The sequence below is a fragment of the Vibrio sp. KUL70 genome (genome assembly GCF_059725515.1).
In genome coordinates this window covers 115,344-173,014 of sequence record NZ_AP045834.1, presented here as the reverse complement: position 1 = coordinate 173,014, position 57,671 = coordinate 115,344, and the positions used below count along the sequence as shown (strand labels likewise).

56 protein-coding genes and 1 riboswitch (2 of these 57 cut by a window edge) are annotated in these 57,671 nt (G+C 46.9%); of the genes, 24 read left to right on the top strand and 32 right to left on the bottom strand.

What is annotated here, in order from left to right; genetic code table 11:
• The 3 genes in view from AC6I7V_RS00785 to AC6I7V_RS00775 are tightly spaced (at most 30 nt apart) and all read right to left on the bottom strand, a layout consistent with a single transcriptional unit that may run on beyond the window.
• On the bottom strand, nt 1-831 hold the beginning of the coding sequence (locus AC6I7V_RS00785; protein ID WP_498011129.1) for a DUF3413 domain-containing protein. 1,005 nt of this gene lie to the left of the window's left edge; the window shows 831 of its 1,836 coding nt (coding positions 1-831); it begins with the start codon at nt 829-831; the stop codon falls past the left edge of the window.
• 30 nt (nt 832-861) lie between these two features.
• Nucleotides 862-1,578 (bottom strand): 3-deoxy-D-manno-octulosonic acid kinase, encoded by a 717-nt coding sequence (locus tag AC6I7V_RS00780; protein WP_498011128.1) that lies wholly within the window; start codon nt 1,576-1,578, stop codon nt 862-864.
• Between the two features lie 8 nt (nt 1,579-1,586).
• Complete coding sequence (locus AC6I7V_RS00775) at nt 1,587-1,973, bottom strand: diacylglycerol kinase (protein WP_255231664.1); 387 nt, start codon at nt 1,971-1,973, stop codon at nt 1,587-1,589.
• A 102-nt stretch (nt 1,974-2,075) separates the two neighbouring features.
• Between AC6I7V_RS00775 and AC6I7V_RS00770 the strand changes: the two genes are divergently transcribed.
• From AC6I7V_RS00770 to coaD, 4 genes are read left to right on the top strand one after another with little or no spacing between them, the layout of a single operon-like run.
• Nucleotides 2,076-3,119 carry a glycosyltransferase family 9 protein gene (locus AC6I7V_RS00770; RefSeq protein ID WP_498011127.1) on the top strand — a complete coding sequence of 348 codons (1,044 nt, stop codon included), beginning with the start codon at nt 2,076-2,078 and terminating at the stop codon, nt 3,117-3,119.
• Between the two features lie 4 nt (nt 3,120-3,123).
• The gene (locus AC6I7V_RS00765; RefSeq protein WP_498011126.1) at nt 3,124-3,927 is read left to right on the top strand and encodes a glycosyltransferase family 2 protein; all 804 of its coding nucleotides are present in this window, start codon (nt 3,124-3,126) and stop codon (nt 3,925-3,927) included.
• 25 nt (nt 3,928-3,952) lie between these two features.
• On the top strand, nt 3,953-4,984 hold the full coding sequence (locus AC6I7V_RS00760; protein ID WP_498011125.1) for a glycosyltransferase family 4 protein: 1,032 nt from the start codon (nt 3,953-3,955) through the stop codon (nt 4,982-4,984).
• Nucleotides 4,985-4,986: 2 nt separating this feature from the next.
• Nucleotides 4,987-5,469, top strand: a complete 483-nt coding sequence (coaD, locus tag AC6I7V_RS00755) for a pantetheine-phosphate adenylyltransferase (RefSeq protein ID WP_498011124.1) — start codon at nt 4,987-4,989, stop codon at nt 5,467-5,469.
• 39 nt (nt 5,470-5,508) lie between these two features.
• Here the strand turns inward: coaD and AC6I7V_RS00750 are convergent, their stop codons facing one another.
• The 7 genes from AC6I7V_RS00750 to AC6I7V_RS00720 all read right to left on the bottom strand — a co-directional run bounded on the left by AC6I7V_RS00750 (nt 5,509) and on the right by AC6I7V_RS00720 (nt 12,287).
• A complete protein-coding gene (locus AC6I7V_RS00750; protein WP_498011123.1) occupies nt 5,509-7,494 on the bottom strand; it encodes an LTA synthase family protein in 1,986 nt (661 codons plus the stop codon).
• A 101-nt stretch (nt 7,495-7,595) separates the two neighbouring features.
• Nucleotides 7,596-8,405 carry a bifunctional DNA-formamidopyrimidine glycosylase/DNA-(apurinic or apyrimidinic site) lyase gene (gene mutM / locus AC6I7V_RS00745; protein WP_498011122.1) on the bottom strand — a complete coding sequence of 270 codons (810 nt, stop codon included), beginning with the start codon at nt 8,403-8,405 and terminating at the stop codon, nt 7,596-7,598.
• A 38-nt stretch (nt 8,406-8,443) separates the two neighbouring features.
• The gene (locus AC6I7V_RS00740; protein WP_498011121.1) at nt 8,444-8,941 is read right to left on the bottom strand and encodes a hypothetical protein; all 498 of its coding nucleotides are present in this window, start codon (nt 8,939-8,941) and stop codon (nt 8,444-8,446) included.
• 175 nt (nt 8,942-9,116) lie between these two features.
• The gene (rpmG, locus tag AC6I7V_RS00735; RefSeq protein WP_002535344.1) at nt 9,117-9,284 is read right to left on the bottom strand and encodes a 50S ribosomal protein L33; all 168 of its coding nucleotides are present in this window, start codon (nt 9,282-9,284) and stop codon (nt 9,117-9,119) included.
• Between the two features lie 13 nt (nt 9,285-9,297).
• Nucleotides 9,298-9,534 carry a 50S ribosomal protein L28 gene (rpmB, locus tag AC6I7V_RS00730; protein ID WP_004728407.1) on the bottom strand — a complete coding sequence of 79 codons (237 nt, stop codon included), beginning with the start codon at nt 9,532-9,534 and terminating at the stop codon, nt 9,298-9,300.
• Between the two features lie 291 nt (nt 9,535-9,825).
• The gene (gene radC / locus AC6I7V_RS00725) at nt 9,826-10,500 is read right to left on the bottom strand and encodes a RadC family protein (RefSeq protein WP_255231673.1); all 675 of its coding nucleotides are present in this window, start codon (nt 10,498-10,500) and stop codon (nt 9,826-9,828) included.
• 113 nt (nt 10,501-10,613) lie between these two features.
• Nucleotides 10,614-12,287, bottom strand: a complete 1,674-nt coding sequence (locus tag AC6I7V_RS00720; RefSeq protein ID WP_255231674.1) for a methyl-accepting chemotaxis protein — start codon at nt 12,285-12,287, stop codon at nt 10,614-10,616.
• Between the two features lie 205 nt (nt 12,288-12,492).
• Between AC6I7V_RS00720 and coaBC the strand changes: the two genes are divergently transcribed.
• The 3 genes from coaBC to AC6I7V_RS00705 all read left to right on the top strand — a co-directional run bounded on the left by coaBC (nt 12,493) and on the right by AC6I7V_RS00705 (nt 15,414).
• Nucleotides 12,493-13,698: a bifunctional phosphopantothenoylcysteine decarboxylase/phosphopantothenate--cysteine ligase CoaBC gene (coaBC, locus tag AC6I7V_RS00715; RefSeq protein ID WP_498011120.1), complete on the top strand. Its 1,206-nt coding sequence runs from the start codon at nt 12,493-12,495 to the stop codon at nt 13,696-13,698.
• Between the two features lie 134 nt (nt 13,699-13,832).
• Nucleotides 13,833-14,423, top strand: a complete 591-nt coding sequence (gene slmA, locus AC6I7V_RS00710) for a nucleoid occlusion factor SlmA (RefSeq protein ID WP_032551139.1) — start codon at nt 13,833-13,835, stop codon at nt 14,421-14,423.
• A gap of 22 nt (nt 14,424-14,445) precedes the next feature.
• Nucleotides 14,446-15,414: a Kdo(2)-lipid IV(A) acyltransferase gene (locus tag AC6I7V_RS00705; protein ID WP_498011119.1), complete on the top strand. Its 969-nt coding sequence runs from the start codon at nt 14,446-14,448 to the stop codon at nt 15,412-15,414.
• Nucleotides 15,415-15,648: 234 nt separating this feature from the next.
• On the opposite strand, the gene pyrE is transcribed toward AC6I7V_RS00705, so the two are convergent.
• Nucleotides 15,649-16,290: an orotate phosphoribosyltransferase gene (gene pyrE / locus AC6I7V_RS00700; RefSeq protein ID WP_255231678.1), complete on the bottom strand. Its 642-nt coding sequence runs from the start codon at nt 16,288-16,290 to the stop codon at nt 15,649-15,651.
• Between the two features lie 233 nt (nt 16,291-16,523).
• Nucleotides 16,524-17,240, bottom strand: a complete 717-nt coding sequence (gene rph, locus AC6I7V_RS00695; RefSeq protein ID WP_498011118.1) for a ribonuclease PH — start codon at nt 17,238-17,240, stop codon at nt 16,524-16,526.
• Between the two features lie 251 nt (nt 17,241-17,491).
• On the opposite strand from rph, the gene AC6I7V_RS00690 reads away from it, so the two are divergent.
• Nucleotides 17,492-18,358 carry a YicC/YloC family endoribonuclease gene (locus tag AC6I7V_RS00690; protein WP_498011117.1) on the top strand — a complete coding sequence of 289 codons (867 nt, stop codon included), beginning with the start codon at nt 17,492-17,494 and terminating at the stop codon, nt 18,356-18,358.
• A gap of 52 nt (nt 18,359-18,410) precedes the next feature.
• Here the strand turns inward: AC6I7V_RS00690 and AC6I7V_RS00685 are convergent, their stop codons facing one another.
• Together AC6I7V_RS00685 and AC6I7V_RS00680 are read right to left on the bottom strand one after the other, a co-directional pair.
• Nucleotides 18,411-18,905 (bottom strand): hypothetical protein, encoded by a 495-nt coding sequence (locus AC6I7V_RS00685; protein ID WP_498011116.1) that lies wholly within the window; start codon nt 18,903-18,905, stop codon nt 18,411-18,413.
• A complete protein-coding gene (locus AC6I7V_RS00680; protein ID WP_498011115.1) occupies nt 18,896-19,630 on the bottom strand; it encodes a winged helix-turn-helix domain-containing protein in 735 nt (244 codons plus the stop codon). Before AC6I7V_RS00680 ends, AC6I7V_RS00685 begins: the two co-directional genes overlap by 10 nt.
• 423 nt (nt 19,631-20,053) lie before the next feature.
• Between AC6I7V_RS00680 and AC6I7V_RS00675 the strand changes: the two genes are divergently transcribed.
• On the top strand, nt 20,054-20,620 hold the full coding sequence (locus tag AC6I7V_RS00675; protein WP_498011114.1) for a porin family protein: 567 nt from the start codon (nt 20,054-20,056) through the stop codon (nt 20,618-20,620).
• A 96-nt stretch (nt 20,621-20,716) separates the two neighbouring features.
• On the opposite strand, the gene AC6I7V_RS00670 is transcribed toward AC6I7V_RS00675, so the two are convergent.
• A complete protein-coding gene (locus AC6I7V_RS00670; RefSeq protein WP_255231683.1) occupies nt 20,717-21,142 on the bottom strand; it encodes a phosphate-starvation-inducible protein PsiE in 426 nt (141 codons plus the stop codon).
• 176 nt (nt 21,143-21,318) lie between these two features.
• Entirely contained in the window at nt 21,319-22,692 is a 1,374-nt protein-coding gene (locus AC6I7V_RS00665; protein ID WP_255231684.1) for an NCS2 family permease, read from the bottom strand.
• A 58-nt stretch (nt 22,693-22,750) separates the two neighbouring features.
• Nucleotides 22,751-22,850: riboswitch (purine riboswitch) on the bottom strand.
• Nucleotides 22,851-23,153: 303 nt separating this feature from the next.
• On the opposite strand from AC6I7V_RS00665, the gene gmk reads away from it, so the two are divergent.
• The 4 genes from gmk (at nt 23,154) to recG (ending at nt 28,615) form a co-directional block, all read left to right on the top strand.
• The gene (gmk, locus tag AC6I7V_RS00660; protein ID WP_261882369.1) at nt 23,154-23,777 is read left to right on the top strand and encodes a guanylate kinase; all 624 of its coding nucleotides are present in this window, start codon (nt 23,154-23,156) and stop codon (nt 23,775-23,777) included.
• Between the two features lie 116 nt (nt 23,778-23,893).
• Nucleotides 23,894-24,166 carry a DNA-directed RNA polymerase subunit omega gene (rpoZ, locus tag AC6I7V_RS00655; protein WP_004741437.1) on the top strand — a complete coding sequence of 91 codons (273 nt, stop codon included), beginning with the start codon at nt 23,894-23,896 and terminating at the stop codon, nt 24,164-24,166.
• Between the two features lie 39 nt (nt 24,167-24,205).
• Nucleotides 24,206-26,329, top strand: a complete 2,124-nt coding sequence (gene spoT / locus AC6I7V_RS00650; RefSeq protein WP_255231686.1) for a bifunctional GTP diphosphokinase/guanosine-3',5'-bis pyrophosphate 3'-pyrophosphohydrolase — start codon at nt 24,206-24,208, stop codon at nt 26,327-26,329.
• 207 nt (nt 26,330-26,536) lie between these two features.
• Nucleotides 26,537-28,615 (top strand): ATP-dependent DNA helicase RecG, encoded by a 2,079-nt coding sequence (recG, locus tag AC6I7V_RS00645; protein WP_498011113.1) that lies wholly within the window; start codon nt 26,537-26,539, stop codon nt 28,613-28,615.
• Nucleotides 28,616-28,732: 117 nt separating this feature from the next.
• Here the strand turns inward: recG and envZ are convergent, their stop codons facing one another.
• Complete coding sequence (envZ, locus tag AC6I7V_RS00640) at nt 28,733-30,031, bottom strand: two-component system sensor histidine kinase EnvZ (protein ID WP_498011112.1); 1,299 nt, start codon at nt 30,029-30,031, stop codon at nt 28,733-28,735.
• Nucleotides 30,032-30,178: 147 nt separating this feature from the next.
• Complete coding sequence (ompR, locus tag AC6I7V_RS00635) at nt 30,179-30,898, bottom strand: osmolarity response regulator transcription factor OmpR (RefSeq protein ID WP_032551125.1); 720 nt, start codon at nt 30,896-30,898, stop codon at nt 30,179-30,181.
• 161 nt (nt 30,899-31,059) lie between these two features.
• On the opposite strand from ompR, the gene greB reads away from it, so the two are divergent.
• Together greB and AC6I7V_RS00625 are read left to right on the top strand one after the other, a co-directional pair.
• Nucleotides 31,060-31,536 (top strand): transcription elongation factor GreB, encoded by a 477-nt coding sequence (gene greB / locus AC6I7V_RS00630; RefSeq protein ID WP_255231689.1) that lies wholly within the window; start codon nt 31,060-31,062, stop codon nt 31,534-31,536.
• A gap of 678 nt (nt 31,537-32,214) precedes the next feature.
• Nucleotides 32,215-34,536 (top strand): Tex family protein, encoded by a 2,322-nt coding sequence (locus AC6I7V_RS00625; RefSeq protein ID WP_498011111.1) that lies wholly within the window; start codon nt 32,215-32,217, stop codon nt 34,534-34,536.
• A 193-nt stretch (nt 34,537-34,729) separates the two neighbouring features.
• Here the strand turns inward: AC6I7V_RS00625 and AC6I7V_RS00620 are convergent, their stop codons facing one another.
• Entirely contained in the window at nt 34,730-35,203 is a 474-nt protein-coding gene (locus tag AC6I7V_RS00620) for an ATP-dependent Lon protease (RefSeq protein WP_255231691.1), read from the bottom strand.
• 174 nt (nt 35,204-35,377) lie between these two features.
• On the bottom strand, nt 35,378-36,154 hold the full coding sequence (gene bioH, locus AC6I7V_RS00615) for a pimeloyl-ACP methyl ester esterase BioH (protein WP_498011110.1): 777 nt from the start codon (nt 36,152-36,154) through the stop codon (nt 35,378-35,380).
• Nucleotides 36,155-36,245: 91 nt separating this feature from the next.
• On the opposite strand from bioH, the gene AC6I7V_RS00610 reads away from it, so the two are divergent.
• The 5 genes from AC6I7V_RS00610 (at nt 36,246) to AC6I7V_RS00590 (ending at nt 41,755) form a co-directional block, all read left to right on the top strand.
• Complete coding sequence (locus AC6I7V_RS00610) at nt 36,246-36,968, top strand: ComF family protein (protein ID WP_498011622.1); 723 nt, start codon at nt 36,246-36,248, stop codon at nt 36,966-36,968.
• Nucleotides 36,969-37,076: 108 nt separating this feature from the next.
• The gene (gene nfuA / locus AC6I7V_RS00605) at nt 37,077-37,661 is read left to right on the top strand and encodes a Fe-S biogenesis protein NfuA (protein WP_032551117.1); all 585 of its coding nucleotides are present in this window, start codon (nt 37,077-37,079) and stop codon (nt 37,659-37,661) included.
• A 263-nt stretch (nt 37,662-37,924) separates the two neighbouring features.
• Complete coding sequence (nudE, locus tag AC6I7V_RS00600; protein WP_255231694.1) at nt 37,925-38,488, top strand: ADP compounds hydrolase NudE; 564 nt, start codon at nt 37,925-37,927, stop codon at nt 38,486-38,488.
• Nucleotides 38,489-38,498: 10 nt separating this feature from the next.
• Nucleotides 38,499-39,326: a 3'(2'),5'-bisphosphate nucleotidase CysQ gene (gene cysQ / locus AC6I7V_RS00595; protein WP_255231695.1), complete on the top strand. Its 828-nt coding sequence runs from the start codon at nt 38,499-38,501 to the stop codon at nt 39,324-39,326.
• Between the two features lie 230 nt (nt 39,327-39,556).
• Entirely contained in the window at nt 39,557-41,755 is a 2,199-nt protein-coding gene (locus tag AC6I7V_RS00590; protein WP_498011109.1) for a DUF7151 family protein, read from the top strand.
• Nucleotides 41,756-41,828: 73 nt separating this feature from the next.
• On the opposite strand, the gene AC6I7V_RS00585 is transcribed toward AC6I7V_RS00590, so the two are convergent.
• From AC6I7V_RS00585 to gspC, 12 genes are all read right to left on the bottom strand, one after another.
• Nucleotides 41,829-42,608 (bottom strand): type II secretion system protein N, encoded by a 780-nt coding sequence (locus tag AC6I7V_RS00585; protein ID WP_498011108.1) that lies wholly within the window; start codon nt 42,606-42,608, stop codon nt 41,829-41,831.
• 1 nt (nt 42,609) lies between these two features.
• Complete coding sequence (locus AC6I7V_RS00580; RefSeq protein WP_261883098.1) at nt 42,610-43,098, bottom strand: type II secretion system protein M; 489 nt, start codon at nt 43,096-43,098, stop codon at nt 42,610-42,612.
• 20 nt (nt 43,099-43,118) lie between these two features.
• Nucleotides 43,119-44,345 (bottom strand): type II secretion system protein GspL, encoded by a 1,227-nt coding sequence (gene gspL / locus AC6I7V_RS00575; protein WP_498011107.1) that lies wholly within the window; start codon nt 44,343-44,345, stop codon nt 43,119-43,121.
• The gene (gene gspK, locus AC6I7V_RS00570) at nt 44,314-45,345 is read right to left on the bottom strand and encodes a type II secretion system minor pseudopilin GspK (protein WP_261882361.1); all 1,032 of its coding nucleotides are present in this window, start codon (nt 45,343-45,345) and stop codon (nt 44,314-44,316) included. The genes gspL and gspK overlap by 32 nt, the downstream gene beginning before the upstream one ends.
• Nucleotides 45,338-46,015, bottom strand: coding sequence for a type II secretion system minor pseudopilin GspJ (gene gspJ / locus AC6I7V_RS00565; RefSeq protein ID WP_498011106.1), 678 nt, complete (start codon nt 46,013-46,015; stop codon nt 45,338-45,340). The genes gspK and gspJ overlap by 8 nt, the downstream gene beginning before the upstream one ends.
• Entirely contained in the window at nt 46,002-46,376 is a 375-nt protein-coding gene (gspI, locus tag AC6I7V_RS00560) for a type II secretion system minor pseudopilin GspI (RefSeq protein ID WP_255231701.1), read from the bottom strand. Before gspI ends, gspJ begins: the two co-directional genes overlap by 14 nt.
• Nucleotides 46,363-46,974, bottom strand: coding sequence for a type II secretion system minor pseudopilin GspH (gene gspH, locus AC6I7V_RS00555; protein WP_255231702.1), 612 nt, complete (start codon nt 46,972-46,974; stop codon nt 46,363-46,365). The genes gspI and gspH overlap by 14 nt, the downstream gene beginning before the upstream one ends.
• A 44-nt stretch (nt 46,975-47,018) precedes the next feature.
• On the bottom strand, nt 47,019-47,462 hold the full coding sequence (gspG, locus tag AC6I7V_RS00550) for a type II secretion system major pseudopilin GspG (protein WP_255231703.1): 444 nt from the start codon (nt 47,460-47,462) through the stop codon (nt 47,019-47,021).
• A 124-nt stretch (nt 47,463-47,586) separates the two neighbouring features.
• Entirely contained in the window at nt 47,587-48,810 is a 1,224-nt protein-coding gene (gene gspF, locus AC6I7V_RS00545; protein WP_498011105.1) for a type II secretion system inner membrane protein GspF, read from the bottom strand.
• Between the two features lies 1 nt (nt 48,811).
• On the bottom strand, nt 48,812-50,314 hold the full coding sequence (gene gspE, locus AC6I7V_RS00540; protein ID WP_498011104.1) for a type II secretion system ATPase GspE: 1,503 nt from the start codon (nt 50,312-50,314) through the stop codon (nt 48,812-48,814).
• Nucleotides 50,314-52,338: a type II secretion system secretin GspD gene (gspD, locus tag AC6I7V_RS00535; RefSeq protein WP_498011103.1), complete on the bottom strand. Its 2,025-nt coding sequence runs from the start codon at nt 52,336-52,338 to the stop codon at nt 50,314-50,316. Before gspD ends, gspE begins: the two co-directional genes overlap by 1 nt.
• A 41-nt stretch (nt 52,339-52,379) precedes the next feature.
• Complete coding sequence (gene gspC / locus AC6I7V_RS00530; RefSeq protein WP_498011102.1) at nt 52,380-53,276, bottom strand: type II secretion system protein GspC; 897 nt, start codon at nt 53,274-53,276, stop codon at nt 52,380-52,382.
• 315 nt (nt 53,277-53,591) lie between these two features.
• Between gspC and hslR the strand changes: the two genes are divergently transcribed.
• The 4 genes from hslR to AC6I7V_RS00510 form a co-directional block, all read left to right on the top strand.
• Entirely contained in the window at nt 53,592-53,978 is a 387-nt protein-coding gene (hslR, locus tag AC6I7V_RS00525; RefSeq protein ID WP_255231708.1) for a ribosome-associated heat shock protein Hsp15, read from the top strand.
• An 18-nt stretch (nt 53,979-53,996) separates the two neighbouring features.
• The gene (gene hslO, locus AC6I7V_RS00520; RefSeq protein ID WP_498011101.1) at nt 53,997-54,875 is read left to right on the top strand and encodes an Hsp33 family molecular chaperone HslO; all 879 of its coding nucleotides are present in this window, start codon (nt 53,997-53,999) and stop codon (nt 54,873-54,875) included.
• 337 nt (nt 54,876-55,212) lie between these two features.
• Entirely contained in the window at nt 55,213-56,838 is a 1,626-nt protein-coding gene (pckA, locus tag AC6I7V_RS00515) for a phosphoenolpyruvate carboxykinase (ATP) (RefSeq protein ID WP_255231710.1), read from the top strand.
• Between the two features lie 159 nt (nt 56,839-56,997).
• A protein-coding gene (locus AC6I7V_RS00510) for an AsmA family protein (protein WP_498011100.1) crosses the window boundary here: on the top strand, nt 56,998-57,671 show its beginning. 1,303 nt of this gene lie beyond the right edge of the window; 674 of the gene's 1,977 nt are visible here — the first part of the coding sequence; the start codon lies at nt 56,998-57,000; its stop codon lies off the right edge, out of view.

Below are 57,671 nucleotides of genomic sequence, written 5' to 3'. Positions count from 1 at the left end.
ACCATCTTGAGCGTATTCCCACATGACTGGCGTATTGTCAGCATTGAATGTGTCGTATCTCCAAGAGTCAACAACAAGGAACATAATGTTGACCGGCTTTTCAACACTCTCGACTTTCAAAGGAGACAGTGGGTAGTTCAGGTCGCTCTTGCGATTTAGTGTCAGTGACTTTTGGCGAGCAATCGCTTCTTCATCAATCCAGCCATATTTTTTCATCATGCTGTTTGACGTCGCAGGATAGAACAGGGGCAAGTAACGCTTCACCATAGTCACAGGTTGATACGCGTGCGCCGCAGCCCAAATGTGGATGCCATGAGTCGCTAATAACGTCAGGAAAGTAATGAACGCAAACTTACGACCGAGTTTGTACGAGCGTACTGGCGCATCGTTTTCCAACCAGCGGATCAAAGTCCACTGAAGACCAAGTAGCAACGCAATCCCACCAATCACCATCACCCACGTAATCAGTGGGAAGCTGACGATTTGCCCCGAGAGTACCAGTTCAAGGACAACAGCATTAATGTGGAAACGGTACTGTGCAAAAACAATCGTATCGATGAACAGAGTTGCGACACCAATGGAAGCGATGACGGCTTGCAATAGGTTTCTTGGCGTTTTGGGTAGAAACAGACTAGGTAGAGCAACAAGACCGATTAACGCCGCAATCAGCGTCATCTGCCCAAAAACAGACACAATAATAAAAACGACCGCTAATGGCTCTGAAGGAAACTCAGGCAAAAATGAGAAATAACGGCACGCGATCAACATGGCAACGAGTGCATTCACCAGAATAAACCATCCGTGCGCGTGTAGCCTCTGTTTCAAAGACATATTTACTATCCTAACTAATTGTATAAGCGATTATTTCGCAGAGTAATCATTGTATCCAGCAAGCAGAGTCTCGAACTCCTCTTCTTGCCAATGTATTTGACGTTTATTGAGCTCTTTGAAGAAAGAGCGCTTCAGGCGGTCGAGGTTGGATTGCTTCCACGCACTCCCTTTACCGTAACCACACTTATCGAAATCGATAATCCAAACTTGATCATGCTGATCGATGAGAATGTTATGAATATTTAAATCGGTATGATTAACACCCAAACGGTGCATTTTCGCTATTTGTTGTCCAATTTGTCGATAAAGGTCTGCCGATACTGAGCGGGTTGTCAGGATATCAACAAGATCGGTAGCACCAGCGATCTTCTCACTCAACAAATCCGCTCGATAAGTGAACCCCGTTTTGACCGCTCTCGCGGCGATAGGTTTCGGGACATTAACACCGGCTTCAATCAGATCGCTAAGTAGCTGCATTTCCAGATAGCAGCGTGTCTTATCCCAACCACCAAACCAATAGCTATCTTCAATCAACTTGCCAAACAGACCACCGCGACGATAGTGTCGCAACGCTGCAGGTAATTTCCCGGTATCAACAAACCAAGTTGTGCCTCGACCTGTTGCACTGCCAATCACACTTTCTTGACCTTGCCAGTATTCGATATCAAACACTAACTCAGGAGGATGCTCCAACAGTTGCTCGTCGAACCATATGACAGAGTTGCGTGAGTGGATCTTTTTGATCATGAGTTAGATTACCAATAATGATTGATCAGAATAAAAGCCCAAGTAAAACCAGCAAATAGCAGAGCAACCAATACCGCCGCCGAGCCTATGTCTTTGGCTCTGCCACTCAACTCATGGCGTTCAACTCCGACTCGATCGACAACCGCCTCAATAGCAGAGTTCACCAACTCGACAATTAATACCAGCACCACAGAGCCCAACATCAGAACCGTTTCTACAGGGCTAACATCCAACCAAATTAACACCATGACCGCGACAGACAGTAAAACCAGCTCTTGTCGAATAGCAGCTTCATATTTGAATGCGGCTTTTAAGCCCTGAATTGAATATCCTGTCGCTTTGATAATCCGCTTCAGACCAGTATTTCCTGGCTTTCCTTGGTTTTCTATTGTCATAGGTGAGTGTTCTGCTATTTGATTGGTGTAAAATGAGCACTATTTTACATTTATCGGCACTCTCTGCATAATCTTAGGCAATTAAATTTGCGAGCGATTTTTATGCCTCTTTTTACTCAAGCACCTGAATCTGTTTGTTTTTTGCGTTTGTCTGCCATCGGTGACGTTTGCCACGCAGTCGCAGCAGTACAAGCCCTGCAAAAACAATGGCCTACAACCAAGGTCACTTGGATCATTGGTAAAGTTGAAGCCCAACTACTACAAGGGCTAGAAGGTGTAGAGCTTATCGTCTTTGATAAAAAAGCCGGCCTTGCTGGTATGAAAGCGATATGGAAACAACTATCTGACCGCAAGTTCGATGCATTGGTTCATATGCAGCTTGCTTTAAGAGCGAGTTTGCTCACTTTAGGCATCAAGGCCGATTATAAAGTCGGTTTTAATTTCAAACGAGCGAAAGAGGCTCAATGGCTTTTTACCAATAAAAAAATCGAGGATGTTCAATCTCAGCATGTCCTCGACAGCTTCTACTCTTTTGTCGAATATTTAGGTGTGCCTCGCTCTGTACCCGAATGGCAACTTCCTATTGGTGCAGAAGATACTCGGTTTGCTCAAAACGCATTGGGGCAAAAACCAACGGTGGTGATTAGCCCAGCGGCAAGTAAAGATGAGCGGAACTGGTTGCCTGAGCGCTACGCAGAATTTGCGGACTATGCGATATCCCAAGGTTATCAAGTGGCGATTTGCGGCTCTCCAGCGGAGCGGGAAGTGACCCTAGCGAAGGTGATCACGGATAAGATGGCTCACCCCGCCTTAAACTTGGTTGGAAAAACCTCTTTAAAACAACTGACAGCGCTCCTCAAAGAAGCTGCGGTTGTAGTGGCTCCAGACTCAGGCCCAGCGCATATAGCGACAACTCAGGGAACCCCAGTTATCGGCTTATACGGTCACAGTAACCCTCTAAGAACCGGTCCTTACAACGACCTAGCTTCTGTTATAAGTGTTTATGAAAAACACGCTGAACTGCAACATAAAAAGCCTATATCCGAGTTACCTTGGAGTACTCGAGTTAAAGGCGACCATGTTATGGCTGATATTTCCGTAGCATCTGTTGTGCAATCTTTCGAAAAAATTACACAAGGTAAATAACATCATGCCAAGCTCAGCAAAACCAACTTTAGCCGTTGCTTTGATTGTTAAAAATGAAGCAAAAAATCTTGAGGCTTGTTTAAACACGGTGGCCGATTGGGTTGATGAAATTGTCATTCTCGACTCCGGCAGCACCGATGAAACTGAGCAAGTTGCTCGTAAGTACACTGAAAAGTTCCATGTTAATCAGGATTGGCCTGGTTTCGGCCCGCAACGACGTATTGCTCAAGAGTATGTTGAGTCCGATTTTGTGCTTTGGCTAGATGCAGATGAACGTGTTACTGATGAGCTAAAGGTAAGCATTCAACAAGCCGTTGAAAAAAATGAACCGAACACGCTCTACAGCATTTGTCGTCTGAGCTGGGTGTTTGGTCGTTATATACGTCATTGTGGTTGGTATCCAGATCGCGTTGTGCGCTTATACCCTACGCGACTGACTCAGTATGATACTGCGCAGGTTCATGAAAAAGTGTTGGTTGATAAATCGATGGTCGTCAAAGACCTTGCCGGTGACGCGATTCACTTCACTTACAACGACCTTGAACATTACCTCAAAAAATCCAACTCTTATGCTCTGGCTTGGAGTGCAGACAGAGCCAAACAAGGTAAAAAAGGCAGCTTTTCGAGTATTATCACTCACTCTTTAGCCTGTTTTGTAAAAATGTATATTCTTAAAGCAGGCTTCCTAGACGGAAAACAGGGCTTATTGTTATCGATGCTCTCAACACACTACACCATCGTGAAGTATTCAGATCTCTGGATCAGAACATCGACCAAAAAACATGGCATGCGTGATGCCCAAAAATAAGATGCCAAGTAAACGAGAACCTACTATGAATATTTGCCATGTGAATCTTGCTACTGGGTTTAGTGGGGGAGAGCGACAAACGTTAGTGTTGATAAAAGAGCAAATTAAGCTCGGCTACACCCTGACCGTCGTTGCTAATCCTAAAAGCCCTTTTTTTCATGAAGTTGAAAAACTTAACTGTCGTGTATTCGCTGCGAAACATTTTCTACTCGGTCACAGCTCAAAAATCACCAGAGATTGTGCTGTGATGCATGTTCATGAAGGTCGAGCTATCTACTGGGCTTACATCCAAAAGTTGCTTTTCAAAACGCCTTACATCATCACGCGTCGCATTGATAACCCTCTGAAAAATAAACCTCTATCGCTAAGAGCTTATGACTCAGCGTCTGCCATCACTGGCGTCAGCAACAAAGTAGTAGAAGTGGTCAAGCAAAGACACCCTGATGCCCACGCCGTCTTCATACCTGACTCTCCAGCAAGGTACACATCAGACCCGATAGAAGTTCAAAAGATACGTGAGCAGTTTGAAGGCAAGTTTCTCGTCATCAAAGCCGCCAAAATGTATCAACATAAAGGCTTCGACGTCGCGATTGAAGCGGCAGCGCTGCTCAGTAAAGTGAATAAGGATATTGAGTTCGCTCTGCTTGGCGATGGTCCTGAGTTCAACACACTTAAACAACTCGCTGCGGACACACCCAATGTTCATTTCATGGGCAACCAAACAGAGATAGGAAACTGGTTTGAAGCTGCAGACTTACTCATACATACCTCTTATACCGAAGGGATGGGCTCTGTAATTTTGGAAGCGATGGCAGCAGGACTACCCGTCGTGGGTTCAAAAGCAGGGGGCATTCCTGATGTGATTACGCACGATGAATCTGGGTTGTTGTTTGAAATTGCAGATGCCAAGGAACTGAGCACACACATTCAATCTCTCTACAACTCGAAAGAGCTGCGAGACAGACTCATCGACGGAGCAACACAACACCTGAATAAATTTGAGATCGAAACCACGGCTCAAACTTATCAATCACTCTACCAACAGTTTGAGAAATAGTTATGAACAAGAAAGTTCTTTACCCTGGTACGTTTGATCCACTCACTAATGGACACCTTGATCTCATAGAGCGAGCAGCAGAAATGTTCGATGAGGTGATCATTGCCGTCGCCGCCAGCCCAAGTAAGAACACCATGTTCACACTGGAGGAGCGTGTAGAGTTTTGTATCGAAGTCACTAAGCACCTTGATAACGTGACAGCACAAGGGTTCAGTGGGCTTATGGTCGATTTCGCGAAAGAAGTTGAAGCCAATGTCTTAATCAGAGGCCTACGCACAACGGTCGACTTTGAGTACGAGTTTGGACTCACCAACATGTACCGCAGACTCATGCCAGGCTTAGAGAGCGTATTCCTAACGCCTGCAGAAGAGTACGCCTTTATCTCTTCGACTATCGTCAGAGAAGTCGCCATTCATGGTGGTGATGTCACTCAATTCGTTCCTAGTGTGATTGCAAAGGCGCTTCACAGCAAAACTCACATTTAGCAAACAGCCCTCTTATTGAGGGCTGTTTTGTATTTTCTGCTAGGGCTGTGCTGTCACTTGATAGCGTAAATAGTAGTTCTGCAGTTTGCGATACTCCTGAGCCCAATCTTGGTCTGGGTTTTCGACGGTGCTGTTCAAGTTAAATACGCTATCTTGATCGCGCCAAGGAAACAGTTTTTCTGCATTGCCGTTGGCAAATGCTCCATGATGGGTAATCGTACGAGCACTATTGTAACCAATATTACTCACACCATCTTGAGACAGCATGTTTTCACCGCCTAGAGAAATATACGCTTGGTCAGACAAACTAAAATGATACAGCGTTGGATAGACATCTCGATGGGATCCAATTCGATGTTGGTCATACTCATAGTCTGTATGCTCTAAAATTGCATCTGGAACATACATATAAAAAGGCGCACCATACGTTAGGCCGAACTCTTCCTTGGTATCCGTCGCCAAATAACGAACACGATGATCACCTGAAGCCGCTATCAAGGTTTGGTTACCTAACGGTGATGCTTTCACACCCGTAATAAATTGTCCCAAAGCGTCGTTTGCATATTGGTAGACCTGAAGAAGGTTTGTCGCTTCCCCTGCCATTGGGCCGAGTAACTGTTTTAGTCGCTCGCTCTCTCGTACTGGCTTGGCTTGATAGTCTGACGGCGCTCTAAACGGGGAGTGGTTGGTCACCGTCATGATGTATATCATCTGCGGTTTGTCCGCTTCCTCAAGCAATTTACGAGCAAACTTAAAGGTAAATTCGTCTGGGACTCCCCAAGTATCCGCTTCCTCTTTAGCTTCTGGGAAGGCTTTAATGATGCTGTTTTCGTCGTAAACCACATCAAAACCTTGGCGGGGTAAATAGTTGGCGAGGTTACGCCACATACTGTTACCACCATAGATAAACACCACATCATAGCCTGCCTGTTTATATGGCAAGACAGCAGAGCTTGGCAGCTCAACGCGTTGTGCATTTGAGTGGCTGATGGTCGGTATATCGCTGTGAAACAGCATCATAACAATGCTATCTATCGTTGCAGATGTACTCGCCATGAAGCGCTTAAAGACAAAATCTTCATCAAAATGTGTGCGTAAAGAGCCCAGCAGGTCATTGTTTTCTGGATCATCTTCGACAAGCACATTGTTTCCAAGCCCTTCCATCAATGCCATCACAACGTGAGGTTGGTGAGTTTCTAGGTACTCATTTTTAGGCGTCGTATACACTGGATTAGGTTGCCCTAACACTTTAAGCATTTGCTGCTCAAGAGCTTGCTTGGAAATAGGCTCAAATTTGGATTGTTTTTTATAGTCACTCTTAGCCCAATCGAGCGCCATAAAGGCATTAGGGGTAATATTATTAAGCGGAGCATATTGAGATACATTGGCGTGGTAGCGCTTCAAAGGTAACGTACCAACAGACCCTCGAGCAATCACCACCGTCACAGCAATCATAGCGACAACAGACACAGTAACGTGCCACCAACGACGAGCCTCCCAGTGTTTATTCTCTAAACGTTCCAATAACTTACTTGAACCCACATAGCCAAGTAGTCCAATGAAAATAGCCGTCAAAAACGATCTTAGAATTGGATAATCTGCCCAAGCATTTTCTAGTACCGCTTCAGTATCGTCATCGATTAACCCAAAAACAAAGACATCAATATAGCTACCATAAGTAACGTAGTAGTAGTAGTTAGCAATAGACATTCCCGACAACAAGAAAAATATCAAGGCACTGTAGCTAGGGATAATTCGAGCGAACTTTCTGTAAATGGAAGAGAAGCTAGCAACAATCAGCCCCACTAGCAACAAAGGGGCAAACCCAATTGCGACCACTTTTGCGTCAAAACGGAGCCCAACCCAGAAAGCACGCCAGACATCCGTCTCGATACCGATTAATTCTGAAGGGTCCACAACCTGAAAGTAGAACAATGCGCGAGAAAGAGACAGGAGGGCAATACCCGCAATAAAAAGCACGATAAGTGTGCGAGTCAACTTACGATAATTTTGGTCAAAATCCATGTTTTACGCTTTTAGAAGGGGTGGTTAAATCAAGCGCAGCATGATATCACAGCTCAATACCATGCTCGGTTTATATTCAGGAAATGCGTTTTCTAAAGTTCCTAGCTTTGGCAAGAATCACAGAAAAACGTATTTCTCTGTCCAATTTTCTGTTCTTGCAGTGCTTCCCCACAACTTGGGCAAGGCTCGCCCGCTTTACCATAGACCTGCAACTCTTGCGCAAAGTAACCGGGTTTACCGTCCGCTTGAGCAAAGTCTTTGAGTGTGGTTCCGCCTTGCTTAATTGCGGTGGCGAGAACTTGTTTGATCTCGTGAGTCAGACGATCCCACTCTGTTGCGGTGATCTTATTGGCGGGTCGAAGCGGGTGAATTTTGGAAGAGAACAGCGCTTCATTGGCATAGATGTTACCAACACCCACCACGACTTTATTGTCCATGATAAACTGCTTAACTGGAACACGACGCTTCTTCGCAAGCTCAGCAATGTAAAGAGCGTTGAACGCCTCCGTCAGCGGTTCTGGGCCTGCTCCTAGCAATACCGGGTGTGTTTCATCAGCAGGACTCCATAACCAAGCGCCAAATCGACGAGGATCGTTGTAGCGCAATACTTTACCGTTCGTTAGTTTTAGATCGACGTGATCATGCTTGCCTGCGGCTATCTCAGCATCTAACACACGTAAAGAGCCAGACATTCCTAAATGAACAATCGCATTGCCTGCATCAGTCTCAATAACTAAGTATTTGGCTCGGCGAGAGATCGTTTTTATCACCTTCCCTTCTAACTTTTTTAGCTCTTGGGGTATATCCCAACGAAGTTTCGGAGTGCGAAAAGTTAAAGTCGCGATAGTTTGACCAACCAAATGCGGGCTTATCCCCATACGGCTTACTTCAACTTCAGGTAACTCTGGCATACAACAGTTCCATTATTTTAATCATTTACTAATAAGTCTTAAGGCATCAAGTACTCAGGCTCAACCGACACGGCTAGCCATTTACCCTGCCAGTTCTGTAACAGCCAAAAATCGGGCAATCGGTAGTAAGTAATGCGCTGTGGCTCTTCTTGGTTGAGATACCACACCTCAATAGTTTGTGGTGAACTCAGAGACGCGCTAAGAGATTGATATGTCTCAGCATCGACTTCTGTGCCAACAAGCTGTTGCCAACGCTGTGAGAGGGTTTGAGCATTTGGTTGTGTCAGTTCTATAGGTCGGCCTTGTTCCTGATACTCCCAGCCATTCTCGTTCAACACAATAGACCACTGCGAGAAGTGCATTGCGGTGATTTGATCTGATGGATTCAGCAGGTAAGGAAAGCCGCTTTCAGACGTAACTTCAGCTTCAGGTGCTAACAGATAAGTTTTGATGATCGTTGGCAGGTTGAGTACGCCAATAAAGGCAATCACACTCAGGATTAGAATGTTGTTCCAGCGGCGACCACGGTATCTCATTGCTTTTACTCATCTCTGCACAAAGAAGACTCAGTATAGCGTGAAAGTGGCGAGATATTCTATCTGGTGGCGATTGGGACAAACGTTGTGGCAAATTATAGGTATAAAAAAACCCAGCGATAAGCTGGGTTTTTCAATTCTTTCTTCTACTTAAGAAGAGCCAAAAAAGCATCAATTACTTGATTTTCGCTTCTTTGTACATAACGTGCTGGCGAACTACTGGATCAAACTTTTTGATCTCAAATTTGCCTGGCATGTTACGCTTGTTCTTGTCAGTTGTGTAGAAGTGACCAGTACCTGCAGAAGATACTAGACGAATTTTCTCACGAATGCCTTTAGCCATTGCTTAATTCCTCTTAAACGTTTTCGCCGCGTGCACGGATATCAACAAGAACAGCATCGATGCCTTTCTTATCAATGATACGCATACCTTTAGCAGTTAGACGTAGTTTAACAAAACGTTTTTCGCTCTCTACCCAGAAACGATGAGTTTGTAGGTTCGGCAGAAAACGGCGCTTAGTAGCATTGCGTGCGTGTGAACGGTTGTTACCCGTTACTGGACGCTTACCAGTTACTTGGCATACTCGGGACATGAATGTCTTCTCCAATCGTTTCAGCTCGATATCAACCTTGGTGGCCGAACCTCTCTATCTATAAAAAATAGAAGGTAAAAACCGTTATGGAAAACCCATACAAGGCTATCAAAGGTCGCGCATTATACTAACTTGACGCGCATTGCTCAAGACCCGAACAGATCCTTTTTAAGGATTTCGTGATCTTTTTTTGTGCAACACAGCTTGCTTGAGTAATCAGAGCTGATTTAAGGTCTAAAAATGTGGGCGAATCATAGCAGATTTCTAGCAACTAACAAGCCATAATGTGATTCAAATCCACCCACGTTCAGCAAAAGAGACCACTTCACCATCACCAACCACGAAATGGTCGAGCACCCTAATGTCAACCAGCGCCAACGCATCGGTTAATCTGCGCGTGATTCTTCTGTCGGCTTGGCTCGGCTCTGCGACGCCAGAAGGGTGATTGTGAGCCAATATCAGCGCCGCAGCGTTGTGGTGCAGAGCCCGTTTGACGACTTCTCTGGGATAAACAGACGCAGCATCAATCGTGCCCTCAAACATCACTTCATCCTTAATCACCCGGTTCTGATTGTCTAGAAATAGGATATAAAAGGCTTCGCGTTGGCGATCTCTCAACACACTCGAAAGATAGAGCTTTGTATGGGTGGGACTCGTTAGCGCGTCGCCTCGGTTTAGCGTCTCGGCAAGATAGCGCTGGGTCATCTCCAACACCGCTTGCAGTTGAACGTACTTAGCCTGCCCTAACCCTTTATGCTGGCAAAACGCCTTCTCTGAAGCAGAGAACAACTGACGCAGAGAACCAAAATCTTGGATAAGAAAATCGGCCAGCTCGATAACGTTCATGCCTCGCGTGCCAGTGCGCAGAAAAATAGCGAGTAATTCGGCATCCGACAACGCTTGTGGTCCACGTTGCAGCAATTTTTCTCTTGGCATTGAATCGTTAGGCAAAGCTTTTAGTATCATTAGGTGGCTCTGTAGGTGAATAAGCCCCTATTGAACAAAATAAAAAACGAAAGTCGTATCTGACTTTCGTTTTTTTCGTTAACCACTGCTTTTCTATGTAATTGAGCGATCCATCAAAGCTTAAAGTTTCCAACCAGATCGTGAATTTCAGATCCTGACTGCGACAACTGAGTGCTAATGCTTTCTGCATGCTGAAGTGTGTCGTTGATATGGTTTACGATTTGCTGAATCGCCACTAGGTTCTGATTGATATCCTCAGCGACCGCGCTCTGCTCTTCTGCCGCCGTGGCGGTTTGAATACCGCGATCTCGAATCATACCGATAGAGTGTTGCACGCCAGACAGAGATTGTTGGATCATTGACGACTCTTCAACCGTCTTCGCGCCGCGCTCCTGGCTCGCCGACATAGTCGTCACCGCTCGTGATACGCCTGTTTGCAGTTGCTTGAGCATATCACCAATTTCATGGGTACTGTTTTGTGTGCGGCTTGCTAGCGAACGAACCTCATCAGCAACCACGGCAAAGCCACGACCTTGCTCACCGGCACGTGCAGCTTCTATCGCCGCGTTCAATGCGAGTAAGTTGGTCTGCTCAGCAATTTCGCCGATCACATCTAGCACCTTGGTAATTTGCTCGGTTTGTTGGCTCAGCTCTGCGATCGCTTCAGAGGAGCTGTTGACCTCATCGACCAATTTACTGATTCCATCAATCGCTTGGTCCACTTCGCGCTGCGCCTCGGTCACTTGTCCGTTGGCATCATCAATCGCCTGCGCCGTTTCATGGGTATTGCTGGCGACCTCTTTAGCCGTCATGCTCATTTCCGTCACCGCTGTGACCACTTTATCGGTTTCGAGGCAGTGATTTTGCATTTGAGCACTGGCTTGAGACGTCTGCGAATCCAGTTGCCCAGAGACGCTTTGTACGGTATCGGCAGAACGTTGAATGTCCTGCATCAGCGGATGAAGCTTATCCATAAACTCATTAAAGGCCGATGCCACCTCTCCGACTTCATCTTTACTTTCCATTTTCAGACGCGCCGTTAAGTCACCGCCACCAGCCGCAACATCTTGTAAAGACTTAGCAATATGCTGCAGTGGTTTAATGCCTTTAGACACAATAATGCTCGTCAGCACGCTCGTGATAATAAGGCCAATGACCGAGATTGTTATTGCTGACAGTGTATGTTCATTCAGCTCTTGGGTACGCAGTTCACGCTGCATCGCTACTTGCTGATCAATATCATCAATGTAGATCCCGGTACCCAACACCCAGTCCCACTTAGGCAAGTACTCGGCGTAACCTAATTTTGGCGCCTGCGCATCAATGCTTGGTTTATGCCAAGAGAAATACAAAAAACCATCGCCGTTTTTAGACGCATCAATCAAACCACCAATAACCGCCACGCCATTTTCATCTTTCAAACCGATGAGATTTTTGCCTTCTAGGGACGGTTTAATCGCATGCAACGTGTTAACACCTTTCGAATCATACGCAAAGAAATAGCCATCACTCTCAAAACGCATCGCTTTAAGGATATCTTTTGCCGCTTGTTTGTTATTACCGTTGACGTCTGTATCGTACAGCGGCTTTATCGCGGTAACGCCCATCATCATGTAGGCTTGCAGCTCTTTCTTACGTGTATCGATCAACTCTTGTCTGTCGCGCGCCAATTCAGCTTCTAAGCTATTACTGCCGTTAATGTAATAGACCACCGAGATCAATGTGGTGATCAACAACAAAGGGATCAGAGTCACCAGCAGCAATTTACCTCGACTTTTCAGTACCATTTTTTTCCACTACCTCATTATTGTTATTTTCCCCTCTTATCTTGCAGAGCAGGCAAAGATTGTCTGTGAGGTAGACGAAGGTTTTATATAACTCTCAGTAATTAATATTCTGTAGTTTGATATCGATTAGCTTCTCCTCAGATTTGCAGAGGTGATGACAGAATCAGTTGTGTTAAAATCGTCGCCAGAAAATTGGAGATTTAAGATGCAAACACTCGCAGGAAAGAAAATTCTACTCGGTATCAGTGGCGGTATTGCCGCGTATAAATGTGCGGAGCTAACACGTCGCCTAATAGAAAGAGGGGCACAGGTCCAAGTGGTGATGACGCACGCAGCGAAGGAGTTTATCACCCCACTCACCATGCAGGCCGTCTCGGGTAGGCCGGTGTCTGATAGCTTACTTGATCCTGCAGCGGAAGCGTCTATGGGTCACATTGAGCTAGCAAAGTGGGCTGATCTGGTGCTACTTGCTCCTGCAACAGCGGACTTGATTGCTCGTATGGCCGCTGGCATGGGTAACGACCTATTGACCACACTCGTCCTTGCAACCGATGCGCCAGTTGCGGTCTCTCCTGCGATGAATCAACAGATGTATGCCCACCCAGCAACGCAAGAAAACATCGCGACGCTGAAACGTCGAGGTTGCCAAATCTGGGGCCCAGCGGCTGGAGAGCAAGCGTGTGGTGATGTTGGTATGGGTCGTATGCTAGAGCCTATGCAGCTTGTTCACCGTTGTGAGAACTTCTTTCAGCCAAAACCTCTTGAAGGGCGTAGCGTATTGATCACTGCGGGTCCAACTCGAGAAGCGATCGACCCTGTTCGCTACATCTCTAACCATAGCTCAGGCAAGATGGGATACGCGTTAGCAGAAGCAGCAGTTAATCTCGGCGCAACGGTAACGCTAGTGAGCGGCCCTGTTGCTTTAGCAACGCCAGAAGGTGCAACACGAGTTGACGTCGAGAGCGCTCAGCAGATGTTCGATGCCGTTATGGGCTCAGCATCACAACACGATGTCTTCATTAGCTGCGCCGCCGTAGCCGATTACCGCCCTCGCACCGTAGCCGATCAAAAGATGAAGAAGGTCGACGGGACTGATGATATGTCTATCGAGATGGTTAAGAACCCAGATATCGTCGCGACTGTCGCAGCCATGACACAAGATCGCCCATTCACCGTTGGTTTTGCAGCAGAAACTCAAGATGTAGAGAAGTACGCGCGTGGCAAACTGGAGAAGAAGAACCTCGATATGATCTGTGCCAATGATGTGTCGGTAGAAGGACAAGGCTTCAACAGCAATAACAACGCATTGAACCTTTACTGGAACAATGGTGAACAATCGCTTCCTTTAGAGAGCAAAGAGGCATTAAGTTTTAAGATCTTGGAGCAAATCGAAAGACTTCTTGAAGCGTAGCCGCATTTTTGCGCTGACAATACCCTGACATCTCTCGATTCTGTTGACCTAATGCTTACAGAGCTAGGAACAGAATTGATTGGTGTTTATAATCCTTTTCACTCATCATCCTCTCTATCAAAGGAAGTAAACAGATGGCTGGTACCCGCAAATCGAACCGTCGTGAAGAAATTCTACAAGCGCTTGCTCAAATGTTGGAGTCAGCAGAAGGCGCCTCTCGCATCACAACGGTAAAACTGGCCAAGCAGGTCGGTGTATCAGAAGCTGCACTTTATCGCCATTTCCCAAGTAAAGCGCGCATGTTTGAAGGGTTAATCGAGTTCATCGAAGAGGCGCTAATGTCGCGCATTAATCGTATCCTTGATGAAGAGAAAGATACCTTAGAGCGCATTCGATTGGTGCTCCAACTGATCCTTGTGTTCTCAGAACGTAACCCTGGCCTGACTCGTATTTTGTCTGGTCATGCTCTAATGTTTGAAAACGAACGTCTACGCGATCGTATCAACCAGCTATTTGAGCGTATCGAAACACAGCTGCGCCAGATCCTGCGTGAGCGCAAGATTCGTGAAGGCAAATCTTTCCCTGTGGATGAAAGAATTCTTGCCGCTCAATTGCTTGGACAGGTTGAAGGTAGTCTCAATCGCTTTGTGCGTTCAGACTTCAAATACCAACCGACTGAAAACTTTGATGCTTACTGGGCGCTACTGAGTGCTCAAATTAAATAAATTCATAACCTAAGCGGTGCTTATGACGACAAAAACCAGTTCGACACAACACGTAATCACCAAACCACCTTTTCAGCTTTCGCTACTGCACCCTAAATATTGGGGTGTTTGGTTCGGTTTTGGCTTGCTTGCCTTCATTGTTAATGTGCTGCCTTATCACGCTCTGCTGCTGATTGGCCGCTCTCTGGGCGCGATTGGCGCTCGTTATGGCAAAAAGCGCGTTGCTATCACCGCACGCAACCTAGAACTCGCATTTCCCGACAAGCCCGCCGACGAAGTTGATGCCATGGTGCAAGAGAACTTCAAGAATACTGGCATGGCGCTTATCGAAACCGGCATTACTTGGTTCTGGCCAACGTGGCGCTTCAAACGTCTGCTGGTCGACAAGGACACCCAAGCCCTGCGCACTCATCAGCAGAATGGCAAAGGCGTGCTACTGTGTTGTGTTCACGCTTTGAACTTAGAGATCACTGCTCGCGGCATGGCGGTATTGGGTATTCCGGGTCTTGGCGTCTATCGCCCACATAACAACCCTGCTTATGAGTTCATTCAGTACCGTGGTAGAACTCAAAATGGCAACCGCTTGATTCACCGTAAAGACGTTAAGCGTATGATCAAAGTACTGCGCAAAGGGGAGATCCTTTTCTACCTGCCAGATCATGATTACGGCCGTAACAAGTCGGTATTTGTACCTTTCTTTGCCGTCGAAGATGCCTGCACCACTACTGGTACCAGCATTTTGGCTTACACCAGTAAGTGTGCACTGGTTCCGGGCTCTGGTTTTAGAAATGAAGATGGGAAGTATGAGATCATCGCCAATGAGTCGGTGGAAGCTGATTACCCGCAAAAAGATGAGAAAGCCGCCGCAGCCTACATGAACCGCTACCTAGAGAAAACCATCTTAAGAGCACCAGAGCAGTGGATGTGGCTGCACAAGCGCTATAAGACCATGCAAGACCCAGAAGTGCCAAAAGGCATTCGCTACAAATAAACGTTCACCAAAAGAAAGGGGCTGATGATTCATCAGCCCCTTGTGCATTTTATATTCTCAACAGAATCGTAGTATACCAATCACAGTAAGTAAGTGATCAAAAATAGCGCCGGAAAAAGGCTTGAGAACAAGGCAGAATTTTTCGATAAGTAGTTATTCTACAATCAAAAATTCTAACGCAGTTATCGAGCATTTTAACAAGCTAGGGTGAGCAATTATTTACTACGATTGGTATTAAATTCCGTACTCAGCGCGGTACGCTTTCACTGCTTCTAGTTGTGCTGCGTCTGTGCCCTTTTCTTCAAGGAAAGTAACTAGGTCAGTCAGGCTAACGATTGAGATGATTGCGCAACCGAAATCGCGCTCAACTTCTTGAATCGCAGACAGTTCACCTTTGCCCTTCTCTTGACGGTCAATCGCGACCAGAACACCCGCTAAGTCAGCACCGTTCGCTTGGATGATTTCCATTGACTCACGAATCGCTGTACCTGCTGTGATCACATCGTCCACCAGCATGATACGACCTTCCAGTGCGCTACCGACTAGGTTGCCACCTTCACCGTGGTCTTTCGCTTCTTTACGGTTAAAGCAGTAAGGCGTGTCTACATCGTGATGATCTGCCAGCGCAACTGCCGTTGTCGTTGCGATTGGGATACCTTTGTATGCAGGGCCAAACAGTACGTCAAATTCAATGCCAGAGTCTGCTAGTGCTGCCGCGTAAAAACGACCTAGGCGTGCTAGATCACGACCTGTGTTAAACAATCCAGCATTGAAGAAGTAAGGGCTCTTACGGCCAGACTTTAAAGTAAACTCACCAAACTTAAGTACTTCTTTCTCTAGTGCAAATTCAATAAATTCACGTTGATATGCTTTCATGCTCATCCTCTAAATTAATTTACTTTCCAGTTCCTAACTTCCAATCACTTAGGAAGCTAACAATGATGTATTTTCTAAATAGATAGCTCTACAACAAGGCAGCAAGGTTTTTCAGCCCTATGAGCATAGGGGACCTATGTGATTAGGGTGAAAAATTGCAGCTAACGCGGGTGTAGAGTTATATATGACGAAAATAAAAAAATAGCCCCTTAAAAAGGAGCTATTAAAATTGATTATTCTGCCAACGCCGACTTCTGCGCTTCAACAATATCGGCAATGCCCTTATTCGCTAGGGCTAAAAGCTGCATCAGCTCTTCGTGGCTAAACGGTTCGCCTTCTGCTGTGCCTTGAATCTCAATCATCTTACCGTCTTCCGTCATTACAACGTTCATATCGGTATCGGCTGCTGAGTCTTCAACGTACTCAAGGTCACACAGAGCTTGTTCACCAACGATACCCACTGAAACTGCCGCAACGTGGCCTTTCATTGGGTTCGTTTTAAGCTTACCGCTCTCTAACAGGTGATTAATCGCGTCAGCCATTGCTACGCTCGCACCAGAGATAGACGCAGTACGTGTACCGCCATCTGCTTGGATAACATCACAATCGACAGTGATCATGATTTCACCCATCGCTTTTAGATCAACCACCGCACGTAGGCTACGAGCAATCAAACGTTGGATTTCCATTGTACGACCGCCTTGCTTACCGCTCGCGGCTTCACGACGGTTACGAGTGTGTGTTGCACGTGGCAGCATGCCGTATTCGGCTGTTACCCAACCCTTTCCTTGACCTTTCAACCAACGCGGTACGTTCTCTTCTACCGTCGCGTTACATAGAACCTTGGTGTTACCAAACTCAACCAGCACAGAGCCTTCAGCATAAGCTGTATAGTTACGAGTAATTTGAATTGGACGAACTTGATCTACGGCGCGGTCATTTGGACGCATAAGTATCTACCTTATTAGTCTTATCTTTAGGTGTTTAACTATTGAAAGTGTCTGTCACCTAAGAAAGGGGTGAGACAAATTGGATTGGGACGAGATTATATAGCAGTTTGCGGTGCAAAGCTATTTATCCTGAAGCTCAGCGCTTCCAGAGCAGCTTCTAAACCAACAACGCAATGGACGCACATAGCACCCCGTATCGTGATACTATGCGTGCGCGTTATTTTCAGAATGATAAAAGACAGGAAAATTCGATGATTTATAGTATGACGGCATATGCACGTAAAGAAGTAAAAGGCGATTGGGGTACAGCTGTGTGGGAAATCCGCAGTGTAAACCAGCGCTACCTTGAAACTTACTTCCGCATGCCAGAGCAGTTCCGTGGCCTAGAGCCAATCCTTCGTGAGCGTTTTCGTAAACGTCTAGCACGCGGTAAGGTTGAATGTAATCTGCGCTTTGAAGCAAACCCTGCGGCAAAAGGCGAGCTGAGCATCAACGAAGGCCTAGCGCAGCAAGTAATCAATGCGGCAAATCAAGTAATGGGGATGACTGGCGAAGAGAGCCGTCTAAACCCGTTCCAAGTAATGAACTGGCCAGGCGTGATGGAAACACCAGAGCAAGACATGGACGCGATCAACAAAGACCTGCTAGCCGCGTTTGATGACACTGTAAAAGATTTCATTGATGCTCGTGGTCGTGAAGGTGAGAACATGAAAGCTCTGATCGAACAGCGTCTAACTGCAATCACAGAAGAAGTTGTTAAAGTTCGTGCGCGCATGCCTGAGATCCTAGAGTGGCAACGTGAGCGTCTTCTTAATAAATTTGAAGAAGCGAAGATTGAGCTTGAAGGTGCACGTGTTGAACAGGAACTGATCCTGCTGGCTCAAAAATCTGACGTCGCTGAAGAGCTAGATCGTCTAGATTCTCACGTAAAAGAAGCCACTAACATCCTGAAGAAAGGTGGCGCATGTGGCCGTCGTCTAGACTTCATGATGCAAGAGTTCAACCGTGAATCCAACACACTGGCATCTAAATCTATCAGTACTGACATCACCGCATCTGGTGTAGAACTTAAAGTTCTTATCGAGCAGATGCGTGAACAGATCCAAAATATTGAATAATCTATTAGGTTTCCACCTAACATGATTCGAAAATAGCTCCTGCTCTCAGGGGCTATTTTTTATAGCAGGCGTAGTTTCTCTCTTCGGCATGCCCTTTGCTGAATAGAAACAGATGCTCACCTTGCACTTTGTACATTAATTCAATTTTAGCTCTCACTAGGGCATCCATGTCGCGCACAAGGCTACCACTGTCTGCGGGCTTCAAATCCCAATCGATATGATGATAGGCAACCGACAATCGGCCATTTTCAGCGGTATAGTCTGCCTCAAAATAGACTTCATAGGGATGGGGGCCCGATGTTTCTGTTGTGAAGTGTCCCTTTTGAAAAATCAGCAACGTATTATCTGAAGTGAACTCTAAAATAGAGCGATCAGCGATCTCTTGATAACCGCTATAGCCTTGCGTGACAAACCCTTCATCGAGCTGTACACATGCCCAGCGCGTACCCGCCAACTGTTGCTGCTCAAATTTCCATTGATACAGCCCTATCGCGACAACACTGACAAAGAGCACGATGTTGAAAGCGATAACTGTTTTTAACCGCATATTACTCTCGCCTTCTTGATTGCTTTAACGACTGTCTCTGGTATCTGCTCGACCGTCACTGAGTGATTCACATAACTGGCGTTCTTGTTGCCATTTTTTGCAAACGCGAACGCTTTAATCAGATACACACCATCCTCATACGCCGACTCTGCCACTCGCAAGTACACATCCGCATGACAAGTAGGAAAAGACAGTGTCGCTAACTCATACGCGAGGAGTTGACCGTCGCTAACCAAATACGCGCTGTCGTGAAGATAAAAGTCAGTTGCGCCAACCTGGAAGTGTTGATACTCACTTGGCTGAAGAAAGTCTGGTTTTCTTATAAAAGGTTTCGCTAGCAAGACAAATACCAGGCAAACAAACAGAAGCACTGTTATCACGCCATGCCACAGATACAGGTTCTCTTTGTGTGTGATAGGAGCGCTAACTTTGATGGGTTCATCGCCTTTACTTGACGCTGCCGGGATAACATCACCCTCTTGGATTACTCGAGTCGTACGCTGTTCGACCTTCTCTTTTACAGGCTCTTCAGCGCATTGAATTTCAAGCACATAGCCAATCTTACTCACAGTTCTAATGGTGACGTCAGTCGCACCTAACTGAGCGAAGCTTTTTCTTAAACCAGAAATAACATTAGTGATCGCTTGGTCGGTGACAAGAGCGCCCTCCCAACAAGTTTCAAACAGACACTCGCGGGTAACGTGGGCACCCCGATTCTCTAACAACAAGCTCAATACATCATAAGGCAACGGCCGTAATTGAATGCTATCACCCTCCACACTCGACAGTGTCCGGGTCGCGGGATCAAGTATCAAGTTGGAAAAACAGACTCTATGCATAGGCTCACTGTGACTAGAAGTTGAGCAAATATCACTCAAAAATATACTGCGGAGCTTTTGATCATATCACTACTGCCTCTGCGACGTAAGAGGTGGTTTGAAAACCACCAAAAATCGAAAGAGGACAACCAAGAAAAATACACCATCAACCATATCAATAACTTACCCCAAAAATATAAAAATACATAAAGAGGAAATTTATAAAAACCCTGCAATTCATGAAGTTTAAATGTAATCCCGCTTTAGTTTTATATTGATACTGAACACATAATGCACACCGTTTTTTATTTCCAAAAAGAGATTAATAAAATGAAAAAAGCAGTGATCCTTTTAGCAGCATTTTCTGCCTTTGCAGGTGCTCAAGAGCAAGCCGTAGAAAAAGACGTGTCTGGTTTTTATTTAGGTGGTGGCTTCGGTACTACAACTTATGATGATGATGCTGCATTTTCTACGTTAGAGACTAACGACTCTACTTTTAAACTGATTGGTGGTTACCAGTTTAACCGCATCGTGGGTGTTGAAGCGCAATACACAAAATACAGTGACGTAACTGCACCAGGCTTTTCTGGTGCTATCGAACCTACAGGCGTTTCGATTGCAGCAAACCTTGGCTACACGTTTGATAACGGCTGGCGCCCATTTGGTACTGTTGGTCTGACTCACCTTTCATTTGATACTAATGGCTATGGTAGCGATGATGAGACAGCACTGCGCCTAGGTGCAGGTGTTGAATATACTCCGGCAAGTCTTGAGAATTTAAACTTCCGCGTTGCTTACGAAGTGGACACGTTCAATGTAGATATGGGTACTCAGTACTACAATGATGTGACTGTTCAGCTTGGTAGCTTCTACGCTGGTGCAACCTACAAGTTCTAAGAATCAACATTTCGTTGAATTAGAAACCGTTCGTTGATTTATAAAAAGGGCGACTCAATGTCGCCCTTTTCAGTATGTGTCTATTTTCTTTCGCTATTACTCATCAGGCTCTTGCGTACGTCGGTCGACATATGGCCAATAATGGTGCCCAGCTCTAATCAGCAGTGTCGCTGCAGCAAGAATGAATGCCGCCACCGCCAGCCACACCACCAACACCGCATCCAACTCTTTCATACCTAGCGTGATATATCGAGCAATGGCCATCATTGCGATATAGATAGGATATCGAACCGGGATCTTACCGTTGACCACAAATTGCTGCACCATCGCCAGCACTTCGAGATAGATGAACATCAGCAGGATGTCAGTCAAGAGAACGCGTTTTTCAGCAAACACATGCATGAACTCTTCGACCATTGCAAACAAGGTCGCCAACGTAATGGCCACCAACAGTACAGCTTCAAGGATATGGAATATCTTCAAGAAAGGTTGACTAAAACCTTTTGGTAAATGAGAAGGCATAAACACTCTAATTTCTAATTAAACCTGTCAGTACAATAGCATGCCTCTGTCTAGGTCGCGCTATCTGTTGTAACCAACTTTAGGCGTAGAGCACGACAGCGATGTACATCGTTATCCAACACGCAAAAAAAATGGCCCCGCACAATGCAGAGCCACTATTAAAATATCAATATCGACTACAGAAGCAGTAGGTACACAAGGAACACAACAGACAGTCCATAAATCAGTGGGTGCACCTCTTTGCCTTTACCCGCGACCACCATAGTGAATGCGTAGCTGATAAAGCCCATCGCCATACCGTTTGCAGGAGAGAAGCTCAGCACGGTAAACATGATGGTGAAGAACGCCGCAATACGTGACTCTTTCTTCTCCCAGTTAATCTGACCAAGACGACCGACCATGTAGATGCCGACGACGACCATCGCTGGCGCAACCATAGCGGCTGAGAAGATAGAGAAGATTGGGTATAGGAATAGTGAAATCAGGAACAGACCTGCAACCATCACTGCTGCTAAACCGGTTTTCGCACCTTGAGAAGATGCGATGCCCGACTCAGAGAACGCCGTAATCGAAGTGGTGCCCAGAACTGAGCCAATCACAGTACCACCAGCATCAGCAACCAGTGCCGATTTCGCGTTTGGCACTTTACCGTCTTTATCGATGATGCCCGCATCACGCCCCACACCAACAATGGTGCTCAAGCCATCAAAGAAATCGACAATCAAGAAGATAAGAACGATGAACAACAGATCAAACATCTTCTCTGTGGTAAAGGCTGAAAAATCAAAGATCGCACCGAAGCTGCCCGCCATGCTCGGTGGCATCGCGACTAGCTGCTCTGGGATTGGCGCATTCGACGTACCCATCAACAAATCCGCGATAATCGTCAGCGCAATTGCCGATACAAACGAAATAAACGTCGCTAGCTTGATATCACGAACCATACAGCCAAGCGCAATAAAGATACTCACATAGGCGATGATCACTTGTGGGTCTGAGATATCACCTAAACCAACCAATACAAATGGGTTGGAAACGATGATGCCCGCATTTTTAAGACCTAAGAACGCGATAAACAGGCCAAGCGACACCGTGATCGCCAATTTCAGATCTTCTGGAATCGACTCAATCATCGACTTACGAATATTGGTCAGAGAGAACGCAAGATACAAAATGCCCGATAGGAAAATACCAAATAGCGCTTCATTCCACAGTACCGCCACCGAGCCGCTTAGTAGAAGGCCTTTAAAGAAGCCGTTCATGCTCATACCCGGTGCTAGCATTACCGGGTAGTTACCCCAAATACCCATGATTAGGGTTGAGATAGCCGCCGCCAACGCGGTCGCTGTAAATACCGCGCCTTTATCCATACCTGGAATGCCGCCAAGAATGGCAGGGTTCACCGCTAGGATGTAGCTCATCGCCAAGAAAGTAATAAAACCTGCGTATAGCTCAGTGCTGATGGTGGTTTTTCTTTCAGAAATCTTAAACAGGGAATCCAGCGAACCAGATGAGGCGTTTTGGGCCTTAAGGGTGGAATCGGTACTCACAACAAAACCTTTGCAATAAATTAAGAATTTGGAGATTCAAATGCTGTGAGAATAGAGCGGTCTCTACACTAAAAACTGTAGTTACCAAGATAGGCTCGGTAGTAGAAACATCTAGTCCGTATCACTAGATATATACAGCATTTAATCGTTTGCGCGGATTGTAAGGATTGAGATTAAAACTTCAACAAATTTTGCCCAGATCACATAAAAAAGTGTCGCTGGTCAGTGATTACATTTCGACAGCGATCCTTGAGAGGATCATTTGCCAATAAATAACGATCAAGCCAGTTGTTCTGAATCATTGAAATATGCTACTCTTCGCCTCCATTTTTCTGACCTAATTTTCACCACATTATGTGTACGCTGTACACAGCAAAGGTGAGCAAGAGTTCGGTTAGTGCTATCTTTTACAGTGAAGGGCAACACTTTCACTCAATCCAACCAACAGTGGAAACATACAGATGGGCAAAGGTACTCTTTACATCGTATCTGCACCTAGTGGCGCAGGTAAATCGAGCTTGATCTCAGCAATGCTAGAAACCAATCCAACCTACGCAATGAAGGTATCTGTTTCACACACCACTCGCGGTATGCGCCCTGGTGAAGAGAATGGTGTTCACTACCACTTCGTTGAAAAGCACCACTTCGAAGATCTTATCGCTAAAGGTGAGTTCTTAGAGTATGCAGAAGTGTTTGGTAACTACTACGGTACTTCTCGCGTATGGATTGAAGAGAACCTAGAGCGCGGTATCGATGTGTTCCTAGATATCGACTGGCAAGGTGCTCGTCAGATCCGTGAACAGATGCCTCAAGCGAAGAGTGTCTTCATTCTGCCACCATCAAACGGTGAGTTGGAGCGTCGCCTGAACGTTCGTGGTCAAGATAGCGCAGAAGTTATTGCGAAACGCATGAGCGAAGCGAAGTCAGAAATCTCTCATTATAATGAGTATGACTATGTGATCGTGAATGATGACTTTGATGCAGCCCTTATGGACTTCAGAGCCATCATCCGTGCGGAGCGCTTAAAAGAAGATAAGCAAGCAGCAAAATACAGCGGCATGCTTACTGCTCTACTGGCGGATTAAACTAGCAAGGCTAGATTTTCCATTGAGATAAGTATACGGTGATCTAGAAAGTCTCTAGTTAAACTTGTATACTTTCTCGTCATTCAAAATTTATTAGTTAACTATTTGGAGTCCTCATGGCACGCGTAACTGTTCAAGACGCTGTTGAAAAAGTTGGCAACCGTTTCGACCTAGTTCTTATTGCGGCTCGCCGCGCTCGTCAAATGCAAACTGGCGGTAAAGATTCACTAGTGCCTGAAGAAAACGATAAGCCAACGGTTATCGCACTTCGTGAAATCGAAGAAGGTCTTATCACTAAAGACGTACTAGATGCTCGTGAGCGTCAAGAGCAACAAGAGCAAGAAGCAGCTGAGCTTGCAGCAGTAAGCAGTATCGCTCACTCTCGTTAATAGCGGCATTTGAACTAATTAACCTTCCGGGCCTTTAATTTGTATCTATTCGATAGCCTCAAAGACGTTGCCCAAGAATACCTAACAGAGCCTCAAATTGAGGCTCTGCGTCAATCTTATGTGGTAGCGAGAGACGCCCATGAAGGGCAAACCCGCTCAAGCGGTGAACCATACATTATCCACCCTGTAGCTGTTTCAAGAATCTTGGCCGAAATGCGTCTGGATATCGAAACTCTGCAAGCTGCTCTACTTCACGATGTGATTGAAGACTGTGACGTCACTAAAGAAGATCTAGAGGAAAAATTTGGCAATACCGTTGCTGAATTGGTTGATGGTGTATCTAAGCTGGATAAGCTTAAATTTCGTGATCGCAAAGAAGCGCAAGCAGAGAACTTCCGTAAAATGGTTCTCGCCATGGTGCAAGACATCCGCGTTATCTTGATCAAATTAGCTGACCGTACTCACAACATGCGTACCCTTGGGGCTCTTCGTCCTGACAAAAAGCGTCGTATTGCTCGTGAAACCCTAGAAATCTACTCTCCACTTGCTCACCGTCTTGGTATTCATAACATCAAGACCGAACTCGAAGAGTTGGGCTTCGAAGCCCTCTACCCTAACCGTTATCGCGTACTAAAAAATGTAGTGAAAGCTGCGCGTGGTAACCGTAAGGAGATGATTCAACGTATCCATAGCGAAATTGAAGGCCGTCTTGAAGAAGTCGGGTTGCCTGCTCGCGTACTGGGTCGTGAAAAGAACCTGTTCTCCATCTATAACAAGATGAAAACCAAAGAGCAGCGCTTCCACACCATTATGGATATTTACGCATTCCGCGTCGTAGTGGACACGCCAGACACTTGCTATCGTGTCCTTGGTCAGGCACACAGCCTATACAAGCCTCGCCCTGGTCGCATGAAAGATTACATTGCCGTACCCAAAGCCAACGGTTATCAGTCTCTACACACCTCTATGATTGGCCCTCACGGCGTTCCGGTTGAAGTACAAATTCGTACTGAAGACATGGACCAAATGGCAGATAAAGGTGTTGCGGCGCACTGGTCTTACAAAGGCAATGGCACTCGTAGCAATGGCACGACCGCGCAAGTGAAAGCTCAGCGTTGGATGCAGAGCCTACTTGAGCTGCAGCAAAGCGCCGGTAACTCGTTCGAATTCATCGAGAACGTTAAGTCTGACCTGTTCCCAGACGAGATCTTTGTCTTCACACCGAAAGGTCGTATCGTTGAGCTGCCAGCAGGCGCAACAGCGGTGGACTTTGCCTACGCTGTACATACTGACGTTGGCAACATGTGTGTTGGCGCTCGTGTCGACATGAACCCTTACCCGCTAAGCAAAGCCTTGAAGAACGGTCAGACGATCGAAATCATCAGCGCACCGGGCGCACGTCCAAATGCAGCATGGCTTAACTATGTGGTGACTTCTCGTGCTCGAACTAAGATTCGTCAGGTTCTTAAGACCATGCGTCGTGAAGAGTCGGTAACCTTAGGTCGTCGCCTACTTAACCACGCACTGGGTGAACATTCGATTGGCGATATTGCCCAAGAGAATGTCGACCACGTTCTGTCTGATCTGCGCTTAGAGTCGATTGAAGATCTATTGGCTTCGATTGGTCTGGGTGAGCTGATGAGTATCGTGATTGCCCGTCGTCTACTGGGTGACGCAGACGAACTGACAGAAGTGAACAACGACAGCGATGCACCGAAGAAGAAGCTGCCTATCCGTGGCGCTGAAGGTCTATTGCTGACATTTGCAAACTGTTGTCACCCGATCCCAGATGATCACATCATTGCCCATGTATCTCCTGGTCGTGGCCTTGTGGTTCACCGCGAAACGTGTCCGAATGTTCGTGGTTACCAAAAAGAGCCAGACAAATACATGGCAGTAGAGTGGTCGAACGATTACGACCAAGAGTTCACCGCTGAGCTTCAAGTCGATCTTCAGAACCACCAAGGCGCACTGGCCGAGCTAACCAATGTTATCTCGAAAACAGGCTCAAACATTCATGGTATCTCGACTGAAGAACGTGATGGACGCTTGTACACAGTGACTATCTTGCTGACCACCAAAGATCGTGTGCATCTTGCAAGTATTATGAAGAAATTGCGTGTTATGCCACACGCGTTGAAGGTAAGACGTCGCAAGAACTGATCCAAAAGCAGATGAGGGATTCGAGATGGCGAGATACGAAGAGCAAAAAACGTCGTGACTCACCATCTTATTTCCACATCTGCTTTTAGTTTTTTCGAATCTCGCTTACCCTCATTCCGTATCTGCCTTTCATCCATAATCCATCCTGTACAAAAATCCAGTAAAATGCTTGAATAGATGGTATCTATTACCGTCGTGAGCCTTGTTATGTCACAGCTTTTATCTGCTATTCCTCTTAACTCTCTATCTGGAGTTGGGGCTAAAGTCGCCGAAAAACTGGCAAAGGTTGGATTGAACAACGTACAAGATCTGCTGTTTCATCTACCACTTCGCTACGAAGACCGCACACGTATCTACCCGATTGCCAAACTGCACGCGGGAATCTGGGCTGCGGTACAAGGCAAAGTAATGAGTGTTGATACCATTTTCGGCAAGCGCAAAATGCTGGCGGTAAAAATCAGCGACGGTAATGGCACCATCACCTTGCGCTTTTTCAACTTCACCGCTGGGATGAAGAACAATTTTGCTGAAGGTAAACAGGTTCATGCCTACGGCGAGATCAAACGTGGCGGTATGGGTTTAGAGATCGTCCACCCAGACTACAAGTTCTTCGCTCCAAGACAGCAACCTGATGTAGAAGCAACCTTAACTCCGGTTTACCCAACCACAGATGGCCTAAGACAAGTCACGCTGCGTAACCTCACCGACCAAGCGTTAGCACTTATCGACAAGGCTGCGGTGAATGAGCTGCTACCGTCTGGCTTATACGATCACCAAATTACACTGGCTCAGGCGCTGCATACCATTCACAGGCCACCACCGGGAATCGATCTTGAGCTGTTTGATGAAGGCAAGCACCCTGCTCAACTGCGCTTGATTATGGAAGAGTTGCTGGCTCAAAACCTATCCATGCTCTCGGTTCGCAGTAAAGGTCAACAAGACAACGCCATCCCACTACCACCTGTACATACGCTTAAAAACAAGCTACTGGCACAGCTTCCATTTTCGCCAACCAATGCACAAGCACGAGTGGTGCAAGAGATTGAGGGCGATCTAGAGAGACCTCACCCTATGATGCGCTTAGTACAAGGTGATGTAGGTTCAGGTAAAACCCTAGTCGCTGCCCTTGCCGCGGTTCGCGCATTAGAACACGGCCAACAAGTTGCACTGATGGCACCCACTGAACTTCTGGCTGAGCAGCACTCGATCAACTTTGCCAACTGGTTTGAAAGCATGGGCATTCAAGTGGGTTGGCTCGCCGGTAAACTTAAAGGCAAAGCCAAAGAGAAAGAGCTTGAACGCATTGCCAGTGGCGAAGCGCAAATGGTGGTGGGTACACACGCTCTGTTTCAAGAGCATGTCCAATTCAAAAACCTTGGCTTAGTCATCATTGATGAGCAACACCGATTTGGTGTCCACCAGCGATTAGAACTGCGTGAAAAAGGCGCTAAGCAAGGCCATTATCCACATCAACTGGTAATGACGGCAACACCGATTCCACGTACCTTAGCGATGACCGCTTATGCCGATCTCGAAACCTCGATCATTGATGAATTACCGCCAGGTCGAACACCGATTCAAACCGTCGCCATTCCCGATACCAAACGTGACGACATTGTTGAGCGAGTACGTAATGCGTGTCTTAACGAGGGCAAACAAGCCTACTGGGTGTGTACGCTGATTGATGAGTCTGAAGTGTTGGAAGCGCAGGCCGCAGCCGACACTGCAGAAGAGCTACAGCGCAAACTGCCCGACGTGAAAATTGGCTTGGTACATGGCCGAATGAAGCCAGCCGAGAAACAAGCCGTGATGCAGGAGTTCAAAGAGAACAAGCTGCATCTATTGGTTGCAACAACCGTGATTGAAGTGGGTGTAGATGTACCCAACTCGAGCTTAATGATCATAGAGAACCCCGAGCGTCTCGGCCTAGCTCAGTTACACCAGTTACGTGGCCGTGTGGGTCGTGGGTCGGTCGCAAGTCACTGTGTACTGCTGTACCACTCACCACTGTCGAAAACCGCTCAGAAGCGCTTAGGTGTACTGCGAGAAAGTAATGATGGCTTTGTGATTGCTCAGCGAGACTTGGAAATTCGCGGCCCGGGTGAACTGCTTGGCACTAAACAGACTGGCTTGGCTGACTTTAAGATTGCCGACTTGGTTCGAGACCAACGCTTAATTCCAGAAGTACAGCGTATCGCGCGCCACATTCATGATAGCTACCCAGACAATGCTAATGCGATCATCAACCGCTGGCTGGGTGAACGTGATGTGTATTCTAAGGCGTAGTGACTGCTGGTAATTGTTTCAATTTAAAAGGCTTCCTCACGGAAGCCTTTTTACATATGAATCCTTTCGAACAGAACCAAGAGAGAGATTCCCTATTCGCTCGTTCCTCACAAAGGCCTATGACTTAACTGGGAAGCTAATCTGCGCTTTCAGCCCCCCTTGGCTACGATTATTCACCGCAACAGCGCCGTGGTGCTGACTAACAATTCGCTTCACAATCGCCAAACCTAAACCTGTACCTTCACTACCACGCGCGGTATCGCCTCGAGTGAAGGGTTCAAACAATTTGCTGACCTGATCGTGAGGAATACCGGGGCCATTATCTTCTACCGTGACCCAAGCAAGCTTGTTATCCGCGGTCATACCCGTGGTGACTTTCACCCAGCCATTACCATAGCGCAGAGAGTTCACCACTAAATTGCTGATCGCGCGCTTAATCGCGATTGGGTTGCCCAAGGCAGGCTTCATGTTAGAAGAGAAATCTGTTTCAATTTCTACCTCATAGCCGCCTTCCGAGCTTGCTACTTCTCCGGCTATATCTTCTAAGTGCACCGCTTGGAACGAATTACGATCCACCGGCTTTAGGTAATCCATAAACTGGCTGATTATCTCATTACACTCCTCGGTGTCACTGATAATCCCTTCCGCTAAATAGCTGTCTTCTGGGGACATCATCTCCGTCGCCAAACGAATACGGGTCAATGGCGTTCGTAGATCGTGACTGATGCCCGCCATCAATAGCGCTCTATCTTCCTCAAGCTCTTGAATGCCTTTCGACATCTGGTTAAAGGCTCGAGTTACCGAGCGAATCTCTTGCGCACCTTGCACCGGCAAAGGCGGTGGAATATCACCACGTCCTACCCCTTGGGCGGCTTTCTCTAATGCAATCAAAGGGCGGTTCTGTAAACGGATAAACAACCAACCGCCGGCAATAATCAACATCGCCATTATCAAGCTATTGCGAAATAGTGGTGCAAAGTCTTCTTCTTGCAGTTCTGATAGTGGTATTCGAATCAATGAGTTAGGTAACTGCGCGATATCCATCCACAACACATAGCTCTCAGCACCTAGAATCAACCTCACCTCGGTTTCCGAACCCAGCTCCTTAGTCATCTCTTGACTCATCAAGTCAATCGCAACCGCATGGTAGAACTCACCCGCAGCGTCGCTGTCTTTGGCGTGGACCGTCACCCCAAGCTGCTCGAGTACACGCTGACGCAGCGGTGCATCCATCTCGATATCAAGATCACCTTCGTCTAAAACCAAATTCAGCTCATGTGCCAAGATCTTATTGAACTGCTGCAAACTCGGCATCAAGGCGTAGTTAAACACCGCGTAGTAAGAAAATATTTGGCTGGCAACCAATAAGGTTAAGAAGAGAACGATAGATTGAGTAAAGGAGCTACGTATACGCATAGAAAACCTAGAGTGAAAGGTAGAGAAACAGAGACATCATAGAAACTATAACTCTAAACCACTGTTCTGAATAGAAAACGGGCCATCACATAATTATGAGATGACCCGATAACAATCACATTTCAATCACGATGGTGACTGATAGAGTTACACTGCTTTTCCATCAGGAACAAACACGTAACCTAAGCCCCACACCGTTTGGATGTAGCGTGGCTTACTTGGATCTTCTTCAACAAGGCGGCGCAGGCGCGAGATCTGAACGTCGATAGAACGCTCCATCGCTGAGTACTCACGACCACGAGCCATATTCATCAGCTTATCGCGAGACATTGGCTCACGCGCATTGGTGACCAGTGACTTCAATACCGCGAACTCACCTGAAGTGAGAGGCATTGGCTCTTCACCACGGAACATCTCACGTGTACCTAGGTTTAGACGGAATTCACCAAATTCAACCACAGACTCTTCTGTACTTGGCGCGCCCGGTGCTTCAATCACTTGGCGACGCAGTACTGCTTTAATACGGGCAAGCAGCTCACGCGGGTTAAATGGTTTAGGTAGATAATCATCGGCACCCACCTCTAGACCAACAATGCGATCCACTTCGTCGCCTTTCGCAGTCAGCATCAAGATCGGCAGCATGTTGTTGGCGTTACGTAGACGACGGCAAATTGAGAGGCCATCTTCACCTGGCAACATCAGGTCCAATACCATCAAGTGGAAGTTTTCACGGGTTAACAGGCGGTCCATCTGCTCACTGTTTGCCACGCTACGCACTTGAAAGCCTTGCTCAGACAAGTAGCGCTCCAGCAATGCACGAAGGCGCGCATCGTCATCGACCACTAAAATTTTGTAGTTTTCTTGCATGTAATGGTTCCACCTATTAAAACTCAAACTTGAAGATTAAGTATTCTTTTTAGACATTGAAAATGTAACATTCTTGGGGAAAATGTCGCCTAAAGAATTGTTAACGTATGTTGCCTTTCTATATATTCTATCTTAGGACATGATTTCACTAAGTCAGAATTATGAAAACAAACTTAATTACTCGTGAGGGCTATGACAGACTCACTAAAGAGCTGAATTTCCTATGGCGAGAAGAGCGTCCAGAAGTGACCAAAAAGGTAACCTGGGCAGCAAGCCTAGGAGATCGCAGTGAAAACGCAGACTATCAATACAACAAGAAGCGCCTGCGTGAGATAGATCGCCGTGTGCGTTATTTAAGAAAGCGCCTCGACCAAGTCAAGGTGGTGGACTACTCGCCGCAGCAAGAAGGTAAGGTCTTTTTTGGTGCTTGGGTTGAGATAGAGAATGACGATGGCGATACCAAGTCATTTCGTATCGTTGGGCCAGATGAGATCTATGGTGGCGTCAAAGATTACGTCTCGATCGACTCACCGATGGCACGAGCACTACTCAAGAAAGAAGTGGATGATGAATTCACGGTACGCACCCCAGAGGGTGACAAAGAGTGGTTTGTGAATGCGATTCGCTACACGCCATAGAGACTTTTCAAAGCTCTAGATAAAAGGAAACCCCGTGAGGCTCGCGCCCTACGGGGTTAAGTTCTTTCGTAGCCTTCCTGCCACTATTTATCTCATTGAGATAAGGTGCTCCCTGCATCTTTCCTTGATATTGGCTAAATCCTTTAACCGATTTCCTTTTGTCATCGCCATCCTAGCGGTGTCCATGCTTGCCTATCATCCTGACGAGCTAATCTCATCCAGAGACATTCACTTTCATCAGCATCAGTAACCATCCTAGCCACATCAAACTCAATCAGTGTTTTACATCCTTGCTGATCACTCATCCTAAGCAATCAAATCTTCTTCCTGAAGATACCTAATCCGTTAGGCTTTTTCCTGTTCCTGCCAACTCCCTGTCGACAAGTTAAATATTACGCGAAATCCGATGGCATCCCAGATATCTGCCAACAAAAAAATGATATGACATCGATCACACCTCCATTTAATTCATTAAATATCAACAACTTATATAAAGTCATAGTAAAAACAACATGCATAAAGTGATTTAGTCGCACATCACTTGTAAGAGATCTCGCACAAAGGGTATATCAGATCGGGAAATCACCGAACAAACAGGAAATTGACTTAGTAAAGCTAGAAAAAGCTAAGGTTCACCCCCATATATGTGGGCACGATAATCAAAAAGAGATTCAACGGATGAGCCAAGCTATCTGTAGACAGATCGCTCAAGAGCTGAGCGTTCGCCCCGATCAAGTGACCGCAGCAGTTACCCTAATCGACGACGGTAACACGGTTCCCTTTATTGCACGTTACCGTAAAGAGGTAACGGGCGGCCTTGATGATACCCAATTACGTAATCTAGACAGCCGACTTTCTTATCTGCGTGAACTCGACGATCGCCGCCAAACGATCCTCAAATCGATTCAAGACCAAGGCAAACTGACCGCTGAGCTTGAGAAAGAGATCACTCAAGCCGATAGCAAAACTCGTCTAGAAGATTTATACCTACCCTATAAGCCTAAGCGTCGCACCAAAGGCCAAATTGCAATTGAAGCAGGCTTAGAGCCGCTAGCAGAGACACTTTGGAACGAACCACAACACGATCCAGAAAGTGAAGCCTCTCAGTACCTGAATAGTGAAAAAGGCATTGAAGACACCAAAGCCGCACTCGATGGTGCTCGCGCCATTATCATGGAACGCATCGCAGAAGATGCAAACCTGCTTGAGAAAATACGTCAGCACCTAACCCGTAACGCGGCTTTGAGCGCACGTGTTGTCGCGGGTAAAGAGCAAGAAGGTGAGAAGTTCAAAGACTACTTCGAGCATGACGAAACGCTGAGCAAAGTCCCTTCACACCGAGCACTAGCCATGCTGCGTGGTCGTAATGAGGGCTTCCTAACACTAACCATGAACGCTGACCCAGAGCAAGAAGAGGGTGTACGTGGTTCTTACTGTGAAAACATCATCTCTGATCACTACGGTATTACTCTGAGCAGTGCACCTGCCGATACATGGCGTAAACAGGTGATCAGCTGGGCATGGCGCATTAAAGTATCTATGCACATGGAAACCGAGTTGATGGGCGCAATGAAAGAGCGCGCAGAGATCGAAGCGATTGAAGTATTCGCGACTAACCTGAAAGACCTATTGATGGCCGCTCCGGCAGGCCCTCGCGCTACACTAGGTCTCGATCCGGGTCTACGTACAGGTTCAAAAATCGCTGTAGTTGATGCAACGGGTAAGGTACTGGCAACTGAAACCATCTACCCTCATCCACCACAAAAGCAGTACGACAAATCTGCGCACATCGTTGAGCAGATGGTGCGTCAATTCAATGTTGATCTGATTGCAATTGGTAACGGTACAGCTTCACGCGAAACCGACAGCTTTGTGGCTGACGTGATTAAGCGCGGCAACCTAAAAGTACAGAAGATCATTGTGAGCGAAGCTGGCGCATCGGTTTACTCGGCATCTGAGCTTGCAGCGAAAGAGTTCCCGAATATGGACGTATCGTTGCGTGGTGCAGTATCAATCGCTCGTCGTCTACAAGACCCACTGGCAGAGCTGGTTAAGATTGACCCGAAATCAATCGGTGTCGGCCAATACCAACATGATGTGAGCCAAACCATGCTCGCGAAACGCCTAGACGCGATCGTCGAAGACTGTGTAAACGCCGTCGGTGTTGACGTAAACACCGCCTCTGCCGCGCTTCTGACTCGTGTTGCTGGCCTATCTAGCACCATCGCACAAAACATTGTTGATTACCGTGATGAGAACGGCCGCTTTGAAGCGCGTACCACGTTGAAGAAAGTCGCGCGTTTAGGGCCAAAAGCCTTTGAACAGTGTGCCGGCTTCCTGCGTATCATGGGTAGTAAAAACCCACTCGATGCCTCAGCAGTTCACCCTGAAGCTTACCCCGTGGTAAAAGCGATCTCTGAGAAGAACAGCAAAGACATCAAGACCCTAATCGGCGACTCTGGCTTCCTAAAAGGCCTGCACGCCGTCGATTACACCGACGATAACTTCGGTGTTCCAACCGTAACAGACATCATTAAAGAGCTAGATAAACCGGGTCGTGACCCGCGCCCTGAGTTCAAAACGGCGACCTTTGCGGAAGGCGTTAACTCTGTGTCTGATTTAGAGCCGGGCATGATTCTGGAGGGCGTGGTCTCTAACGTAGCCAACTTTGGTGCTTTCGTAGATATCGGTGTTCACCAAGACGGCCTGGTACATATTTCAGCACTGACTGATCGCTTTGTTTCTGATCCACGTGAAGTGGTGAAAGCGGGCGATATCGTCAAAGTGAAAGTGATGGAAGTGGATGTGCAGCGTAAGCGTATTGCGCTAAGCATGCGCATGAAAGACGAGCCGGGACAAGACAACCGCGCTCAACGCTCATCTGCACCTCGTTCTCAAGGTCGTCAATCGCAAGGCGGTCAGCGTCGTCGTGAAGAGCCACAACAGAACGGCGCTATGGGTGGTGCGTTTGCTGCTGCCTTTGCAAAAGCGAAGAAGTAACGCTGCACAATAAGGAAGTGAGCAGCTAGAAAAGCGTTTGGATCATAGTAGACCTAAAGCTGTAAGAGCTTATTCCAGACATGAGAACGCCCTTCTAGATATATAAGCTTGCTCCTAAAACAGAAAACCTGCATCGCCATTGGCATGCAGGTTTTTTTATTAGGTTCAAAAAGGCTTGGCGATATTGACTGCGCTAGAGCACAACCAATACCTCAGATGGCTTATGAGGCGCAACAGCATGGCCATAGTGATACTTAATGACCTTACGTCGTTGTTCCATCTGCCCTTCTCGAATCGCCACATCAAGAATGTGCTTGGGCAATCGAAAACGCATGGTGTAACCCTTTCCTTGATCGGCACTATAACTACTCAGCGCCAATAAGCTGAACAACCTATCAAATGGATCTTTAGGCTCTTCTTGGTTTACCGCATCTATTTCCTGCTCGTTATCCATCTCATAACCGGGATGGTCAGAGGGATCCCAAGCTGATTGCTGCCTTCGTTTATCGTCCGATTTTACCTTGCGCTCTGCATTAGTTTTAGCCAATGCGACGGCTGGAGCAACAGGCTCTCGAACTCTATTTTCACGCGCAACTTGCTCAGTTTGCACATTAACGGATGGGGCGATCAGTGGCACACTTACTGCCGTTGCAGGTGACACAATCATTGCGAACTCTCCTCAAGAATCGCCCGTCGCTATTGCTATTGCACCGTTGAACTGAGTAAGCACAACAGGCATAGCCCAACGTACTGTGTTCTGCTCAGGTGAGAGAGAGGGCTGAGCATCGTTCAGTGCCTTGGTTAGATTATATATCGACCACGCTGTCTATAATTTTAGCAATTATTTCTCGGCGAAGCTGATCAGTTCACAGCAAAAAGCGTCCGCTTCAGTCATAAACGGTGCATGCGAAGACTGGGTAAAGATATATTGCTCAGTGTTAGGCAACGCTTTTTCTAGATCTTTCGCTACCTTAATCGGCACCAAACCATCCAACCGACCATATAAACGCAGCATAGGCACTGTTAGCTCAGGTAAGCGCTCGCGCAGATCAACATCGGAAAGCATTTTTAGCCCGGCAAGCAGGGAATCTGGATTAGGCAGCGGACGTGACAGTACCGCCTGTTTTAACTGTTTCACATCTTGTCTTGCCGACGGGCTACCCATCGCTTGCAGTGCCATGAAGCGCTCGATGGTGGTTTGAAAATCTTCCACCAGCTGCTCGGTAAAATTGGTCAGAACGTTAGGCTGAATACCACGCCACAATACCGGCTCTTTAGCTGCGGCGAATTTCGGAGAGCTCGCAACTGTGACAAGCTTAGAGACATAGTCAGTATGGTGCAGCGCCATATGCGTCGCGACTAAACCACCCAACGACCAACCGACCCAGATCGCCTGCTTTGGCGCCTCTTCCATCAACTGCTCGGCAATACTCTCAAGGGTATCAGCATGGCAATGACTGCTGTGACCATAACCTGGCAGGTCAACCACATGGACACGGAACTGGGTCTCAAGCGCCGTTACGGTTTGCTGCCACACCGCACCGTTCATTCCCCATCCATGAACCAAAACCAAATCTGGCCCCTGCCCAGATACATGCCAATACAGTTTGTCGCTCATCTCGTGATTTTCCCTACTATTCTCATCCAACAATGATGACCTTGCTGGCTAGGCTATCCAAACCTACATCATCAATGCACTTATGCTCGCTATGTTATCTGATTGGCTCCAAAAACACACACCACGCTTGGTCACACCACAATGCCAGCTCTGTCAATTGCCAAAGCAGCCTAAAGATACCCATCCTAAGTGGTGCAATAGCTGTCTATCTCAATTCGCCCCCCAACACCGCTGCCAACGTTGTGGTATCAAACTCGATATTGACGCCATAGTATGTGGGGCCTGCCTCAAAACACCACCACCTTGGCATCGGCTCTATTGTGTTGGAGATTACGATTTCCCACTCAGCCATTACGTCCACCAGATGAAGTACAGTGGTCAATTTTGGTTGTGCCGAGACTTAACCAAACTGCTGGCAAACCATATTGATCAGCCAGCCCCCATCATTACCAGCGTGCCACTGCATTGGCGGCGTTACCTACACCGCGGATTTAATCAAAGCGCGTTGCTAGCCGATGCCCTTGCTCACCAACTTAACAGCCAAAGCCTAGCGCTGTTTAAGCGTCAACGTGCCACGCCAACGCAGCAAGGGCTTAGTAAGACGCAACGCCAGCATAATCTGCGCAATGCTTTTTCTTTAAGGAACAAGGATGTGATGAAAGTGATAGCAAAAGGCGACGCCCATGTTGCAATAATGGATGATGTCGTCACCACAGGCAGTACTGTGTATCAATTATGTCAATTGCTACTTGAAGTGGGCGTTAAAAGGATTGATATTTACTGCATCTGCCGCACTCCTGAACCCGCGTCTTAGTCAATTTCCCACGAAACTTGTCTATCAATTCAGCAAAAAAGGGCTGAATTACCGTTCCGACAGGAGTAGAATGGCAGAATAGCCTACAAATTTACTCAGGTATTCGTCGTGTCAAATATTACTATTACAGAAACAGCTCAAACTCATTTTGCTAACCTGCTTTCACAGCAGCCAGAAGGGACTAACATCCGCGTATTCGTGGTAAACCCAGGTACGCAGAATGCAGAGTGTGGTGTATCTTACTGCCCTACAGATGCGGTAGAAGCATCTGATACTGAACTAGCATTTGAAGGTTTCTCTGCTTACGTAGATGAGCTAAGCCTGCCATTCCTAGACGAAGCTGAAATCGACTTCGTTACCGACAAAATGGGTTCACAGCTAACTCTAAAAGCTCCAAACGCAAAAATGCGTAAAGTGGCTGATGACGCACCTCTTCTAGAGCGTGTTGAGTACGCAATCCAGACTCAAGTAAACCCGCAACTAGCAGGCCACGGCGGTCATGTAAGCCTAGTTGAAATCACTGATGAAGGCGTTGCTATCGTCGCGTTTGGTGGTGGTTGTAACGGTTGTTCTATGGTTGATGTGACTCTGAAAGAGGGCATCGAGAAAGAACTTCTACAACAGTTCGAGGGTGAACTAACAGCGGTTCGTGATGCAACTGAGCACGATCGCGGTGAGCACTCTTACTACTAATCACACCTAAGATTAGAGACCAAGGACCAAGGCTGATGTGAAAACATCGGCCTTTTTGTTTTTTAGGCTCCCAGTAACCAATACAGCCATCCTGCTGCCTTCACTTCACGAACAAAATCAACAGAGTGGCGCTCTAATCTAGAGAACTGAGATTGCAATCGCTTCCTATTCAATAATTCCATGATATAAAAACTCACCTCTAGGAAGTGACCGCCATTTCCCCTATATTAGAAAGACTTTCCAAAAAGCTAAGGAGCGAGCGCATGACAAGAAGGACCAAGCCAGAAATCTTGGCTAAGCAAACTGTCGCTCAATCAAAACTGTTCTCTATTGAATCTCTCGATCTCAAGTTTTCTAACGGTGAGCTTCGTACCTATGAGCGGATGAAACCAAGCGGTCGCAACGCAGTAATGATGGTCCCAATTACTGAACAAGGCGATATCTTATTGGTGCGCGAATACGCCGCAGGAACCGAACGCTATGAGCTAGGCTTCCCCAAAGGTCTCATCGACCAAGGTGAAACTCCAAGTGAAGCCGCGGTTAGAGAGTTAAAAGAAGAGATTGGTTTTGGCGCTCGCAAACTCACGCCACTCAAGGAAGTGATTCTCGCCCCTTCTTATTTTTCGAGCAAAATGACTCTGTTTATTGCCGAAGATCTTTACCCAGAACAGCTAGAAGGTGACGAGCCAGAACCACTGGATATTGTGCGCTGGCCGCTGGCTCAAGGAGAAGAGTTACTGACGCATCTCGACTTCTGTGAAGCCCGCTCCATTACCGCCTTATTACTGGCTCTTCGACTACTAAAACAACAATCTGACGAAGAGTAAGAGACCTTTTATGCCAATGACAAAAGATTTATCCCATCTACTGCCCTCCGTGATTGGAATCGCTCGCTCAGCGGGACAGCTGATTCTAGAGATCTACGAGAAGAAAAATTACGAAGAGTATACAAAAAGTGACGATACCCCCGTCACCAGTGCCGACCTTGCAGCACACAAACTGATCTCAAAAAGATTGAGTGAATTGACCCCAGACATTCCCGTCCTGTCAGAAGAGGCTGCCGATATCAGCCTAGAGAAACGCTCTCAGTGGGATCGCTACTGGCTAGTTGATCCACTGGATGGCACCCAAGAGTTCATCGCGCGCAGCGGAGACTTTGCCACCATTATTGCACTGATTGAACACAACAAGCCTGTGATGGGGGTTGTGTACGGTCCAGTGTCTGGTGTGACATATTACGCTTACCACAGTAAAGGCGCTTGGAAGATTCCAGATTTGAACGATAGCGTGAAAATCAAAACTCATCGCCATGAGCTACCAAATCAGCCGATTGCAATGGCAATAAGCCGTCGCCAAGATATCAACCGCATCACCAACCGTATGAGCTCTAAATGGAACTACGATTTAGTTCCGCTTGGGTCAGCTGCCCTTAAGGCGTGTCTAGTCGCAGAGGGCGCGGTAGATTGTTACCTACGCTTGGGTCCAACCGGTGAGTGGGATACAGCCGCAACTCAGTGTATCGTTGAAGAAGCTGGCGGACGCATATTAAGCACTCACCTTGAGCCGCTGTCATACAACGAACGGGAAACATTAGAGAACCCAAACTTCATCGTACTCGGTGATGCAGACTTACCTTGGGAAGAGATTCTACAAGGTAAAGATTAAACTCCACTCAAGCACCACTGTTAAGGTGGTGCTTTTCCCATCAGATTGTCGAACAAACATACAAATCTATCAATAGAAACTGATGATTTTATCATTATCATTCATACAGTTAAGTGGCTCAAAGTTCTAGGTCATATCATACTTGTTTCATTTACAAAGTTTGAACTGTCCTATAAAAACATTCCTTGCATATATCAAAACTAATTTTCATATATCACAAGGATATGATAATGAACGTCAATGCTAGGCTTACTAAAAAGACTCTAATCGCGACTTCGGTGGCATCTATTTTACTTTCCGGTTGTGGCAGCGATAGCGACCCTTCCGACAGTTCTTCAAACGGCGGTACGGTACAAAAAGACGCCTTGATTTCCACATTAACTCTACCTGCTGGTGATGCTGAATGTGCTAACGGTGGTCTCAAGGTTATCGCTGGCTATGATGACGATAAAAATGGCACGCTTGAAGATAGCGAACATGTCTCCAATAAAACCATCTGTCACGATGGAACAAATAATACTCAGCAAGAAGGTAGCGATATCTTCAATCAAGCTTTGGTGTCGGTCGCTTTGATCGCAAAAACGGACACCAGATGTGATGCCGGAGGACAGTTGGTCACTCTTGGTGTTGATGCGAACAAGAATGGTATTCTTGATAGCAGCGAAGTTCAGTCATCAGAAGTACTGTGTAGTATCGGTGCTGATTTCGCACCAAGCGCCATCATCAACTCGATCACAGCGAATCCAGCCATTGTTGCGGCAGGCGCACAAACTACGCTAACAGCAACCATCAGTAACCTTCAACCGAATGATAAGGTGACTTGGTATAACGAAAATGGAGATGTGTTAACGACAACCACTCCAACTCAAGTTACCGTTCAAGCAGGGACGACCGTCGGTCAAGAGAAGTACAAACTCAGCATTGAAACGACCAACGATCAAGGCCAAACCGTACTGCAAACCAAAGAGATCATTATCACCGTTGCAGAAGCGCCAGCACCAACTCAGTCTGTCGTTCTTAATAGCCAACAAGTCTTCTTACCTGAAGGTTATACAACCAGCGCGCTTACTGGTGATGTAACAGGCACGATTATCTACGCAAAGCCTGTTACTACCGCAGCCGCTTCAGCAAGAAGCTCACTTCCAACGCCAGATAATACTGAACTCGCTGGTTTTGTGGCAGAAAGGGGAGCGTTGAGTGGACAAACAACGGCTCAAGAGATCCTTGTTGATGGGGTTGGTGCTTTTGCCTCTCAGCTCAGCAGAGCGGATATTGTGCAGACATCCCTGACAACGCTAGAAAATGGCGATGTCAACGCAACCTATAAGATCACATTGCGCACAGGATTGAAGCTTACTGAAATCCTCAATACTCTGATCAATCAAGTAGCCGTGAATAAGATTGGCGGAACCGCTAGCGCTTTAGTCCCAGCAGCGTCTGAGGTCACTCAATTAGAGTATCAACTTGATATCACAACCAGCTACAACAAAGTCACAGACAGTGCCGTGATTACCAGCACACTGGTGCAAAACGACAAAGTTGTGGATTACTCAGATCTGATTGTTTCAACGACTTCAGAAAGTATCCAAGCATCTAAAGATGCAACATTGCAACTGCAGAATGATAAGTTTACTGCGCTTGACCAAACCACCTCTAAAGCGGACTTCCTGTTTGTTATCGACAACTCAGGCAGCATGAGCGATGAACAACAAGCGATCAGTGATTTAACGGTAGCCTTTACAAGCACCATTCAGAATGCGGGTGTGGACTTTATGGTTGGTACCATTACCACAGATTCAGACAACCTTCGCGGGGTTGGCTTTACTAGTGATTTGGAACAAATTGCTAAAGACTTTAAACCCGGAACAAGGGGCAGTGCGACTGAACGCGGAATCTATTACTCAGAACTTGCACTGCAAAAAGGGGGAACGGTAGAGCTTGCTGGATACCCACGAGCTGGCGCTTCACTGTCTGTTGTTATCATGAGTGATGAAGAGAGCCAGTACCAAAGATACAACTCTCCAGAGTTTGATCCTAACAACAACTTGTTCCTTGATAATGGCTATCGAGTGTACTCTATTGTCGACCCATCAGACGCAGCTCGCAGCCAGTATGACGACCTAGCAACATCGACCTTAGGTAAGACCCTAAACATCAATGTTACTTCTGAGTACAAATCATTTGTTGAAGTGATGGCGAAAAATGCGGGGGCCTCAAGTGCGGGTTACAAGCTTTCTAAAGCTGAAGCTCAACATGTTCTTTCATCGTCCATTCTAGTAACCGTTGATGGGGCAAAAGTGGACCGCAACTCTTCCAATGGTTGGCAATATTACCCACTATCTGAATCCATTGTGTTTACAGGTACGGCTATTCCAGCGCAAGGCGCTGAAATTATCGTTGCTTATCAATATGTAGACGACTCAAAGTAACAACCAATCCATAAACAAAAGGGCGATAGAGTTTAGTTCTATCGCCCTTTCTTTTTTATTCGCGATGCTACAACTACAAGCGCCCTTGATAAGTAAACTGGTACTTCCCTTGATTGTCAGGTTTGCCTAGCCAACGCAGTTGGTTTTGCATCGTGGGTGGAAACTCAGCACCCGGTTTGAACCATGCATTGGTTGCGTAGCGACGGTTCGGCGTTAAGCTTGCATCGAATTCACTCTCAACTTGCGTGGTTTTCTGAGTGCCTTTTGCAGCAATCGTATTGTCTTGGCAAGTGACATCAGCGATAACAGGACCAAAGTCCAACGCGCCTAGCGGTGTCTCCGCGCCAGCACCTGACCAAGCTAAGGTGCCTTCACCGGTTTGACACCAAGGTTGACCTTGTTGAAGGTGTTTAATCGTCAGTTCCACCTGACCAACAGCAGCGACCGGTACTGGAATATTTGGGATGAACTTCAGTACGTCTTCAGCTGGCAGTGATGCCACCAAATTTTGCGCGTAAGCACCATTCATGCTGTAACCGACATAGCCCTTACCACGCAGGTTCATATCACTATCACGACCGAATCGAACCGCTAGCTCTGCCTTGCCTTGGAAAAGCTGGCTAAACTGAAAGTCCCACTGCACTGAGCCATAATTAACACGCTGCCAAACGATATTGCTGGCGCTGCCTTGCCAGATAGAGCCTTGCACACCGTTAATTTGTAGCCCTCTCACCTTAGGCGCATGCTTAAGAGCAAAGGCTGCTGGCAAGTGCAAAAGCAGACTGACTGAAAAAAACACGATAAAAACGGCACTGAAAAGTAAGCCATATTTTAGAGAAGAGCCTCGCTTCACACTAACCTCGCTTGAACTGTAATCGCTTGACTTCAATCACGCCCTGCGTGTCACTGCGGTCAATATCCATGAATTCTACTTCAACGCCTTGCTGCTCTTTCAGGTACGTTAACCAATCAACAAACTGATTAAATGGTACTGGCTTAACCCACACTTGCAGCATTTCGCCACGAGGTTGTACTCGAATCAACTCGATCTTAAAACGACGCATTGAAGCCGGTACAGAACGGTTCAAAGGTTCAGAGCTTTTCGCGCCACCACTGCCACGCAGTTCGACAATCTCATCCGCCTTGTTGCTCACCCAAGCCAGCAGCTGCTTTTCACTCTGAATACGGCTTTGCGCCAATTCCGCGCGAGTATTGAGCGGCTGAAGTACACCCCAATAAACGGCACCGACGATCAGCAAAATAGAGCACCCAATCACAAGCCTCTGTTCGCGTTGACTGATCGATGTCCACCACGCCTGGAGTGGCTCAATCATATTTCTCATCATTGATCTCCTAACGTGAGTTACTGTAATGGTTTAAGTGTAAAACTGCCGTACACAGCATCGCCGTTACGGTTCAGCGGCCCTTGCTCAACAGAGAACTTCTCGGCAAGCTTAGTGCGAGCGCTCTCAAAGTGTTGGAAGTTAGAGCTTTTCGCTTGCAGACGCACTTCAGAGCGGTTGCCATCATAGCGGATACTTTCCACTTCGATGGACGTCACTTGCCCTAACGTACTTGGCATCTGAGTTAGCCAACCAAGCAGACTCGCGCTATCACTGGAGCCACCATATCGACTCGCCTCTTCGTTCATTGTGCGCTTCAAATAACTGACGCTTGGAATCTTACGTTTACCTGCCATCACCTGACGGAAAATGCGTTCACTCTCAGCTCGATACGCCTGAGCTTCCGCTTCGTAGCGCTGTACTTTGAGTGTCTGCTGAGTTGCGATAACCGCAATCAACAAACACGCGGCAATCGCCACCTTTTGCCAAATCTTCCAGTATTTAGTGAATGAAGATTTGGTTTTAAAGCGACCTGTCAGTAAGTTAGTTCCGCTGATAATCGCCTGTTGGCTGAGTACCGACATCACCAATTCTGCTGGCTTTGCTTGCCACTCCACTCCACTCTGCTGCTGAGCTTCTTCATCTGGCAGTGCGGTATAACTCAAGATCGTCGGCTTAACATCGTCTTCAGTAACAAGCCAATCGCTGCTTAAAAACATCGGCAGCCATGCTTGGCGAATAGAGACCGCTTGAAAGGTGCTTTGGCGCAATAACCACTGATCACCAATCTGCAATGCGGTTACGCCTTCCGCATCAACGGGAAGGGCAAGCGTATCCGGCAGGACTTTGCGAATGGTTATACCAACCTCTGAAAATCCACTCATTACCTGAGTAAGCCATTGCTGCTCGACACCACAAACGACTGCCGTTTCCGCGTTTTTATCTAGAATGGTAAAGTGCAGATCTTCAATATCCTGTGCGACTTCATCTTCCAATAGAAATGGCAGCATCGACTCAAACTGACGCGCTGCCCCTTTTGGGATCTCCACACGCTTCAATAGGCAATCATTGCCCGAGAGTAGCGCAATACAGGTCCGTTTCTCAGCATAAGGTGTCAGCTCATCAAGCTGTTGCCAGCTCGCAAGCTCGCCACTTGCGATCACTTCTTGCTGGCTTGTCGACCAAACTAACCACTGCACAGGGCTTTGTGGTTCGCTACTCAGTCGAACGGTCAGAAACTCGCTCACTGATTCCTCCAAAGCGACGGCGCACAACCGTCACTGTTTCTCGATTACTACTATAAAAGAGAGTGCGAATTCGAACTCGCGACTTCTCCACTAATACTTCAGCATCCAGCTCGAAGTAGCTACTATCTACCGCTAAATACCCTTTGGCTTTCTTGGTCACATCGGCACTGACACTCGATAAGTTCGACTCAGCTAAGAAATCATCAATGCTATCCCAGCCATCAAAAGGGCGGTTTTCAATCAACGCTTTAGCGTCAGATTCGCTCAAGTTCGGGGCAAACATCGCTTCTAGAAGCGGAGCCTGTTTGACCTTGAGTGTATTTACGTTCAAACGCCAGTCATCACTTGGCAGAGCACACACATAAGGGCGTACCTTATCCATCACCTCACCGCTCACTTGATACACGGCACGCAGTTCAGACTCGTCTGCCATCAAACCATTCGCTGCCAGATAAGCGGGCTTCATCGCTTCATAGGTGCTGTCTTCCACTCCCACAGAAGAGGCACTGCGCGTATCTTCATCGACAAATTCCCACGTCGAATTGGCGATCACTTCTGCTTGATAAGAGTCCACTTCTAGATTCTCTAACAGAGTTTGCCACACAGAGACCAAATAAGGTGATGTGTTATCTGTGGTGCTGGCAACAGACTTCAACGCATTCAAATTTAAACACGCTTGACCATCTCGAATGTGACCCACCACTTGACCATAGTCGAGCGGATAAACCTGCTCTTCCAGTGCCCACGGCTGACTTAAATTGATGGTATCACTGTCTTTATAGCTCTGCTCAATACCAACCTTAGCCAGCGCTTCAATACCAATGCTGTACCAGTAGGCTTGTTGATAATTGAGCTGATTACCCACACGTTTAAACTGCGTGAATAGCCTCTCAGACATACTCCCTGCAATCGTTGCCATGATCGCGAGCAGCATCAATATCACGATAAGCGCAACACCACCTTGCTTGCTGGGCTTCCCCATTGGGGATCGATTAACCATTATTGCCCCCACTTGACGAGGAGCTGTCACTCGTATTCATACCGCCACTAGGTGTTAGGTAGACACGCTCAATTTCACCGTAATCTTTAAGGGTCAATTTAAGCCTGACTGCTTGTGGCAGCGCGCGATCTGTCTGCCACTCCTCTAGCCATGAGCTTCCGTTGTAGAACTCTAGGCTAAAGGCTTCAATGCCCTCGAGCAGTGGTGTCACTACACCTTCTTGTCCGGTTGGAGTATCGGGGTAACGCCACCATACTCGCTCGAGCGTCTCTTCTTTAATTCGGTAACCCACTTTAGTGACTTCCCCTCTTGGGAACTGCTGCTGTGGATTGTGCCACCCTAAACGGGTAAACATCACACCGATCGAGTCCGAATCGAGCAGATACTCTTGCATTAAGATCAGTTTAGATGATGCTTCTTCGCCATTTGTTCGAAACTGGCGTTGCGCCATCTGGCGAAAATCATTATCTAAAATGACCAAGCTACGCTGCAGAGCATTCAATCGTGCACTACGTTCTATCGAGACGTCATTGCTACGTTGGATCTGGTTCACCACCTGATACGCCGCCACACTCAAGGTGGCGAATATCGCAATCGAGACCAGTACCTCAATCAAGGTGAAGCCTTTTGTTTTACCGCGAGTCGCGCAGACGCGTTTATTTTGAGACATAACTGCGTACCGTCACGACAGGTGATGCATTCTTACTGGTTGCCACACTGACATCAAAAGCCTTCAAAAGATTATCACTGGTCGGCACAGGTGTTATAGTCCAGAACCAGTCACGCTCAGCGAGCTTTTGGGTTCCCTGTGTCTTTTTCAGTTTCTCGGGGTGCAGCATCACCATCGCCATTTGATTATCAACCACCATCGCCGCGAAGGTTTTCTCTTCCAAGTAACTCAGCGTATTAATGTGCTGAGTGACCGCGCGAATGACACTGATCGCCGCAGTTGCAAAAATGGCCAACGCCACCAGTACCTCTAGCAGTGTCATACCACGCTGAGACTGCGAGCTAAGATTACTCCTCTTCATCTTCTTCTCCCGGCTCAAGCAGACGAATAACTCCATTATCTTTTACGCGGATACGCCAACCATCTTGCAGCGAATCACCAGTATTTGGGTAGAATGAGAGGGTAAAGGGCGTTAACTCAGCACTCGATAGGATGTAGATTTGAGGTGGTCTAGGCTTCTTCTCTTCTTCTAAGTCTGCAAACATGTCTTCGTCAAACAGACTGCCCGGATTAAAGAGCCGATCGTCGTCTTGCCACGCACCACCGCCGAGCTTCAATGAAAGAGACAACTCTTTTGGTAGCTCAGTCGTCGAAGGAATCTTTTCAAACTCCACTTCCTGCCAACCTTCAGAGTTCAAGCTCATCAGGACATAAGTGGATTTTTTCTCATCAACACGAATGCCAAAGTCTAAGCCGCTGAGAATGGCTTCTTCATTAAGTAGCTGTACACGCTGGTAAAAACTGTGTGCGTACTGCTTAGCGACATCTTTGGCATTGGTAGGAATCGTCGCGATCACCGCCACTGCGGTCAGTGACAGTAATACGAGAACTAGCAGAATTTCTATTAAAGTGAATCCACGCAAACGTATTGTGCTGCGCGATTGAACAGAGCTTCTCATGTTTCGTATTACCATCACGATATGCGTTCCCAATAAGCGAGGGCTTATTGGAAGTCTTGCATGTTCCAGTTGCCGATATCTGCTGCCGCACCTTCACCGCCTTCTTGACCATCAGCACCTAACGTGAAGATATCAATCGTGCCATTGTCGCCAGGGCTTACGTATTGGTACGCATTACCCCAAGGGTCGTTTGGCAGACGCTTGATGTAACCACCGTCACGGTAGTTACGTGGCTCTGGGCTGCTTGGCTTTGAAACCAGTGCATCTAAACCTTGATCCGTTGTTGGGTACACGCTGTTGTCTAGCTTGTACATATCGAGTGCGTTCTCCAGAGCAACGATGTCAGTGATCGCTTTCTGTTGATCCGCTTTCTCTTTGTTGCCTAGAAGGTTTGGCACAACGAAGCTCGCCAACACACCTAGGATAACCACAACCACCATTACCTCTAACAGGGTAAAGCCGGATTGCTTGTTGATTTTATTTTTCATTGTTTTCTCCAAATGACAGCCGGAGAGTTTAGCAGACGCGCCTCTCTCCAAATCTAAAAACTAATCGGTAAAATTTAAAAACTAATAAGCAATATTTAAAAGCTAATAAGTAAAATAAGCGAGATTATCCGCTCATTAAATTATTCATTTCCAACATTGGCATCAGGGTCGCCATAACGATAAACAGCACCAAACCCGCCATCAGCGCAATCAGAGCTGGCGTAAAGATACCTAGGGCAATGTTCACTGTAGACTCAAAGCTTTGGTCTTGGTTATCGGCAGCACGAGTCAGCATCTGCTCTAGCTGACCACTCTGCTCACCACTGGCAATCATGTGCAGCATCATAGGTGGAAACAGCTTGGTTTGATCGAGCGCTTTTCTCAGGCTCGCACCTTCACGTACATTGTCTGAAGCCTGTAGAACCTGCTGTTTCACATAGTGGTTCGACATCACATCCACCGCGACCTTCATCCCTTCAAGAATAGGGATAGCACTTGAAGTACAGATAGATAGAGTGCGCGCAAAACGCGAGGTGTTGATCCCTTTAGCAATCTTGCCAATCAGAGGGATGCTCAGGAGTTTTCTATCCCAGCTCAAACGAATCGACGGCTTCTTAAGCGCCGCTTTGACCAGAACAATAAAGCCAACGATCAGTAAGAACAGCTGAATACCCCAATGCTGAATAAACTCACTCGAAGCCAGCAGAAATTGGGTAGATTGAGGCAGCTCTTGCCCCATCTGAATGATGGGTTCAACAATTTTAGGCACGACGGTTGCGAGCAAGAAGGAGACTATCGTCACCGCAAAAACCACCAGCACCACCGGATAGATCATCGCTTGCATCAGCTTAGAGCGCATCTTTTGACGATTCTCAGCGTAATCAGCCAAGCGCTCTAAAACTGCATCTAAGTGACCCGATTTTTCACCGGCAGCCACCATGGCACGAAACAGCTCATCGAAGATATGAGGATAATCAGCCAAGCTATCAGCTAGGGTGTAACCTTCGGTCACCTTAGAGCGAACCGCTAATAGCATGGTGCGAATACGCGGTTTCTCAGACTGCTCTGCTACTGCTTTCAAACACTCCTCGAGCGGCATACCAGACTGCACCAGAGTTGAGATCTGACGGGTAATCAAAGCAAGATCTGGCGTACTGATACCACGCTTAAAGCTGGTCGAAGGCGCACTGCCCCCTTTACTGCTTTTAGCTTTTGCTTCAGCCATCTCAACAGGCATCAAGCCCTGCTCTTTAAGTCGCTGACGAGCTTGACGCGCGTTGTCCGCTTCTATTGAGCCTTTCTTGGTTTTACCCTTAGCATCCAGTGCTTTGTATTCAAATGCCGCCATACTAAACTTCCTTGGTCACGCGCATCACTTCTTCGAGTGAAGTGATGCCCTGACGAACCTTGGCTAGGCCATCATCGCGAATACTAGGCGTTGTGCTACGAATCGCTTTTTCGATCGCTTGCTCACCGGCTTCACTATGAATCAGCTCTTGCACCGATTCATCAACCATGAGCAACTCATGGATACCCGTTCGGCCACGATAACCTTTGTGGTTACACGCTTCACACCCTTTGGCATGATACAGGGTTAGGCTGTCTTTCTTCTTCAAATCAAACAGCTTTTTGGTCTCTTTATCCGCCTCGTACGGCTCTTTACAGTCGTTACACAGCGTACGAACCAAGCGTTGAGCCAAAACACCCAACAACGAGGAAGAGATAAGGAAAGGTTCGATACCCATGTCACGCAGACGAGTAATCGCACCAACCGCTGTGTTGGTGTGCAGGGTCGACATTACCAAGTGACCCGTCAAAGATGCCTGAACCGCAATCTCTGCCGTTTCTAAGTCACGAATCTCACCGATCATTACTACGTCTGGGTCTTGACGAAGAATCGCCCTTAGGCCGCGAGCAAAGGTCATATCAACCTTAGGGTTTACCTGAGTTTGACCAATGCCATCGATATCAAATTCGATCGGGTCTTCAACAGTAAGTATGTTGCGCTCATTGCTGTTTAGCTCTTGCAAGCCCGCATACAAGGTCGTCGATTTACCAGAACCGGTTGGGCCGGTTACCAAGATAATCCCATGCGGACGTTGAATCAGTTTGCGGAAGTTCTCGTGATTTGACGCTGTCATGCCTAAGCTGTGCAGGTCAAGACGGGTCGCATTCTTATCAAGTAGACGCATTACCACACGCTCACCGTGCGAAGACGGCATGGTTGATACACGCACATCCACGGCACGACCACCGATACGCAGTGAAATACGACCATCTTGTGGGACGCGTTTTTCTGCGATATCCAGCTTAGCCATAACCTTCACACGCGATACCAGCAGAGGTGCCAATTTACGGCTCGGTGCCAATACATCACGTAACACGCCATCAATACGAAAACGGATCGAGAGTGATTTTTCGAAGGTTTCGATATGAATATCCGAGGCGCCCTCTTTGATCGCTTCACCCAACATCGCATTGATTAGCTTAATGATCGGTGCATCATCTTCTGATTCCAACAAGTCTTCATCTTGTGGCAGCTCTTCAGCCAACGAGAAGAAGTCGTCGTTATCAGCGCCGATATCTTCCATCAATTGACGCGCTTCTGATGAATCGCGTTGATAAGCTTCGGTCAGCTTTTTCTCAAACTCATCCGAGACAATCGCTTGTGGAGTAAAGCCACTTTTTATCACGCGGCTCACCTCTAGGATCGCGGCGGCTTTAAGCGGCTCTACATAGTAAAGCACTGGCGGGCGCTCTGGGTGCTGATACTCAAGCACCATCTTATAGCGGTTTGCAAAGCTAAATGGCAAACGCTGAAAGCGATGAACAGGCTCAACCATCTCTGCCATTATTTCTCTTCCATTTGATCGATGAAGGCTTGAATTTCTGCTGGGTGGTTAAAGCTCTCACCAAACTTAGGCAGTACTGGAATATTGTCGTCATCCAACAGCTTCAAGCCCTGCTCAGCCTTGAACAGCTGCTCAGCACGAATGAAGTTATATTTACGTTGGGTAATGCCATCCGCGGACACACCATCGCGAATGATGGTCGGCTTAATGAACACCATTAGGTTTTTCTTCTCAACTTGGGTACTGGTTGACTTAAACAGGTGACCAAGTACCGGAATATCACCCAGCAGTGGCACTTTAGATTCACTCTCTAGTGCGCGCTCGTCGATCAGACCGCCCAGTACCAGCATTTGACCATCTTGAACAATCACAGAAGTATTTAACTGACGCTTGGCAAAACGTACGTCGACAGCACCGTTGGCACCCAAAACGTTAGAGACCTCTTGCTCAATATTCAGTTGAACTGAGTCGCCTTCGTTAATTTGTGGAACAACTTTCAGCTTGATACCGACTTCTTTACGATCCACGGTTTGGAACGGGTTATCGTTGCTTGAGCCCGCCGTAGAGCCAGTCAGTACCGGAACCTCCTCACCAACAATGAAAGAGGCTTCACCGTTATCCATAACGGTAATACTTGGAGAAGATAAAATATTCGAGTTGGAATCGGTCGCAACCGCACTGATCAGTGCCGTCCAATCGCCCATCACTACGCTTACTGCAGCGCCGTTTACGCCAGAGAGTGCTGAAGCCAGTGTTGAGTAATCACCCTGTTCAGTTGTCGTCTCGTTGCGAACAAAATTACCGTTATCATCGTAAACTGCAGTGGTGGTCGTAGTATCTTTCGCTTCTTCAAGACCAACCATTACCCCACCAATCGACGCACCGGTATTGCTGTATTGGATCATTGCGCCTGTTTCAAGGTTACCCCATTGCACACCCAAGTTGACTCCATCACCCTCTGCCATTTCGACAATCAGAGCTTCAATCAGCACTTGAGCACGGCGAATATCTAACTGGGCAATCACATCTTGCAGCGCTTTCATGATGTCGGGTTGCGCGGTGATCACCAACGAGTTCGTTCCTGCGTGTGCAGAAATCATCACTTGGTCACGATTGCTGCTACGATTTTTACTTGAACTCTGCTTCTCTGACTGCAAGTTATCTGATACACCCTTAAGCACATCGACTAAGTCTTCTGCTTTCGCGTACTTCAAATAGACAACTTGGTTGTTGCCTTTCGTTGCCATCTCAACATCGAGTTGCTCAATCAGCCTTCTTAGTCGGCTACGAACTTTAGGATCACCGGAAATCAGAATAGCGTTGGTTCGCTCATCCGCTACTAGCTTAGGCTGGAGGAAAGCGGGTGTGTTTTTCGCATCAGTGGTTTTGTTGAGCGCATCAACGATACGAACCATCTCGGCAGCGGAAGCATTCTTCAGCTCTACCACTTCAATCTCTTTATCACCCGCTTGGTCAACACGCTGAATGATTTCAGCAAGACGGTTCACAACCGCAGCTCGACCAGTAATTAGGATGATGTTGGCAGGGTCGTAGTGGACGACGTTACCCGCGCCTGCATTGTCATTCAGTTGACGCAGTAGTGGCGAAAGCTCACGAACAGAAACATTACGCACCGTCACCACGCGCGTCACCACGCTATCGCCTTGAATATTGTCGCGATCGCCGACCACAGGAATAGCAGATGTTTTAGAGTCTTTAGCTTTGATGATCTTCAGTACGCCCGATTCCATCTCAACCACGGCGTAGCCGTAAACTTCCAAAACATTGAGGAAGAAGCTGTAATACTGTTCTTCGTTGAGTACGTCATAACTGCGCACATCAATCTTGCCACGCACCGATGGGTCAACGATGATCGTCTTCTCTAGGTTACGGCCAACAATATTAATAAACTCTTGAATATCAGTGCCTTTAAAGCTGGCACTAAAATCATTAGCGATGGCTGCTGGTGTGCAGAGCAAGCTTCCTGCTAATAACCATGCACTTTTCTTAAACCAATGCTTCACGTACTACTCCTACACTCTCGCTTCTCACTAAGCGAAATGTTTTAAAATTCGATAAAAATGTCATGCTGCTGTCCATCTCTTTCAACCACTAAGTTAAGTTCGGTCAAATCAGAAATAGAACTAAAAATAGTGCCCATAGCAGCCTGATCAGTCAGGTCTTGTCCATTAAGCTGAGTCGCGATGTCCCCACTTTGGAGCCCAACTGATTCAAAAAGTTCGGGATCTTTTCCTGGACTGACGCGATAGCCAATCACATTGCCGTCGCGTTTCACTTGCGAAAGACGCACATACTGGAAGATTTGTTGCGGGTCTTTGGTGATCGTCGCTTTAATCTCTTCAAGCTTCTCTTCCGCAGAACCTGGATTATTACCACGCACCGATGCCGAAGCGCGAGGCTTCGCTGGTTCTGAAACCGACAAGCGTTTGTATTCGAGACCTTCTAGCATCAAAGTTTCATCGCGGCCTGAGTTATCAATGATCACACGATCAATCAACACCGCTTTAAGCTTCGCGCGTGTCCCTTCTATCTCTTCGCTAATACCGTAAGTCGCTTGTTGACCACGGTTGGCAATCACGGCAAGGCTACGCTGCGGATCTGAGCTCGCAACGGCACCCACTAACACAAGGTTGAGTCGTGTCTTAGGAGCGTCTTGAATAACGGGTTGCTTCACCACTTTTGGTGTTTCAGCACGATACTCACCAAAAAGATTGCTCTTCTGGAGGGAGGAGATATCGAGCGTAGATTGTGGTCGAGAAGATGACGAGGCTTGCGCTTTCCAAGGTGTAATCGACTGGTCTGCAGGGTCAATCAACCAGGCCAACTGACCCAATATCCATGCAGAAATGGCAATCAATACACAACAGGTTATCAGGCTCAGCTTTTGCTGAAATACAAATCCATTCTCTATTAAGCGGCTCAACAAAGGAGAATTTCCCATGCGATTTTTGAGCTCCAATAACTTCACTTGCCTAAACCCTTTTGTGAAGATGAGAGCGCTAAATCATTAAGCTCTCAGCTTTTTTGTACATAAACGCTACGCCAATTACTGATTTGGCATAGGATCCAAAACTATATCATAGCCTACGCATAAAAAGTCATAACGTGAGCTATTTTGCAGTATGCCTTGAAAAAAAACACATTTGCCACCACTTTAGCTTCTACCAAATGTGATAAGCATCATCTAAGACAAGTTGCGAACTGATTTTACTCAGTTAACCACATTCATTTTTTCACTTAAAAGGCACAGCGCCATATGAAACCTGCTAATGAAGCTGTCAGACTAGATAAATGGTTGTGGGCAGCACGCTTTTACAAAACTCGCTCTATCGCTCGTAATATGGTCGATGGTGGTAAAGTCCACTATAATGGTCAACGCAGCAAACCAAGCAAAATCGTAGAACTTGGGGCGGTGATTTCACTGCGTCAAGGCAATGAGGAAAAGACGGTCACGATCGATAAAATTTCGGATCAACGTCGCGGAGCTCCAGAAGCCCAAACCCTTTATACCGAAACGAAAGAAAGCTTGGCAAAACGTGAAGCACACGCCCAACAGCGTAAATTACATGCACATAACCCAAGCCCTGAACGCCGTCCTGACAAAAAGCAACGTCGTGACATCATCAAGTTCAAGCATCAATAAGCTAGAAGGAACCGCCAAATGGCAAACAATGTTTTAAATCGCTACCTATTTGAAGACCTATCGGTACGTGGTGAATTGGTACAACTGGACGAAGCGTACCAACAAATTATTTCTAGCAAGGAATACCCAGCGGCTATTCAAAAGCTTCTTGGTGAGCTATTAGTTTCAACGACTCTTCTTACTGCGACTCTAAAGTTTGAAGGCTCTATCACTATGCAGTTGCAAGGTGATGGCCCAGTTTCTCTAGCAGTAATCAATGGCGATCACGACCAAAAGATCCGTGGTGTCGCACGTTTCGAGGGCGAAATCGCTGATGATGCAGGCCTGCATGACCTAATGGGTAAAGGCTACCTAGTGATCACGATCGATCCTAAGAAAGGTGAGCGTTACCAAGGTATCGTAGCACTAGAAGGCGACACATTAGCAGACGTTCTTGAAGGCTACTTCGCAAACTCTGAGCAGCTTAAGACACGCCTATGGCTACGTACTGGCGAGCACGAAGGTAAACCACATGCAGCAGGTATGCTTCTGCAAGTGATGCCAGACGGCACGGGTACACCAGACGATTTTGAACACCTAGAGCAGCTCACGGCAACAGTAAAAAATGAAGAGCTATTCACTTTAGAAGCGAACGAGCTTCTATACCGCCTGTACAACCAAGAAAAAGTACAACTGTTCACTCCACAACCTGTAGAGTTCTTCTGTGGTTGTTCTCGTGAACGCAGCGGTGCCGCTATCGTGACAGTAGATCAAGAAGAGATTTACAGCATCATCAGCACTGAAGGTAGCGTTTCACTTCACTGTGATTACTGTGGCACAAGCTACACATTCGACAAGAGCGATGTTGATGCTCTGTTCGCAGAAGCGACAGATAAAGGCGACAATACGGTTCATTAATTTACGTCGTTCCAAAAACACGTAATTTAAACCAAAAAGGTCAGCGCAAAGCTGACCTTTTTTGTGATCAAATTAGCGCAAATCCCGTAACATCTCGTAATAAAATCACTGCTTAATTTTAATCAATTAATAATGTTCAAGCCCCTAGCGCAAAGGTTTGCGTACAGGATAGACTAGTTGGGCCAATATGTGACGAGACACTTAAAACCCCACGGAAAATATGGATAATTTTTGAGCTATATCCCTGTTTCCCCCATGTCTCGTTGCTAGCATGGTGAGCAGATAACAATAAAAAATTAATACAAAATCCCTACAAAATATCCTACAAGGAGCACCTATGACCGTTATGGAACATACAAAGGCTGCACAAATCGATCTTACTAAACACGGAATTACTGGCGTAACTGAAGTGCTGCGTAACCCAAGTTACGAGCAGTTATTCGTGGAAGAAACGCTTCCAGGCTTAGAGGGCTACGAAAAAGGCGTAGTGACCGAACTAGGTGCTGTTGCTGTTGACACTGGTATCTTTACTGGCCGCTCACCAAAAGATAAGTACATTGTTAAAGACGATACGACTCGCGATACCATGTGGTGGTCGGATCAAGGTAAGAATGACAACAAAGCGATTACCACTGAAGTGTGGAACGATCTGAAAGAGCTCGTAACGACACAGCTATCTGGCAAACGCCTATTTGTCATTGACGGTTACTGTGGTGCTAACCCTGATACGCGTCTAAGCGTACGTATTATCACTGAAGTGGCGTGGCAAGCGCACTTCGTTAAGAATATGTTTATCCGCCCAACCGAAGAAGAGCTAGCAACATTTGAACCAGACTTCGTCGTTATGAACGGCGCGAAAACAACCAACCCGAAATGGCAAGAACACGGCCTAAACTCTGAAAACTTTGTTGCGTTTAACCTGACGGAGCGTGTACAAATCATCGGTGGTACTTGGTACGGCGGTGAGATGAAGAAAGGCATGTTCGCCATGATGAACTACCTACTTCCACTGCAAGGCATCGCTTCAATGCACTGTAGCGCAAACGTGGGCGAGAAAGGCGACGTAGCGGTATTCTTCGGTCTATCAGGTACAGGTAAAACAACGCTATCTACAGACCCTAAACGTGAACTTATTGGTGACGATGAGCACGGTTGGGATGATGACGGTATCTTCAACTTCGAAGGTGGCTGTTACGCGAAGACCATTCGCCTATCAAAAGAAGCAGAACCAGAGATCTACAACGCAATCCGTCGTGATGCTCTACTAGAGAACGTAACAGTACGTGGTGATGGCTCTATCGATTTCGATGATGGCTCTAAAACAGAAAACACTCGTGTTTCTTACCCAATCCACCACATCGATAACATCGTTAAGCCAGTTTCAAAAGCGGGCCACGCGAAGAAAGTTATCTTCCTAACTGCGGATGCATTTGGCGTTCTGCCACCAGTTTCTAAGCTGACTCCAGAGCAAACGAAGTACCACTTCCTATCTGGCTTCACAGCGAAACTAGCGGGCACTGAACGTGGTATCACTGAGCCAACGCCAACATTCTCTGCAGCGTTTGGCGCAGCGTTCCTAACACTACACCCAACCAAGTATGCAGAAGTACTAGTCAAACGTATGGAAGCGGTTGGCGCAGAAGCCTACCTAGTGAACACAGGTTGGAACGGCAGTGGTAAGCGTATCTCTATCCAAGATACTCGCGGTATCATCGACGCAATCCTAGATGGCTCAATCGACGATGCAGAAACTAAGGTTATCCCTATGTTTAACCTAGAAGTACCGCTAGCACTGCACGATGTTGACCCAACAATCCTAGATCCACGTGATACTTACACAGATCCACTACAATGGGAAAGCAAAGCGAAAGACCTTGCGGAGCGCTTCATCAACAACTTTGATAAGTACACCGACAACGACGAAGGTAAAGCGCTTGTTGCTGCAGGCCCACAACTGGATTAATTGTTCACTCTGCTCTGAGGACAAAGCCATAAGGCTAACCCCCTCTTAAAAACGATATTTTTGTAGCAAGCCCCTCTTTTGAGGGGCTTTTTTGTTGCCGCAGCGCCTATTTTGTTCCACTCTATTTTGAGCAACGAAGAAATGGAAGGTGCGCTAGGAATGAAAAGAGTCATCATGATGGTTGGGATTGTATTGTCTGTCCTCGTCGCAGCTGTCGCAACACTGCTGCTTGGCTTGCAGACCCAATACCGCACTGACATTGCCAATTTCATGCTCAAGCACTCAATCGCTCACCCAATCACAGTCGAAGATGTCGAGTATCAAGCTCCCTACAAACTGACTCTACAAGGCGTTACTGCTGGATCAATCAACGATGAGTCTGAACCTCTCTACTTCGACAAGTTACAGCTTTGGTTCAACCCCAATAGTTTGTTCACCGCGCAGCTAGAACTCGACTCACTGCTTATCAGCGGTGTTCAGTGGCGATCTGAAGAGTTGGACTTACTAAAGACGCAGCTCACTCAGCCACAAGTGAAGCTTCATCAACTCGCCATCAACAATCTCGACTTTTCCACACCAGAGTTCAGTGCTCGCGACCTTGATATTCAAATCTCGAACCCAGATTGGACAGACTCACAGCCGTTGTTGCCCAACGGAAAAATTCAGCTCAAGGCAGGACAGATCTTTTGGCAAGGTGAGGCCCTAGACAACTTCCTTATCGACCTCGACTTAAAAACAGATGACAGCACGCTCTATGGCGCGTCGTTCGACTGGCGCGGCGCTAAGATCTCAGGGCAAGCCGAGCAGTACCCAAGCGGCTGGTCGCTGGTCAA

Coding starts and splice junctions, on each gene's coding strand:
- AC6I7V_RS00780 (WP_498011128.1), bottom strand. CDS start 1,578: ATGATCAAAAAGATCCACTCACGCAACTCTGTCATATGGTTCGACGAG.
- AC6I7V_RS00775 (WP_255231664.1), bottom strand. CDS start 1,973: ATGACAATAGAAAACCAAGGAAAGCCAGGAAATACTGGTCTGAAGCGG.
- AC6I7V_RS00770 (WP_498011127.1), top strand. CDS start 2,076: ATGCCTCTTTTTACTCAAGCACCTGAATCTGTTTGTTTTTTGCGTTTG.
- AC6I7V_RS00765 (WP_498011126.1), top strand. CDS start 3,124: ATGCCAAGCTCAGCAAAACCAACTTTAGCCGTTGCTTTGATTGTTAAA.
- AC6I7V_RS00760 (WP_498011125.1), top strand. CDS start 3,953: ATGAATATTTGCCATGTGAATCTTGCTACTGGGTTTAGTGGGGGAGAG.
- coaD (WP_498011124.1), top strand. CDS start 4,987: ATGAACAAGAAAGTTCTTTACCCTGGTACGTTTGATCCACTCACTAAT.
- AC6I7V_RS00750 (WP_498011123.1), bottom strand. CDS start 7,494: ATGGATTTTGACCAAAATTATCGTAAGTTGACTCGCACACTTATCGTG.
- mutM (WP_498011122.1), bottom strand. CDS start 8,405: ATGCCAGAGTTACCTGAAGTTGAAGTAAGCCGTATGGGGATAAGCCCG.
- AC6I7V_RS00740 (WP_498011121.1), bottom strand. CDS start 8,941: ATGAGATACCGTGGTCGCCGCTGGAACAACATTCTAATCCTGAGTGTG.
- rpmG (WP_002535344.1), bottom strand. CDS start 9,284: ATGGCTAAAGGCATTCGTGAGAAAATTCGTCTAGTATCTTCTGCAGGT.
- rpmB (WP_004728407.1), bottom strand. CDS start 9,534: ATGTCCCGAGTATGCCAAGTAACTGGTAAGCGTCCAGTAACGGGTAAC.
- radC (WP_255231673.1), bottom strand. CDS start 10,500: ATGATACTAAAAGCTTTGCCTAACGATTCAATGCCAAGAGAAAAATTG.
- AC6I7V_RS00720 (WP_255231674.1), bottom strand. CDS start 12,287: ATGGTACTGAAAAGTCGAGGTAAATTGCTGCTGGTGACTCTGATCCCT.
- coaBC (WP_498011120.1), top strand. CDS start 12,493: ATGCAAACACTCGCAGGAAAGAAAATTCTACTCGGTATCAGTGGCGGT.
- slmA (WP_032551139.1), top strand. CDS start 13,833: ATGGCTGGTACCCGCAAATCGAACCGTCGTGAAGAAATTCTACAAGCG.
- AC6I7V_RS00705 (WP_498011119.1), top strand. CDS start 14,446: ATGACGACAAAAACCAGTTCGACACAACACGTAATCACCAAACCACCT.
- pyrE (WP_255231678.1), bottom strand. CDS start 16,290: ATGAAAGCATATCAACGTGAATTTATTGAATTTGCACTAGAGAAAGAA.
- rph (WP_498011118.1), bottom strand. CDS start 17,240: ATGCGTCCAAATGACCGCGCCGTAGATCAAGTTCGTCCAATTCAAATT.
- AC6I7V_RS00690 (WP_498011117.1), top strand. CDS start 17,492: ATGATTTATAGTATGACGGCATATGCACGTAAAGAAGTAAAAGGCGAT.
- AC6I7V_RS00685 (WP_498011116.1), bottom strand. CDS start 18,905: ATGCGGTTAAAAACAGTTATCGCTTTCAACATCGTGCTCTTTGTCAGT.
- AC6I7V_RS00675 (WP_498011114.1), top strand. CDS start 20,054: ATGAAAAAAGCAGTGATCCTTTTAGCAGCATTTTCTGCCTTTGCAGGT.
- AC6I7V_RS00670 (WP_255231683.1), bottom strand. CDS start 21,142: ATGCCTTCTCATTTACCAAAAGGTTTTAGTCAACCTTTCTTGAAGATA.
- gmk (WP_261882369.1), top strand. CDS start 23,154: ATGGGCAAAGGTACTCTTTACATCGTATCTGCACCTAGTGGCGCAGGT.
- rpoZ (WP_004741437.1), top strand. CDS start 23,894: ATGGCACGCGTAACTGTTCAAGACGCTGTTGAAAAAGTTGGCAACCGT.
- recG (WP_498011113.1), top strand. CDS start 26,537: ATGTCACAGCTTTTATCTGCTATTCCTCTTAACTCTCTATCTGGAGTT.
- envZ (WP_498011112.1), bottom strand. CDS start 30,031: ATGCGTATACGTAGCTCCTTTACTCAATCTATCGTTCTCTTCTTAACC.
- ompR (WP_032551125.1), bottom strand. CDS start 30,898: ATGCAAGAAAACTACAAAATTTTAGTGGTCGATGACGATGCGCGCCTT.
- greB (WP_255231689.1), top strand. CDS start 31,060: ATGAAAACAAACTTAATTACTCGTGAGGGCTATGACAGACTCACTAAA.
- AC6I7V_RS00625 (WP_498011111.1), top strand. CDS start 32,215: ATGAGCCAAGCTATCTGTAGACAGATCGCTCAAGAGCTGAGCGTTCGC.
- AC6I7V_RS00620 (WP_255231691.1), bottom strand. CDS start 35,203: ATGATTGTGTCACCTGCAACGGCAGTAAGTGTGCCACTGATCGCCCCA.
- bioH (WP_498011110.1), bottom strand. CDS start 36,154: ATGAGCGACAAACTGTATTGGCATGTATCTGGGCAGGGGCCAGATTTG.
- AC6I7V_RS00610 (WP_498011622.1), top strand. CDS start 36,246: ATGTTATCTGATTGGCTCCAAAAACACACACCACGCTTGGTCACACCA.
- nudE (WP_255231694.1), top strand. CDS start 37,925: ATGACAAGAAGGACCAAGCCAGAAATCTTGGCTAAGCAAACTGTCGCT.
- cysQ (WP_255231695.1), top strand. CDS start 38,499: ATGCCAATGACAAAAGATTTATCCCATCTACTGCCCTCCGTGATTGGA.
- AC6I7V_RS00590 (WP_498011109.1), top strand. CDS start 39,557: ATGAACGTCAATGCTAGGCTTACTAAAAAGACTCTAATCGCGACTTCG.
- AC6I7V_RS00580 (WP_261883098.1), bottom strand. CDS start 43,098: ATGAGAAATATGATTGAGCCACTCCAGGCGTGGTGGACATCGATCAGT.
- gspK (WP_261882361.1), bottom strand. CDS start 45,345: ATGGTTAATCGATCCCCAATGGGGAAGCCCAGCAAGCAAGGTGGTGTT.
- gspJ (WP_498011106.1), bottom strand. CDS start 46,015: ATGTCTCAAAATAAACGCGTCTGCGCGACTCGCGGTAAAACAAAAGGC.
- gspI (WP_255231701.1), bottom strand. CDS start 46,376: ATGAAGAGGAGTAATCTTAGCTCGCAGTCTCAGCGTGGTATGACACTG.
- gspH (WP_255231702.1), bottom strand. CDS start 46,974: ATGAGAAGCTCTGTTCAATCGCGCAGCACAATACGTTTGCGTGGATTC.
- gspG (WP_255231703.1), bottom strand. CDS start 47,462: ATGAAAAATAAAATCAACAAGCAATCCGGCTTTACCCTGTTAGAGGTA.
- gspF (WP_498011105.1), bottom strand. CDS start 48,810: ATGGCGGCATTTGAATACAAAGCACTGGATGCTAAGGGTAAAACCAAG.
- gspE (WP_498011104.1), bottom strand. CDS start 50,314: ATGGCAGAGATGGTTGAGCCTGTTCATCGCTTTCAGCGTTTGCCATTT.
- gspC (WP_498011102.1), bottom strand. CDS start 53,276: ATGGGAAATTCTCCTTTGTTGAGCCGCTTAATAGAGAATGGATTTGTA.
- hslR (WP_255231708.1), top strand. CDS start 53,592: ATGAAACCTGCTAATGAAGCTGTCAGACTAGATAAATGGTTGTGGGCA.
- hslO (WP_498011101.1), top strand. CDS start 53,997: ATGGCAAACAATGTTTTAAATCGCTACCTATTTGAAGACCTATCGGTA.
- pckA (WP_255231710.1), top strand. CDS start 55,213: ATGACCGTTATGGAACATACAAAGGCTGCACAAATCGATCTTACTAAA.